Below are 57,548 nucleotides of genomic sequence, written 5' to 3'. Positions count from 1 at the left end.
TTCGCGCTGGCCCTTTTGCAAAAAGGCGAGTTGGGCCTGGGCCCCGCGTCCCAGTTCCAGACGTTCGCCTTCGCGCAGGCGGGTGAAGAGTTCCAGGGGTTTTTTCGGGCCATCGCCCGGAGACAGGCTTACCGGCCCGTTGACCGTCGAGACCAGGCAGACCAGCCGGGGAGCATCGGCCCAGGCGGTGCCGCACAGGAGGGAAGCCACTACCAGCAGGGTGCATGTGAAGGTGAGCGTGGGACGCATGGCCGCTCCTTTTCGTTTAATTTGCAGCCAGCCCGAGGATTTCCAGGGCCGGCACAGGTTCGCTTTTGCCTTTGACATGGGCCAGTTCCTGGCGTCCCGTGACGACGCCCGCGCCGGCCATGTCCACCACGGTCTGGCTGGCCACCACCGGACAACCCATTTCCTTGGTGAAGCCTTCCAGGCGCGAGGCCGTGTTGACGGTGTCGCCGATGACCGTGAAATCCAGCCGCTGCTTTGAGCCGATGTTGCCGACAACGGCCGGACCGCTGTGCAGCCCAACGCCTATACGAAACCGCCAGTCGCCCAAGTGCGGAAAGCGGTTTCGCATCCAATCTTCAAATTCCGTTGCAGCAGCAACCATGCCAAGGGCCGTGGCAAGGGCTTGCCTGGCATGTTTGGGATCGGCCAGCGGCGCGCCGAAGACGGCCATGACCGCGTCGCCGATGAATTTGTCGATCATGCCGCCGTTGGCCAGGATGATGTCGCAGACCTTGGAAAAATAGACGTTTAAGAGTTCCACCACCTGCTCGGCCGTGAGTTTTTCACTTAATGTCGTGAAATTGCGGATATCCGAGAACAGGATGGTGACCGTGGCCGAGGACCCGCCGGGAGCTGGCGGCTTGCCGCTGGCCAGGATGGCGGTAATGGCCGCCTCGGACACGTATTTGCCAAAGGCTTGGCGGATATGGGCCTTTTCGCGCTCGCCGCGGGTTAAGCGCACGGCATTGGCGCCGGCCCAGATGGCGACCAAGCCGAGGTCAAGGCCGGCCAGGGGCAAAAGCAGGCCTTTGAGGAACAGGGCGTAGCCCAGGCCAAAGGCGATAATCCCCAGCCCGCCGCCGGCCAGGGCCGAACGTCCGGGGCCAAGCCGGGAACAGGCCAGGGAGCAGGCCGCCAGAAACGGCAGCCACAGCGCCGCTGCCGCGCCCGAGCCAATGGGCGACAGGCTGCGCCCGGTGAGCAGGGCTTCGATGATGTTGGCGTGGATTTCCGGGCCGGGCATAAATTCCCTGGGCGCGCCAATAAGCGGCAGGGAATAGGGCGAAGCCAGCCGGTCATGGGCACCGTGGATGTCGATGCCCAGGATGACGATTTTCCCGGCCAGGGCCTGAACCTGGGGGTCGCTTAAGGCCTCCGGGGCCAGCAGCCGGGCAAAACTCACCGGGGCAAAGGTGCCGGGCGGGCCGGCAAAGGGGATGGGCCGGGGCGCAAGTGCCTGCCGGTCGTCCAAGCCGGCCAGTCCCGGGGCGTCGGGGGCGGCTTTCTGAGCCAGGGCCGCGGCAAAGGACAGGCGCGGCTCCCCTTCACCGTACAGCGCCGGGGCAAAGCGGCGCACCACACCGTCGCGGTCCAGCGGCACGTTGGTCAGCCCCAGGTCGGCCTCATGATGGGGCAGGGCCAGCAGATAGTCCATGGCCGGCAGACTGAACGACGCCTCGCCGGATTCGGTGGACACGCTGGCGGCCAGGATGACGTTGCCTTTGGACAGTTCCAGCATGAATTCCCGGTCAAAATCGCGGCTGGTGTCCGCGCCGATAATGTCCATCCAGGTGACGGGGCTCAAGGCCGGCTGGATGTCCATGCCAACGGCCACGGCCCCGACCTGTCGCAGGCGGGCGAGTATCTTGGCGTAGAGCGGTCCCCAAAAGACCAGCGGCCGGTCGGGTTCGGCGGCCAGCGCCGCGTCGTCGAGCAGCGCCACGGCCACGCGGCTGGGTTCGTAGCGTTTGCCGGCGACCACGTGCCACAGATCGGACGTCCAGGCGTCCACGCGTCGGGCCGGTTCCAGGGAGTTGGCAAACAGGCCGCCGAGCAGGGCGGCGGCAGTGAGGCTGGTATAAAAGAGCGGTCTCAAGTGCATGGATTACGTTGGATTGGCAGATGGTTATGCGGTCTGGTGCGGCGGTTGCCTCAAAACGATTGCGACCACTATCCCGCACTCGGCCGGCGACGTCCATGCAAATTTGGGGGGCAAATCCGGGAAGGAATCGAGGTGGGGCGGCCGGGTCCACCGCTTCACGCACGGATTGGTCATTGTCGTGCCGGGAAAAGAGCGTAGGAAGAAAGTATCGTCCCAGCGTTTTGGCTGGGCGCAGCACCACAAAAAAGGGGGCTTCCCATGATGCTCAACATGCACATGCAACCGATTATCGCGCTGATTGCCGGCATTTTGATTCTGGTCATGCCGCGTCTGCTCAACTTGATAGTGGCCGTTTACCTCATCGCCATCGGGATATTGGGGCTGGTGGGCGGGAGGTTGTAAGCGGTCGGGGGAAGACGAAACCGCCGGCCCGGGGATTTTGTCCCTGGGCCGGCGGTTTTCATTGTATCTGTCCGCGTCCGATTACTCGCCGAACAGCTTCTTCTTGCCGTCGATGAGTTCCGTCACCACACTCGGATCGGCGAGTGTCGAGGTGTCACCCAGGCTGTCCACTTCGTTGGAGGCGATCTTGCGCAGAATGCGGCGCATGATCTTGCCACTGCGGGTCTTGGGCAGGCCCGGGGCGAACTGGATGACTTCAGGGGCGGCGATGGGGCCGATTTCCTTGCGCACGTGCATCTTAAGCGCCTTGAGCAGCTCATCGCTCTCGTCGTAGCCGGCCTTGAGCGTCACATAGGCGTAGATGCACTGGCCCTTGATGTCGTGGGGCATGCCGACAACGGCCGCTTCGGCCACGGTCGGGTGCGACACCAGGGCGGATTCGATTTCCGCCGTGCCCATGCGGTGCCCCGAGACGTTTATGACATCGTCCACCCGGCCCATGATCCAGAAATAGCCGTCCTCGTCGCGCCGGGCACCGTCGCCGGATTCGTAGCTGCCCTTGAAACCGGCGAAATACTGCTGCTTAAAGCGCTCGGGTGCGCCCCAGATGCCGCGCAGCATGCCGGGCCAGGGTTTGCGGATGACCAGGAAGCCGCCCTGGTTGGGACCGACTTCCTTGTTGTCGGAATCCACGATGGCCGCATCAATGCCGGGCAGGGGCAGCGAGGCCGACCCGGGTTTGAGCGGCGTGGCAAAGGGCAGGGGGGAAATCATAAGCCCGCCGGTTTCCGTCTGCCACCAGGTGTCCACGATGGGCAGCTTTGAGGCCCCGATGTGCTCGTGGTACCACATCCAGGCTTCGGGATTGATGGGCTCGCCCACCGACCCCAGGATGCGCAGCGAGGACAGATCATGCTTTTGCGTCCAGGCCGGGCCGGACTTCATGAGCGAGCGGATAACCGTCGGCGCGGTATAAAAAATGTTGACCTTGAATTTGGCGCAAATCTGCCAGAAGCGGTCCGGGGCCGGATAGGTGGGCACGCTCTCAAACATGAGCGAGGTGGCCCCAAGGGCCAGCGGACCGTAAATAATATAGGAATGGCCGGTGATCCAGCCGATGTCGGCGGTGCACCAGTGGATATCGTCGTCGTGCAGGTCGAAAACGAGCTGCGAGGTGTGGGCGGCGTAGGTCAGGTAGCCGCCGGTGGTGTGGTAGACACCCTTGGGCTTGCCGGTGGAGCCGGAGGTGTAGAGCACGAACAAGACGTCTTCGGCGTCCATGACCTCGGGCGGGCAGTCGCCTTCCACGTCGTGGTCGGCCATGACGTCATGCCACCAGACATCGCGGCCGGGCAGCATCTCGATGTCGTTGCCGGCATGGCGCAGCACGATGCATTTGTCGATGGTGGGGCATTCCTTGAGGGCTTCGTCGGCATTGGGCTTTAACGGTATGGTCTTGCCCGAACGGATGACCGCGTCGCTGACCACGATGATCTTGGATTCGCAGTCGTTTATACGGTCGCGCAGGCTGTGGGCGGAAAAACCGGCGAAAACGATGCTGTGGGGCGCGCCGATGCGGGCGCAGGCCAGCATGGCGATGGCCAGTTCCGGCACCATGGGCAGATACAGGCTGACCCGGTCGCCCTTTTTCACACCCATCTTTTTGAGCACGTTGGCGAAGCGGCAGACTTCGTCGTGGAGCATCTGATAGGTATAGGTGCGCACGTCCTCGTCTTTTTCGCCCTGCCAGATGAGCGCCGCCTTGTTGCGCCGGCCGTTGGTCAGATGCCGGTCCAGGCAGTTGTAGGCGGCGTTGAGCTTGCCGCCGGCGAACCATTTGATGTCGGGCGTGTTGAAATCATATTCAAGGACTTTGTCCCAGGGCGCGTCCCAGGTGAGCAGTTCGCCGGCCCGCTCGCCCCAGTAGCCGTCAGGGTCTTCGATGGAGCGTTTGTAGATGGCGCGGTATTCGTCCAGGCTTTTGATATAGGCGTTATCGCGGCCCTGGGCCGGCGGATCGAAGGTGCGTCCTTCATGCTGAAGGCTTTGGATATTGTCGGCAGTCATGAATTCCCCCCGTGTTTGGGATTATGCGTCGCGTCTGGCGGACCTTGCCCCAAAAGCGCGCGGCCCGGCCAGCGATTTTCGGTCAGTGGCGGCAACAACGCAATAATCGTATTGGCCCAAATATTAAAGACCGTTTACCGAGAAATCGACGCCGTTCGCCGACCGGGCGACTCCCGTTTCTGGTCAGTGGGGGGGAAGCCCGGGCGGGAGGCCTCAAGACTTCCGGCCGGCGGTGCCCGGTCGCGGGCTGCGGGTGCAAAGGCGTTTCGCGCGTCCTTGGTTGCGCTGCCATGCCCTGCGACGTCCCTCACGGGCTGCGGGCGCAAGCGGGTTTCGCGCATTCCTGCGCGCGCTGCCAGGCCCTGCCAAAGCCCTTGCGGCTCCAACCGCGTACTAAAAATGGCTTTTTCGCGCCGCGTCAGGGCCAAAGTGCGCGCCAAACTGGGCTGGCTTGGCCACAACCAAATCACGCCTGTGACATTTTGACCCAAATGGAGCACGGGGTGTGTCCTTTCTCCTCCCCGTTCCCAATCCGCTATAATATTTAATCTAACATAACGCCGGACCCTTCCTGCCTGCTCCGTTTCGCTTCGCTGTCGGTCACGACAGGCCGTAAATGGTTGCGCCCGATTCTCTTGAAAAACAGGTAACTATCTTATTTATTTTGATAATTGCTGTATGGAGCAATACTTGCTTATTTTAACCTAACACAGAGCCTCTTTTCTGCCCCAGCCAGCATCGGCCACGCCCGCAGGTTGGAACGCGGCTGGTGCCCCCTGAATCCGGGGTGCGGTGCAGGAGAACAGGGCTTGGGGATCAGGTCAATAACACTCGTGGTGAGCATGCGGCGGATCGTCAGGCCGTTGTGGCCAAAATTATGTTAATAAAAACAGAGGGTAATATGTCAAAGTTTATCAGAGTCGATATGGCTTCGAAGGCTGTGAAAATCGAGGAATGCCCTGAACAGTACGCTGGTCTGGCGGGTCGGGCGCTCACGTCCATTTTCGTTGCCAACGAAGTGAAACCGACGTGTCACCCCTTGGGAAAATACAACAAGCTCGTTTTTGCTCCCGGCTTTTTGACCGGCACCAGCGCGGCCAACTCCGGCCGGCTGTCCTGCGGTGCCAAGAGCCCGCTCACCGGCGGCATCAAGGAAAGCAACTCCGGCGGCACGTTTGCGCAGAAGATGTCCAAAATGGACATCAAGGCCATTGTGTTCGAGGGCATTCCTGAAGAAGACAAATTTTACGTCGTCAAAGTGACCATGGACGGCGTGACCATCGAAGAAGCCCCGGCTGCGATCATCGGCATGGGCAACTACGAAGCCATCAAAGTCCTGCAGGCGCAATACGGTCCCAAGGTCGGCGTGGGCATCGTCGGACCGGCCGGTGAGATGCGGTTGACGGCGGCCAACATCTCCTTTGCCGATCCCCAGAGCAACATCCGCAGCGCCGGACGCGGCGGCCTGGGTGCCGTCATGGGCTCCAAAAAGATCAAGGCTGTCGTCATCGACGACACCGGTGCCGGCGCAGTCGCCATCGCCAATCCCGAGGAGTTCAAGGCCGCTTCCAAGCGTTTCACCAACGCGCTGACCACCCATCCGGTCACCGGCCAGGGCCTGCCCAAGTACGGCACCAACATCCTGGTCAATATCCTCAACGAAGCCGGCGGCCTGCCCACGAAGAACTTCCGTAGCGGCCGCAACGAATGGGCCAACAACATCGGCGGCGAGACCATGGCCGCCACCATTGAGGCCCGCAAAGGCAAGACGACCCACGGCTGCCATGCCGGCTGCATCATCCGCTGCTCCCAGCAGTACAACGACAAGGATGAAAAGTACCTCACCAGCGGCTTTGAGTACGAGACCATCTGGGCGCTCGGTGCCAATGCCTGCGTGGACGACCTGGACGCCATCGCCTACGCCGACCGGGAATTTGACGATGTCGGTGTGGATTCCATCGAAGTCTCCGTCACTGTCGGCGTGGCCATGGAAGCCGGCATCATTCCCTGGGGCGACGCCAAGGCCATGTTGGAGCTGATCCAGGAGATCCGCAAAGGAACGCCGCTGGGCCGCATTGTCGGCAGCGGTGCCGGGGCTTTGGGCCAGATGTATGGCCTGACCCGGGTGCCGGTGGTCAAAAACCAGGCGATCCCGGCCTACGATCCCCGCGCCGTCAAGGGCGTCGGCCTGACCTACGCCACCACCCCCATGGGTGCTGACCACACCGCCGGATACGCGGTTGCCACCAACATCCTCAAGGTTGGTGGCTTTGTTGATCCGCTGGGCAAGGCCGGCCAGGTGGAACTGTCGCGCAACCTGCAAATCGCCACCGCTGCCGTTGACAGCACCGGCATGTGCCTGTTCATCGCCTTCGCCATCTTGGATATCGCCGACGGCTTTAACGCCCTGGTGGAAATGATCAACGCCCGTTACAACCTCGCCCTGACCGGGGATGACGTTGTTGCTCTCGGCAAGACCATCCTCAAGGCCGAACGCGGCTTTAACCAGCAGGCTGGTTTCACCAACGCCCATGACCGGTTGCCGGAATTCTTCGAGGAAAAGTGCGCCCCGCACGATGTGACCTGGGATTTCACGGATGCCGAGATCGATGAGGTGTTTAACTTCTAGGAAATGGTCCAAGGGAATCCGCGACCGTTTCCGGTCGCGGTATACCAAGGGTTCGCCATTGCCGGCCCGGCGTTTCGATCCGCTCGAAACGCCGGGCAAAGCAGTCGCAAGGCTGGGGTGAATGGCTTGCAATGTTTGACAAATAAAGGTGAACGGCGGATCGTCGTTCACCTTTAATAGTTTGGATGCGCCACAACATTCCCCCACGGGAAGCACAGACGCCGCCCGGCCATGGTGGGCGTTTGAGGAGGTTCTCCGACGTGCCTGCAATGATTGAACTGCGCGCGTTTATGGGACTCGCCGATACGTTTCGGGAGCGCAACTGGGATAATCCCAAAACGGTCGCTGTGACAGGCGAGATGACCGGGGAGGAGTTCCTGGCCATGCTCGACCTGTCACCGGATGCGGTCGAGGTTTTTTTTGTCAACGGCAAGGCCTTCACGCCGGATCTGGCCGTCGTGACCGGCGGAGACAGGGTGGCCTTGGCCCCCCAGGGCGTGCCCGGTCCGTACCGCGTCTTGCTGGGTTTTAAAAAGATGGGCTGATGCGGGTTGTTTGCCCGCTCGGCTGGAGGGGCTGCCATCGGCGCGTATCCCCTGTTTTTCTGCGCGGTGCCGCAGCGCGGCCCGTCGCATTTTCCTTGCCTTCTCTGGGCAAAACGGTATGGCGCAGGCAACGGCAACCCGTCCCCGCAGTTGTGGCGCGGCGTTTTTGTGTTGTCTGGCGTACTGGCGGCCCCTGGGGAAGCGGTACACTTTGGCTTGACTCCTGGTAAAACATGGAATACAAGTCAATGTTTCGCGTTGGAATTCAATCGCCCGACCGGTCGGGCCGATCCGGCCGAGCAAGGGAAAGACCCCTTGACGCGGCGAAAAAACGTCTTACCAGGGTAGCGCAACAGCGCTCCGGCAAAACGTCCTACCGCATCCAACGTGCAAGGAGAATCGCATGGCGCGCATTACCGTTGAAGATTGCCTGGAAAAAATCAACAACCGCTTTCTTATCGTGCAGATGGCCATCAAGCGGGTGCACCAGTACCGGGAAGGGTACGAGCCGCTGATCGAGTGCAAAAACAAGGAAGTCGTCACCGCCCTGCGGGAGATCGCCGCCGGCGAAGTGTTGCCGGCCGAGTCCATTGTGGAAGCGGGCGTCGTGCTTCCTGAAAACAACTAGAAGAAACAATGCCCCGGGATTATTATGAAATTCTCGGCGTCGAGCGAGACGCCGACGAGGAAACGATCAAAAAGGCCTACCGCCAGCAGGCCTTTAAGTTCCACCCCGACCGCAACCAGGATGATCCCGAGGCCGAATCCAAATTCAAGGAAGCGGCCGAGGCCTACGAGGTGTTGCGCAACCCGGAAAACAGAGCCAGATACGACCGTTTCGGCCATGAAGGCATGGGCGGCAACGGGTTTGGGGGCTTTGGCACCACCGACGATGTCTTCAGTGCCTTTTCCGACATTTTCGGGGAGTTTTTCGGCTTCGGCGGCCGCACCACGCGCGGACCCCGCCCGCAAGCCGGAAACGATCTGCGCTACGACCTGACGGTGTCTTTCCGCGATGCGGCCAAGGGCAGCGAAGTTGAGCTGAAAATCCCCAAAAACGTCCAGTGCCATGTCTGCAACGGTTCCGGGGCCGAACCCGGCACCTCGGCCGAAACCTGCAAGCAGTGCGGCGGAGCCGGCCAGGTCATCCAGACCCAGGGCTTTTTCCGCATCGCCGTCACCTGCCCGGTGTGCCGGGGCGAGGGGCGCGTCATCGCCACGCCCTGCAAGGAATGCCGCGGCCGGGGCATCACCCGCCAGACCCGCGAACTCAAGGTCCGCGTGCCGGCCGGCGTGGATGACGGCAGCCGCTTGCGCCTTCGCGGCGAGGGCGACCCGGGACTGCACGGCGGCCCGCCCGGCGACCTCTATGTCATCCTGCATGTCGAGCCGGACAAGGTGTTTGAGCGCCAGGGCCAGGATCTGCTCTATCGCCAGGACATCACCTTTGTGCAGGCGGCTCTTGGGCATAAAATCGACGTGCCCACCCTGGACGGCGAGGAATCCATGGAGATTCCCAAAGGGACGCAAAGCGGCGAGGTCTTTTCCTTGCGCGGCCTGGGCATGCCGGTGCCGGGCTCCAGCCGGCGGGGCGATCTGCTGGTCCATGTGACCGTGACGACGCCGCGCGGGTTGACCAAGAAGCAAGAAGAGCTTTTGCGCGAATTCGAATCCCTCGACGAGCAAAAGCCTATGAAAAAAGTGAAGAGTTTTTTTCGTAAAGCCAAAGAGGCTATGGGGAACTGACATGGATAATCGCCTCCGCACGACGCTGCTGCTGCTGGTTCTGGTCCTGGCTTTTCCAGCCCTGGCCCAGGCCAACCCGAACGACGACTATGCCCAGGGCATGACCGCCGCCACCAAGGGCGACATGGACACGGCCATTGCGGCCTTTGGGCGCATCATCGCCAATCCGGCGGTGGATGCCAAGAATCTGGCCAGCGCCTACAATCTGCGCGGCATGTGCCATGAGGCCAAAAACGATCTGCAACAGGCCCTGGCCGACTATACCAAAGCGGTGGAAACCGATACCAAGCTGGCCGAAGCCTTTGGCAACCGGGCCATGGTCTATATGAAGCTCGGCGACGAGGCCAAGGCTCGCGAAGACGCGACTGCGGCCAAACGCATCGACCGCAAGGTCAAAGTCCCGGACTTTAAGTAGGCCACCATGAGCGAAGGTTTTACCCACATTGACGCCGAAGGCCGCACCCGCATGGTGGATGTGGGCGGCAAGTCCAAGACCCGCCGTCTGGCCATCGCCGGTTGCGAAGTGTGTCTGTCCGCCGAAACCATGGCCTTATTGGCCACGGCCGCCCTGCCCAAGGGCGACGCCCTGGCCACGGCCAAGATCGCCGGCATCATGGCGGCCAAGCGCACCGCCGATCTGATCCCCTTGTGCCATCCGCTGCCCCTGGCCTTTGCCGATGTGCGTTTTGACGTGGATCAGGCGGCGGCCATTGTCCGGGTGGAAGCCGAGGCCTCCACCACCGCCGAGACCGGCGTGGAAATGGAAGCTCTGGCTGCTGCCTCGGTTGCGGCGCTTACCATCTACGACATGTGCAAGGCCGTGCAAAAAGACATTGTCATCAGCGAGATACGGCTGCTCTATAAGGCCGGCGGCAAGTCCGGCACTTTTGTCTCGCCGCATTGGCCGGCCGGACGTCCTTTTCCCGACGCCTGATCCAGTCCCTCTTCCCTTACGAGAAAACAAAGCCCGGGTGACACCAGTCCCCGGGCTTTGTGCTGTTGGTGCAGAAGCACTGTTGGTTCCCGTCACCCTCTTTCGGTTGTCTCTGTCCGTGACCGACCGGATTGAACATCAGCGTCCATAAACCACTGAAAAATTTCTTTTATCAAGGGGGTTCGGGGGGATTATACTTCCCGGCCGCCGGAGGCCTCTTCTGCCTTCTCCACTCTCGCTTCCCCGACCGCCGGAAACGTATTTTTGCATACAAAAGGCCGCGACAGGTGTCGCGGCCTTTGCCGTCAGGATCGGGGGACGCCGGGGCGTCGCCAGCGTTATTTGCGCTTGAGCCGCTCGGCCAGGTACTCGGCCACGTGGCGCACTTCAAAGGGTGTTTTTTCCTGCTCGAAACCGCCGCGAATCTGCATGATGCAGCCCGGGCAGTCGGTGGCCATGGCCGTGGCTCCGGTGGCCTTTAAGTTGGCCAGCTTCTTGCCAAGCAGTTCCTTGGAGAGTTCCGGGAACTTGACCGAAAAGGAACCGCCGAACCCGCAACACACGTCTTCTTCCTCGGCCGGCAGATAGTCCAGGCCGGCTTCGCGCAACAGCGCCCGGGGGGCTTCGGTGACGCCCATGCCCCGGCACAGGTGGCAGGGAGCATGGTAGGTGACCTTTTTATCCGGCCCGGCAAAGTCCGCTTCGGAAATGCCCAGCACATCATGTACAAAGGAGCTGAAGTCGATGACCCGGTGGGCGAACTGGGAGGCCTTGTAGGTCATGGCCGGATCATCGGCAAAAAGCCGCTTGTAGCCGTGTTTCAAGTACGAGGCGCAGGAGGCGCACATGGTCACGATATAATCGAAGTCCTGGGCGTCGATGGCGTTCATGTTGTGGGCGGCCAGTTCCCGGCCGGCCTTTTTTTCGCCCATCATCAGAAGTGGCAGCCCACAGCAGGACTGGCCCTTGGGAAACTCCATGGCCACGCCCTTTTTCGAGGCCATGACCGTGACAGCCGCTTCCATCTGCTCGGGATAGATGAAATCCTGCACGCAGCCGGAAAAAAGCGCCACCTTGAGCTTGGCGTCGGTGACGCGGGGCTTGATCTTTTCCCACCGGTCGCGAAACGCCTCGTCGGCAATGGCCGGCAGCGCCCGAAACTCCTGGTCCTTGAAAAGGAACATGGGCAGATGGCGCAGGTACGGCGTACCGCCGGTGATCGGCTTTTGCAGCAGCCGGGCGGACTTGAGCATGGTGTGAAAGAGCGTGCGGTTTTTAAGCACCTGTCCCACGGCCGTGGAATAGGCCGGATGGCCTTCCTCGTCCTGGATGCGGGCGTGGACCTCTTTGATCAGCGTTGGCAGATCGATGCCGGCGGCGCACACGGCCTTGCAGGCTCCGCAGTTGAGGCAGTTTTGCACCAGATTCTTGGCCTTTTCCCGGCCATGGAAGAAGTAGGTGGCAACCAGACCGATGGCCCCGATGTAGACGTGGCCGTACTTGTGCCCGCCGACCAGCCGGTAGATGGGGCAGACGTTGGCGCAGGCACCGCAGCGGATGCAGCGCAGCACCTGTTTGAACTCCGGGTCTTTGGCCATGGCCATGCGGCCGTTGTCCAAAAAGACGACGTGCTTGACCTTCTTGCCCTCGGGGCCGACCTCGCAGGGAACCGCGCCGGTGACCCAGGTGACGTAGGAGGTGATGGCCTGGCCGGTGGCGTTTTTGGGCAGGCAGCGGATGATGCGCAGGGCGTCGTGCAGACTCGGCATGAGCTTGTCGATGCCGGCCAGGGCCACATGGACCCGGGGCAGGGTGGTGGTGAGGCGGCCGTTGCCCTCGTTGGTGATGATGCCGATGGTGCCGGTGGCGGCAATGGCGAAGTTGGCACCGGAAATGCCCATGTCGGCCTGGCAGAATTTGGGCCGCAGTTCGCGCCGGGCCACCTTGACCAGCTTTTGGATGTCCACTTCCTGCTTTTGGTTGGTGACCTCGGAAAACAGGTCAGCCACCTGATAGCGGGACAGGTGGATGGCCGGCATGACCATGTGGGTCGGGCCTTCGTGGCGCAGTTGGATAATCCATTCGCCCAGATCGGTTTCCGTGACCTCAAACCCTTGGCCTTCGAGGTGATCGTTTAAGTGCGTCTCCTCGGCGGTCATGGACTTGGACTTAACGATTGTCTTGACGCCATTTTCCTTGGCAATCCGGGCAATGATCTCATTGGCCTCATGGGCCGTGGCAGCCAGATGGACCTTCGTGCCGGCGGCCTCGGCGTGGCGCTTGAATTCGGCAAACAGCTCTTCCAGCTGGTCGATGGCCACATCCTTGGCCGCAGCGATTTCGGCGATCAGTTCCGGGGCGTCGATGCCGGCAAAGGCATTGGCCCGGGAGGCGCGGTAGGCCACGGCGAATTTGTCCAGGGCCTGACGCTGAAAGTCGTTGTCCAGGGCGTCGCGCAATTGGGCGCGATACGCTTTGAGGGTGGTTGCGTCTTGCATCTACTTGTCCTCCAGAATGAGGATGTGCAGTTCCAGGGGGCCGTGCACACCCAGGGCCAACACCCGTTCGATGTCGGCGGTACGGCTGGGGCCGGTGACAAAGGCCGTGTAATCGGGCTGTCCCATCCAGGCCACGAGTTGGGGCTCCAGGGCGTAGGAGTCGGCCACAATGGTCGAGGCCGGCAGCACGGCGATGTGGATTTCGGCCACCATGCTGGCCAGACGCACTTCCTCGCTCATCGAGCGCACAACAACCGTGCCGGTTTCGGCAATGCCGGCAACGGCCATGGTCAGGCCGATGTCGATGCCGCCCAGGCGCGAACGCATGCCGGAGGTGATCAGGCTGATACCCTTCTCGTCGCACAAGGCGGTGAGAGTGGCCATGGCTTCGGCCGGCATCTCCGGGGCGCAGATGATTTTTTCCTGCTTGGTCTGGCACAGGGCTTCGGCGGTGTCGGACAGGGGGGCGTCGCAGCCCGATGCCAGGATCTGGCAGGCCTCCTTGCCCAGGCACACGTCGGCCACATAGGCCATGGCCTCGTCCATGGAGGCGACCGGGCGCACCACGGCCGAAACCAGGGAGGCTTTCTGCGTCAGTTGTTCGACCAGAGGGGGTGTCGTCATGGGAACCTCGCTTTCAGATGGCGGAAAAAGGACGGCCGGCAACGCAGGATGCGCGGCCGGCCGTACCTGGGACTTCGCGCGTTAAAGGTTAGGGCAGCATCCACTTAAGGGCATAGGCCTGCAGCAAGGTCAGCACGGCGATAAAGCCGAGCATGGCCAGGGAGTGGGGCAGGGTGAAGCGGAAGATGTCGCCTTCCTTGCCGACCATATTCGAGGCCGCCGTGGCCACGGAGATGGACTGGGGCGAGATCATCTTGCCGGTGACGCCGCCGGAGGAGTTGGCCGCAACGGTCAGGTGCGGATCAACGCCGATCTGCTGGGCAGTGGTCTTTTGCAGCGAGCCGAACAGGGCGTTGGACGAGGTGTCGGAACCGGTCAGGAACACGCCCAGCCAGCCGAGAATCGGCGAGAAGAACGGGAACAGCGCGCCGGTAGCGGCAAAGGCCAGACCCATGGACGAGCTCATGCCCGAGTAGTTCATGATGTAGGCCAGGCCCAGGATCATGGCGATGGTGGCAATGGGCCAGCGCAACTGCTTGATGGTACGCAGCAGGCAGGCAATGCCCTTGCCAAAGCCGTAGCCGGGCATGAAGATGATGGAGATCAGGCCGGCAAACAGGATGGCCGTGCCCGGAGTGGACAGCAGGTTGACGTTGAAAACGGCCGGATACGGGGTGTCTTTGGCCACGATGGGGGCGGCCTTCATGACCAAGTTATGCAGGCCCGGCCACTCGAACTTCATGAGGAAGATCTTGTCCAGGATGGCCTTGAAGGAATCGATGCCCCAGAAAAAGACCATGACGGCCAGGATGATGTAGGGCAACCAGGCGCGAAAGATTTCGCCGCCGGTAAATTCCGAAGCCACGACGCGGCTGGCCGCCGGGGGCTCATCCGGGAAATGCCAGGTCTGCTTGGGCTTCCAGACCTTCAGGAACAGGCCAAGACCAAGGATGGTGACGATGGCCGAGATGATGTCGGGCAGATAGGGGCCGACATAGTTGGAAACCAGGAACTGGGAAGCGGCAAAGCAGACGCCGGCGATGATGACGGCCGGCAGGATTTCCATGGTGCGCTTGAAGCCGCACATGGTCACCGAGATCCAAAGCGGCACGATGATGGACAGGAAAGGCAGCTGGCGGCCGCAGATGGCACTGATTTTCATCATGTCGAGGTCAGTGACCTTGGCCGCGACCACGATGGGGATGCCGATGGCACCAAAGGCCACCGGAGCGGTGTTGGCGATCAGGCAGATACCGGCAGCGTAGAGCGGGTTAAAGCCAAGGCCCACCAGCATGGCGGCGGTGATGGCCACGGGTGTGCCGAAGCCGGCCGTGCCTTCAATAAACGAACCGAAGGCGAAGGCGATGAAAATGGCCTGGAGCCGACGGTCGTCGGTGATTTGGGCCAGGGAGTTCTTGATGATGTTGAACTCACCCGACTCCACGGTCATGTTATAGACCCAGATGGCGGTAATGACGATCCAGACGATGGGGAAGATGCCAAAGGCCGCGCCGTACAGCGTGGCACCGATGGCCAGATTAGCCGGCATGCCCCAGGCGAAAATGGCCAGCAGCACCGCTGTGGCCGTGGCCGCAAAGGCGGCTTTGTGACCGGCCATGCGTCTGACGGCCAGCATGTAAAACAGGATGTACAGGGGGATGCCTGCCGCCAAGGCAGACATGACCACGCTCCCCAGCGGTTGGTACTGTTGGACCCACGACATTGTCTCACGCTCCTTTGAGTTGGAAATTAGACCAGCCGCTCCCGTTCCCATCGCCGCGAGGGCACGGGAGCGAGCAAAACCGCAGCGTTGGATCGGCCCTCCCGGAACAGGATCGTGCAAGCGCTCCGGGAGGGGCCGGGCCTGTTACAGCCCCAGATTCTTTTTGAGCAGCGCCATGTTCACCGCCTGCTGCACGATCTTGGTGCCGTGCTCGATGCGGGAACGGTCGCGCAGCTTCTCACGAGTGAGCATCAACTCCATTTTCTTGGCCACGGAGAAGGTGTCGTCGCGAACCACAATGACGGGCACACCCTTGTCTTCGGCTTTGGCCAGGATCATGTCGTTGGGATAGAGGTTGCCGGTTAAGATCAGGGCCGAGCAGTTGCCTTCCAGGGCCACGAGCTGCAGATCGGACCGGTCGCCGCCGCACAGGATGGCCACGTCTTTCTGGCGCTTGAAAAAGGTCACGAAGTTTTCGATCTGCATGGTGCCAATGAGGAAATTGACCACCAGCCGGTCGGTCTTGGGAGCCCCTGTGACCAGTCGTCCGCCCAGGCCCACGGCCAGATCGGAGGCGCGAATGGCAAACATGATGGGATCGTGGGGCACGATGCCCAAAACGTCCACGCCCCGGCGTTTGAGGAACGGGGTAATGAGCGTTTCGGCTTCCTCGCGGAAGTGTTCGGGCACGTCGTTTAAGATGACGCCGACCAGATCGTCGCCGAGGGCTTCCTTGGCGGCGGCCAGATAGTCGTAGTTGTATTCCTGGAGGTAGCGGTCAACCAGGATGACCTTGGCCCCCAGAGCCTGGGACACGGATACGCCGTCCACGCCGCAGTATTTGCCGGAATACAGGAAGCTGCCCGAGCCGCCGACCAGCATGAGATCCTTGTCGGCAGACAGCGTTTTATAGCTGCCCACAATGCCCGGCAGGAGGTTGGCGCAGTCTTCCAAAAAGGCCCGCATGCGGAAATCGCGGGTGATGACCACCGGCGTGACCAGGGACGGGTCGGCCGACAGCCCCAGCGCCTGCTGCATGAAATGGGCGTCTTCATCGCCGATCTGGTTGCCGATCTTGTGGGGCACGGCACCAATGGGCTTCATGTAGCCCACGCGCTGCCCTTCGCGCTGGAAGTGCTGCCCCAGGGCCAGAGTGACGAGGTTTTTGCCGGAATATCCCTGGGTGGACCCGATATAAAGACCGATCATAGGATTGTTCCTCCTGGGTTCGTTTTAGGCGGAAAGTGTTATGCGCACATCGGCCACGACGGCCTTTTCGGAATTGACCAGCACCGGGTTGAACTCGGCTTCGAGGATTTCCGGGAAATCCAGGGCCAGTTCGGACATGGTGATGAGGATATCCTCGATGGCCTGGAAGTTCACGGGCTGCTCGCCCCGAACGCCCTTTAAAAGCATATAGGACTTGATCTCCCGGATGATGCCCTTGGCATCGTCGCGGCCAAGCGGTGCCAACCGGAAGGCGATGTCTTTCAAGATTTCCACGTAGATGCCGCCCAGGCCAAACATCAAAAGCGGCCCGAACTGGTCGTCGCGCTTAAAGCCGATGATGATTTCCTTGCAGCCTTTGGGGGCCATTTCCTGGACCAGACAGCCGGCGATGTAGGCTTCGGGGCGCATGCGCTGGGCTCGGGCCGTGATATCGAAGAAGGCGTTGCGCACGGCTTCGGCGTCGCTCAAATTGACCTTGACGCCGCCGACATCGGACTTGTGCGAGATCTGCGGCGAGGCGATTTTCAAAACCACCGGGAAGCCGATCTTTTCGGCAGCGGCCACGGCCTCGTCCGAGGAGCGGGCCAGGGCGGTGTTGGGCGTGGGCAGATTGTAGGCGCGCAGCACTTCCTGGGCCTGGAATTCCACGATCTCGGTGGCACCCTTGGACCGGGCATCGTTAATGACCAGACGGGCCTTTTGGCGGTTGCGCTTGACGACCGGGTATTCCTGGGCCGGGGTCTGGCGCCACAGATAATAGGTGTACATGGTCTCAATGCTGGCAATGAGCGGTTCCGGGTAGATGGAGCAGGGGATGCCGGCTTCGGTCAGCCGCTTTTGGCCCGGGCGCGTGCGCATGCCGCCCATGTAGTTCACGAAGATGGGCTTTTTGGTGGTCTTGGCCACGTCGATGATGGCTTCGGCCGTTTCCATGATCTCGGCCGAGGCCGTGGGAGTCAAAAGCACCAGAATGGAGTGGACCTGCGGGTCTTCAACCACCACTTCCAGGGTCTTGCGATACCGTTCGGCCGGGGCGTCGCCGATGAGATCGACGGGGTTGTACAGCGAGGCATACGGCGGCAGGAATTCTTTTAAGCGGTCGATGGTGGAGTTGGACAGCCGGGCCATGTTGAGGCTGGATTTTTCCGTGGCGTCAGCGGCCAGGATGCCGGGACCGCCGGAGTTGGTGACGATGCACAGGCCGGGGCCTTCGGGCAGGGGCTGGGTGGAAAAGGCCTGGGCCAGATCGAACAGGGTGGCCATGTCGGCCGCCCGGATGACGCCGGTCTTGCGAAAGGCAGCGGAGTAGGCCTGATCCGAACCGGCAATGGCCCCGGTGTGGGAGGAGGCGGCCTTGGCACCGGCAGCGGTGGTGCCGGACTTGATCATGATGACCGGCTTTTCCCGGGTCACCTTGGCGGCCTGCTCAATAAAATCCGCACCGTGCTCGACGTTTTCGATGTAGCCAAGGATGACCGAGGTATTGGGATCGGTGCGCAGATACTCGAGCATATTGGCTTCGTTTATTACGGCTTTGTTGCCCAAGGAAACGAACTTGGAAAAGCCGATATTTTCGCCCAAGGCCCAGTCGAGGATGGCGGTGCACAAGGCACCGGACTGGGAGAAAAAGGCAATGGAGCCTTCGGCCGGATATCCGGCGGCAAAGGAGGCGTTGTTGTGGTCCTGGGTGCTGATCAGCCCCAGGCAGTTGGGACCGACCATGGCGATTTCGTGCTCGGTGCACAGCTCGATGAGCCGCTGCTCCAGGACGTAGCCTTCCTTGCCCACTTCCTTGAATCCGGCCGTGATGATGATCACAGACCGGACCTTGCGTTTGATCAGTGCTTCCATGGCGGGCAGCACGGCGGCCACGGGCACGACGATGACGGCCATATCGAGGCCTTCGGGCAGATCGTCGATGTTTTTGGTCACCGGCAGGCCAAGGATGACGTCGGCTTTGGGATTGACCGGAATGAGCGTGCCCGGGTACCCGGCCTCCTGCATGTTGGCCACGACCGTATGGCCGACCTTGCCCGGGGCCGAAGAGGCCCCGATGACGGCTACGGTTTTGGGCGCAAACAGCGCGTGAATGTTGTCTTTCAAACTCATTCGACTACCTCGTTCGCCAGTTGGTTGTGGACCGGATCAACGACCGGCCAGGGTCTCCGCATAAATTTCCACCGGATGCTTGATGACCAGCTTATCGCCGGCCTGGGACAACATATCGCCGATCTGGAGCATGCAGGCCGGGCAGCTGGTGGCAGCAACCATTGCGCCTGTGGCCACAATGTTGTCCCGCTTGTGCTTGCCGATGCGTTTGGAGAGGTCGTAATGCTGCAAGGTGAAACTTCCGCCGGAACCGCAGCACGAATCAGCGCCGTCCATTTCAACCAGTTTGTAGCGCGGGTTGGCGGCCACAAGCGCCCTGGGCTCGGCGGAAATCCCCAGGGACTTTTTCAGATGGCAGGGGTCGTGGTAGGTGACGGCGACAGGCTCCCCGGAAACCGGGAGATCAGCCGGGACCACACCCACGTCGTTAATCAGGAATTCGCTGATATCCTTGACCTTGGCGGCCATCTCCCGAATCTTAAAGCGGGTGAGTTCGGGCAGATTTTCAGCCATCAGCGGCCAGAGTTTTTTGATGGTGGAGGTGCAGGTGGCGCACGGCGTCACCAGCACGTCGAAGTCGGCTTCGCCAAACAGCTTCATGTTATGGGCCACCAGGGCCTCGAAGGTCTCCCGGTCGCCCGACGACAGGGCCGGGATGCCGCAGCAGGCCTGGTCATGGGGCATATACACGCCCACGCCGTGGTGATCGCAGACCGTTAGGACCGCTTCGCCGATGCGCGGGAACATCTTGTCCACCACGCAGCCGTAGAAAAACGCCACCTTGAGGCCGGAAAACCCGCGCGGTGCGTCACGTTCGGCCGCTGCTTCGTGCAGCGCCGAGCCGGCCAGGGGGGCGAAATGCCGCCCGCCGATCAGGTCGGAAAAGACCCGGGCGCAGGACGAACCGAGCATATCATTGACCGGCTTGGTGAAAAGCCCCTGGAACTTCGAGGCAATGCCCAGCACCGTGTCAAAGAAGCGGGGATTTTTGAGAAGCCCCCGGAAGATGGCCCGCTTAACCGGCGGCAGGCCGTAGTAGCCGGTGAGAAAGGCCCTGGCTTTTAAGAAAATATCCAGTGCCTTGACGCCGCTGGGGCAGTTGGCCTGACATGAGCCGCACAGCAGGCAGGCGTCCAGGCGTTCCTTGACCCCGGCCGGGTCTTTGATGACTTCGTCGGCCAGACATTCGAGCAGGGCGATCTTGCCCCGGGCCACATGGCCCTCAAGCCCGGTCTCGGCGTAGATGGGACACACGGCCTGGCACATGCCACACCGCATGCAGGCCACGAGCTGGTCGTCGATCTGCTTGAGCAGGCCGACGAGTTGACGCATCTCGCTCATGTCATTCCCCCGTGATCTTGCCGGGATTGAGGATACCCTTGGGATCGAGGGCGGCCTTTAAGCGCTTGGCGTACTGGATGGAACCCAGGCCCACTTCCTTAACCATATACTTGGACTTGGCCGTGCCGATGCCGTGCTCGCCAGACAGCGTGCCGCCAAGGGACAGGGCCACGTCGAAGATCTCGTCGATGGCCGCTTCAACCCGGGCGTATTCCACATGGTCGCGCTTGTCGGTGAGGATGGTGGGATGCAGGTTGCCGTCGCCGGCATGGCCGAAGGTGCCAATGGTCAGCTTGTACTTGGCGGCTATGGCTTCCAAAGCTCCGATCATGGCCGGGATCTTGGAGCGCGGCACTGTTGCGTCTTCAAGGACGGTGGTGGGGCGCACCCGGGCCAGGGCCGAAAGGGCCGCCCGGCGGGCTTCCCAGACCTTGTTGCGTTCGGCCGCGTCCTTGGCCACCTGGATACGCGTGGCACCGATGCGTTTGCAGATAGCCTCGACTTCCGCTGCTTCGTCCTCGACCTGGGCCGGATGGCCGTCCACTTCAATGAGCAAAAGCGCTTTGGCGTCGGTGGGCAGCCCCGCGTGGGCAAAGTCCTCGACGGTGCGGATGGTGAAGTCGTCCATGTATTCAAGCGTTGCCGGGACGATCTTGGCAGCGATGATGGCAGCCACGGTTTCGGAGGCTTTGCCCAGATCGTCGAAGATGGCCATCATGGCCTTGCTGGCCTTGGGCGGCGGCACGAGTTTTAAAATGATCTCGTTAAAAACGCCCAAAGTGCCTTCGGAACCAACCATAAGGCCGTGCAGATTCATGCCGGTGACGCACTTGACCGTGCGCGAGCCGGTTTTGACCAGTTCGCCGTCCACGTCATAAAAGCTCATGCCCATGACGTAGTCTTTGGTCACGCCGTATTTGAGGCCGCGAAGCCCCCCGGCGTTTTCGGCCACGTTGCCGCCCAGCGTAGACACGGCCTGGCTGCCCGGATCAGGCGGGTAAAAAAGGCCGCGCTTGGCCACTTCGGTGGCGAACTTGGCAGTAATAACGCCGGTTTGGACCACGGCGTACATGTCGGCTTCGTTGATCTCGATGATCTTGTTCAGAGCACCGGTCAAGGCCACCACGCCGCCCACGGAGGGGATGGTGCCGCCGCTTAAATTCGTGCCCGAGCCGCGCACAGTCAGCGGCAACCCGAGCTCATTGCAGGTTTTAACCACCCGTCCCAGAGCCTCGGGCGTCTCCGGTCGCACGGCCAGGGCAGGGAGTTTGGGGGGAAGGACCGCCGCATCGTAGGAATAGCTGTGGCGGTCCACCTCGCTGGCCAGGACGTTGCCTTTGCCGACGATTTCCTCGAACTTCTGGGACAGGTGGTTACTCATCGTTTTGTACTCGCTTGGCTTCGTTATTTGCCCGAACGACCTTCGTCGCAGGCTTCGCCGGTGTCGGGACGGGCGTGTTCGGCCGTGGCCGGGGTTGCGCAAAAGGCCGGATCTTCCTGGCCCTTGGCGGCAGCGGACGGGGCCTGTTCCTCAAAGATCGGCATGGCGGCCAGGTACTGCAACTGCTTGTAGCGATCCTTGTAGGCCGCTTCCATGGTGGCGCGGTACTTCTTGGAATGCTCGGGAGCGAGCTTTTCGAGTGCGGCGTAGCGGACTTCGCCGGACAGGAAAGCCTGGAAGTCGCCGGCCGGGGCCTTGGAGTCGATGGTCAGCGGGTTCTTGCCTTCGGCCTTGGCGTCGGGGTTGAAGCGGAACAGCGGCCAGTAGCCGGTTTCGACGGCCAGCTTGGCCTCTTCCATGGACTTGCCCATGCCTTTGCGGATGCCCTGGTTGATGCAGGGGGCGTAGGCGATCACAATGGACGGTCCCTTGTGGGCTTCGGCTTCGAGCAGGGCTTTGAGCGTCTGGTTCTTATCGGCACCCATGGCGATCGAGGCCACGTAGACGTAGCCGTAGGTCATGGCCATGCGGGCCAGATCCTTTTTGCCCGTGACCTTGCCGGCCGAGGCGAACTTGGCGATGGCGCCCAGCGGCGTGGCCTTGGAGGCCTGTCCGCCGGTGTTGGAATACACTTCGGTGTCCATGACCAGGATGTTGACGTCCTCGCCCGAGGCGATGACATGGTCGAGGCCGCCAAAGCCGATGTCATAGGCCCAGCCGTCGCCGCCAAAAACCCAGACGGATTTTTTGGTGAAAAGGTCGGCGTCGGTGAGGATATCGGCCTGGACCGGATCGGCAGCGGCGAGCAGGGCTTTTAACTGGTCGCCGTAGAGGCGCGAGCCGGCGGCGTCGTCTTTGTTTTGCAGCCAGCCGGCCAGGGCGGCGCGCAGGGCGTCGCCAACGTCGCCGGCCAGGGCGGCGGTCACCTTGTCGGCCAGCTTGGCCCGACGCTGGGTCAGCGCCATGGAGTAGCCGAAGCCGAACTCGGCGGCGTCTTCAAACAAGGAGTTGTTCCAGGACGGGCCGTGGCCGTCGGCGTTGACGGCATAGGGGGCCGTTGGGGCCGAGCCGCCCCAAATGGAGGAGCAACCCGTGGCGTTGGCCACCATCATGCGTTCGCCAAAGAGCTGGGTGATGAGCTTGACATAGGGCGTTTCGCCGCAACCGGCGCAGGCACCCGAGAATTCCAGCAGGGGCTGGAAGAACTGGCTGCCCTTGAGGTTTTCGCGTTTGACGAGGCCGCCCTTGTTGACCACGGTCATGGCAAAGGCGTGGTTGGCGATCTGTTCGACCGACTCGGTCTCCAGCGGCTTCATGACCAGCGCCTTCTGCTTGGCCGGACAGACATCGGCGCAGGAGCCGCAGCCCATGCAGTCCATGGGGAAGACCTGCATGCGGTAGGCCAGACCTTTGAGCTCCTTGCCGGCGGCCGGCAGGGTGTCAAAGGAGGCTGGAGCCTTGGCCATCTCGGCTGCATCGGCCAGGAAGGGGCGGATGGTGGCGTGGGGGCACACGTAGGAGCACTGGTTGCACTGGATGCAGTTCTCTTTGAGCCAGTGGGGGATGTTTATGGCCACGCCACGCTTTTCGTACTGGGCGGTGGCTGTCGGGAAGGAACCGTTTTCGGCAAAGGCCGACACCGGCACATCGTCACCCTTCTGGGCCAGGATGGGGCGAATGACCTTGTTAAAGTACTCCGGCTCGTTGACAGCGGCGGCCGGGGCATCGGCAGCGCTGGCCCAGGCGGCGGGCACGTCGATTGCGACGAGGCCTTCCATGGCCATGTCCACGGCGTCGATGTTCATCTTAACGATTTTCTCGCCCTTGTTGCCGTAGGTCTTTTTGATGGAGTCTTTGAGCAGGCTGATGGCTTCCTCAATGGGCAGCACACCGGCCAGCTTGAAAAACGCCGTCTGCATGATCATGTTGATGCGTGCGCCAAGGCCCACCTTGGCCCCGATGGCCACGGCGTCGATGTTATAGACCTTGATCTTTTTGTCGGCGATGGCGCGCAGCATATGGCCGGGCAGGTTTTTTTCCAGCTCTTCGGCCGTATTCCAGGCGGAGTTGAGGACGAACGTGCCGCCGTCCTTGATGCCTTCCAGGATCTCGTAGGTATTGACGTAGCTGGGCTTGTGGCAGGCGATGTAGTCGGCCGCGTCAACCAGATACGTGGACTGGATGGGCTTTTTACCGAACCGCAAGTGCGAAACGGTGATGCCGCCGGACTTTTTGGAGTCGTAGGCAAAGTAGCCCTGGGCGTAGAGGTCGGTGTTGTCGCCAATGATCTTGATGGCGGACTTGTTGGCACCAACGGTTCCGTCGGAACCAAAGCCCCAGAACTTGCACTGCACCGTGCCTTCGGGGACCGTCGGCAGCACGCCGGCCGAGGGCAGGGACTGGCCGGAAACGTCGTCGAGGATGCCGACCACGAAGTGGCGCTTGGGCGCGGCAGCGGCCATGTTGTCGTAGATGGCCTGGACCATGCCGGGACGGAATTCCTTGGAACCCAGACCGTAACGACCGGTCATGAGTTTGGGGATGGGGCCGCCGCGCTCGACATAGGCGGCGCAGATGTCTTCATACAGCGGATCGCCGAGGCTGCCCGGCTCTTTGCAGCGATCCAGGACCGTGACCACCTTGGCCGAGGCCGGCAGGACTTTGAAGAGATAGTCCGGGGCAAACGGCCGAAACAGGCGGACCTTGACCAGACCGACTTTCTCGCCCTTGGCGACCAGATAGTTGACCACTTCCTCGATGGTTTCGCACGAGGAGCCCATGGAGATGATGACGCGTTCGGCGTCGGGCGCGCCCACATAGTCAAACAGCTTGTAGGGGCGGCCGGTGACGACAGCCACCTTGTCCATCATGGCCGACACGATGCCGGGCAACACCTGATAGTAGGGGTTGGAGCGTTCGCGGCCCTGGAAGAAAATGTCCGGGTTCTGGGCGGTGCCGCGCAGATCGGGATGCTCGGGGTTCATGGAACGGGCGCGGAAAGCGGCGATTTTCTCATGATTGACCAGGGCTTTGATGTCCTCGTAATCGATGACTTCGATTTTCTGGATTTCATGCGAGGTGCGAAAACCGTCGAAGAAATGCAAAAACGGCACGCTCGATTCGACGGCGGCCAGATGGGTGACCAGGGCCAGGTCCATGCACTCCTGCACCGAGGCCGAGGCCAGGAAGGCAAAGCCGGTGGAACGGGCGCTCATGACATCGGAATGGTCGCCAAAGATCGACAGGGCGTGGGTGGCGATGGCCCGGGCCGTCACATGAAAGACGGCCGGCAGCAGTTCGCCGGCGATCTTGAACATGTTGGGGATCATCAGCAGCAGGCCCTGGGAGGCGGTGAACGTGGTGGTCAGCGCGCCGGCAGCCAGGGAACCGTGCACAGCACCAGCCGCGCCGGCCTCGGACTGCATTTCACGGATGGTTACGGTCTGGCCGAAGATGTTTTTAAGGCCTTTGGCCGCCCACTCGTCGGCAATTTCGCCCATGGTGGACGAGGGGGTGATGGGATAAATGGCCGCCGTATCACTTAACGCGTAGGCGACATGCGTGGTGGCGGTGTTGCCGTCCATGCTTTTCATCTTCTTGGCCATGCTGCAATCTCCTTAAAAGGTTGTCGTTCGACCGATGAGAGAAAGGCCGTGTCGACGCTCTCTCTTAGGCAAACCGTGTGCCAGCAACGGTTAATACAATAAATCCGGTGAATTACCGCTAGGAAGAAACCGGTTTGGGTCCAGGAAGGATCGGGGCATCCGGTTTTTCGGATGCAGGGTCAAAGCTAATACCCTGGAATCTATGGCTTCGTAAAGCGCTTCAGGGCAAAAGCCCTGTCCGATTTTTCGGACACAGTGGTCTTGTCCGAAATTTCAGACAGTAGGCCGTTTCCCGCCGCAAGAGGACCAGAACTGGGGTTTCCCAAGGTTTCTTGCCATAGACGAGGCGCGTTGGCACGCAAAAAGGCGGGAAAACGGTTTTGTGCAAAAAGTCCCAAGCACAGGCTGGCGCTGGAGCAAAACAGCTACTCCGGGATGGCCAGACCGCTTTTCTTGAGCAGGGCGTAGAAGTGGGAGCGCGATAAGCCGGAAATGGCGATCATGGCTGCCACATCCCGGCCGTGCTCGCGTAAAAGGCCCTCAAGATAGCGGCGCTCCATGGTTTCCTTGTAGTCTTTGAGCGTGCGCCGGCCGATGGGGGCATTGGCCGCTGCAAACGGTCCCGGCGCGGCCGGAAGTTCGCGCTCGCACGTTTGCATACCGCGCTCCAGGGTCGATTTGGTCACCTTGATGCGTACGTCCTGGGGCAGGTGCATGCTGTAAAGCGTCTTCTCCCGGCCGGAAGCCAGAAAGGCGCGTTCCACCACATTGCGTAGTTCGCGCACGTTGCCCGGCCAGTCATAGGCTTCGAGCATGGCCAGAAATTCCGCGTCAAAGCCTTTGGGCGGCAGGGCGTATTCGGCGGCCAGGGCGTCGGCAAAGGCCAGGGTGAGGGGTTTTATGTCCTCCACCCGACAGCGCAGGGGCGGCAGGGGCACTTCGATGGTCTTTAAGCGAAAGTACAGATCGCGTCGAAATTCGCCGACCGCGACCATGGCGGCCAGATCGCGGTTGGTGGCGGCAATGAGCCGGAAATCGCTGTGGATTTCGCTGACCCCGCCCACTGGCCGGAAGGTCTTTTCGTGGAGCACGCGCAAAAAGGTTTTTTGCAGCGAGGTCGGCATCTCGCCCACTTCGTCGAGAAACAGCGTCCCCCCGTCGGCGAGTTGGGCCAACCCCACCCGGTCGGCGTCGGCTCCGGTAAACGCCCCTTTTTTGTGGCCAAAAAGCGTGCTCTCCACCAGCGACTCGGTCAGCGAGGCGCAGTCCACGGTGACAAAGGCCTTTTTCGCCCGGGCGCTGTTGGCGTGAATCAGTCGGGCGAAGAGTTCCTTGCCGGCACCGGTCTCGCCAGTGACGAGCACGGCAGCGCTCGAGCCGGCGGCATGGGCCACCTGATTGAGGCAGGGCTGCATGCGGGGGCTGGCCGTCACACAGCCGGTCAGCATGAGGGAGACCGGGCTGTGGTCGCTGCGCCGCTCCTCGCGGTATTTGAGTGCCCGCTGCAAGGTGAGCATGATCTGTTTTATCGGCGAAGGCTTGACCAGATAGTCCCACACCCCCTCCTGGATGGCCAGTTCCGCACCGTCCGGGTCGCCGATGCCGGTGAGGATGATGACCTCCGGGGCGTCGGGCAGGCGTTTGATGGCGGGCAGGGCGGCCAGGCCGTTGCCGTCGGGCAGGCGCACGTCCAGAAAGACCACGTCGAAGCGCTCCCGGGCCAGCAGTTCCATGCCGGCCTCCAGAGCACCGGCAGACTCGCTGGTCAGGCGCATTTTGCGGGTGAGGCTGGCGATGGTGTCGCGGACTTCGGGGTCGTCGTCGATGATGCACACGGATTTCATGGGGCCGTCGTTTGCTTTTTGGCGTCAAGCACCTCGCGGATGGCCGCCGAGATGATCGCCTGGTTGTAGGGCTTGAGCACCACTTTTTGGATGTTGCCGGCGAGCTTTATGTCCTCGATGTCGCCCAGGCGGCCGGAAACGAGGACAACAGGCAGCGCCGGGGCAATTTTCGCCGCCCGCCGGGCCAGTTCCAGACCGTTGACCTCGGGCATGTCGAAATCGGTGATGAGCACATCAAAGGCGGCCGGGGCAGCGGCCAAAACGGCCAGCGCCTCCAGGGGACTGCCCCGGGCCGTGACCTCGTGGCCGAGCTGGGCCAGCACCCGGGGGATGGTGAGCAGTTGATCCTCGTCGTCCTCGACAAAAAGGATGCGGTCGCGGCCCCGGTTGGGCGCGGGCCTCGGCAGGACCACCGGGGCATCGCCAGCGGCGAGCAAGGGCAGATAGATGTCAAAACCGGTGCGCTCGCCGGGTAGGCTCGTCACCCGGATGCCACCCCGGTGGCTTTTAACGATACCGCGCACCACAGCCAACCCCAGGCCTGTGCCTTCGCCTTTTTCCTTGGTGGAAAAAAACGGATCGAAAATCTTATCTAAAATGTCGCCGGCTATGCCTGGGCCGGTGTCCACCACGGACAGGCGGGCATAGCGGCCGGCCCTGGTCCCGACCTGACCGGCCTGGCTCTCGTCCAGGGCGTCTTCGCTCAGCGACAGGGTCAGCACGCCGCCGTCTTCGCGCATGGCCTGGAAGGCGTTGGTGCACAGGTTCATAACGATCTGGTGCAACTGGGTGGGGTCGGCCCGGCAGGTCACCGCAGCGGCGGGCAGATCCTCAACGATTTTGATGTGGCGCGGGATGGAGGCCTTGAGCAGGCCCGCCACCTCGCTCATGACGTCGGCCACGTTTATGGGCGCAAACCCGGCCTGGGAAGGGCGGGTAAACGACAGAATCTGCTTGACCAGACGGCTGCCGCGTTCGCCGGCCTTGAGCACCCGGCGCAGATCATCCTCCATGGCGTCGTCCGGGGGCAGATCCATAAGCGCCAGTTCTGCGGAATTGATAATCGAGGTCAGGATGTTGTTGAAGTCGTGGGCGATGCCGCCGGCCAGGGTGCCGATGGCCTCCATCTTTTGGGATTGCAGGAGTTGGCGCTCCAGGCTCACCTTCTGGGTCACGTCGTCGGCCGTGGACAAGACCCCCACCACCGCCCCCTTGTCGTCGTGGAGCGGCACCTTTTTGATCTCCAGCAGCACGTCGGCTCCCCGGACGTTGCGGGCGGCCAGTTCGCCGGCCACCGGCCGGTTGTAGCGCATGACGTCGATGTCGGTGGCCCGTACGGCGTCCACGTCCTCGGCGCGAAGCGGCAGGGCGGCGTCGTCGCGGCCCATGAGGTCGCTGAGATCGGTGAAGCCGAAAAAGTCGGTGAAGGCCCGGTTGGCCCCCAGATAGCGCAAAGCCTTGTCCTTCCAGGAAACGAGTTGGGGGATATTGTCCAGGACCAGACGCAGCATCTCCTGGGACTCGCGCAAGGCCCGCTCGGCCTCATGGCGCATGGTCACGTCCTCCACCACGCCTTCGACATAGGCCAGATAGCCGGCGCGGTCGGCGACCAGACGCATGTTGATGTTGGCCGTGACCGGTCTGGCGTCGGGCCGCACGAACCGGGTTTCGAATTTGATGGTGGCCAGTTCGTCCACAGGCGATTCGAGCAGGGCGGCGAAGCGGTCGCGGCCGGAAAAGAGCACATCGATCATATCGCCGCGTCGGCGCAGCAGTGTGTCCAGGTCATCGACCCCGAGCATGGCCAGCATGGCCGGGTTGACGTCAACCGCCTGCCCGTCCGGGGCCATGCGGAAGATGCCCAGGGCGGAATTTTCAAAGATGCCGCGATATTTCTCTTCGGCTTGGCGCAGCTTTTCCGTGGCCCGCTTGAGTTCGGACACGTCGTATAAAACGCCCACCAAGCCGGCGATCTGCCCCTTGGCGCTTTCATAGACGGCCCGGTGCAGGATGACGGAATGAGGCGTGCCATCCGCGGCCTGGATGTCGGTTTCACCCCGGCGCACGCCCGGTTCGCGCAGCAGGCCGGCATCCTCGGCGTCGAGGTGGCGGGAAAGCGGCGAGTCAATCACGCTGGCGCAGTCCCGGCTCGGCACGGCGGTGTTGGCCGCGTTGCGCGCGGGGGCTGCGTCCAGACATGGCACGGCGACACCGTCCATGTACGGTAGAGCCTCGTCGGTTGTGCCGCACCAGGACCGAAAGGCCGGGTTGCAGCCCCGATACCGGCCGGTTTCATCTTTATAATAGATGGGGATGGGGATGGTGTTGACCAGGGTTTCCAGAAACGTCACCTGATCTTTGATTTTTTCCTCAACCGAACGTCGCCGCAAGATGTTGGTCACAAGCAGGACCATGACGTAGCACAGGATAAGGACACTGATGATGATGGTCCAAAAAACCGCAATATTGATCTGATAAAAGGGATACGGCTCATTTATGAGGGAAAAGCCTGTGGGGAGTTTGTCGGTGGTGATGCCCAGGCGCAGCATTTCCCGGAAGTCAAAGATATAGATGTCGTTGGTCTGGGTTACGATGGGCAGATCGGCTATGGGCGTGCCGGCAAGGAGCTTGTCGGCCATGGTGGCGGCGATGCGGCCTTCTTCAATGCCGCTGTGCAGGCGGCCGCCGACAATACCGTGGCCGAGCATGAACTGCCAGGCGCTGTAGATGGGCACGTCGGAATTGGCCCGGATGGCTGCCAGCACTTCGTTGACGGAATAGACGTCCTTGGTGGTGTCTTTGTAAAAGGGAATGAGAAAGATCATGGCGTCGTTGCCCAAGGTATGCACCCGGTCGAGGATGCCGGCCAGGGTCAGGTTGTCTTCGTATTCAAAACGCAGCCGGCCGGCGAAATCGCCTTCCACGGCCCGCAACTGGTTGCCGATGGCCACGCCCGTGACCGAGGCGTCACCGAAGATGACCAGCCGGTTGCGGTCGGGGTGGAAGCGCAGGGCCAGTTCCAGCGTGGTGCGGATGTCGGGGTTTTCCAGCACACCGGTAAAATTGGGATGGCCGGTCAGCCAGTCGGCGTGAAAGTCGTTGACCCCGCAAAAGACCACCGGCGTGTCCGGGAACAGTTCTTTTTGGTATTGGCGTAGGAAGTCAAAGGCGTAGTTGTCCGAGGCTAAGATGACCTCGAAATGGGTGTTGCGGTATTTGAGCTTGTAAAAATCGTGGAGCATGCCGCGCAACACCGGGTCGGCGTATTTTTTCGAGTCCATGTACTCGATTTGCAAATCCACGTTGAAATCCGAGGCGGCAAAGGCTTCGCGCAGTCCGGTCAGGATATCGTCGGACCACTGGTATCCGTTTTGGTAGGCGTTGAAATAAAGAACGTTTTTGCGAATCTTATCGGCTCGGGCAGGCCCAGGCACCGCCAGCAGGAAAAGGAGCAGGCACAACAGCCACCGGACAACCATGACATCTCGCAGGAAAGGGGTGCGGGGCCACTCGGCCCAGGGACGGTCTTTGTCATGAGTTTGTCATGGCTTGCCCGGAAGTCAATACCCCGGCTGTTTCCAACGGACTTGCGGCCCTGCTGCTGGTATTGATTGAAAAGAGGCCGGAAAACAGATAGAAGGCTTTTTTGCATGCGGAAGCGTTTCGTCACCGGTGTGGCGCCCGGACTTCAAATCCGGTGTGTGGTCGAGAGGTCACAGGTAGGTTCGACTCCTATACGCTTCCGCCAGCATTGCTCTTTTTCTTTGCTCCCATTGCCTGGGCTTCCATTTTCCGGACCGGGAAACGGAATGTGGTTCTCCCCTGGTCCCACTTTTGCGTTGTGCCCGTCGCTGCCACAGCGGCGTGCTGTTGGAGCGCCATGCCACCCGTGTCTGCCGAGCTGGCCCAACGGGCCAAAGTCTTTAAAGCCCTGGGACACCCCAGCCGCCTGCTCATGGTCGAAGCCCTTGGCCAGGGGGAGCAGTGCGTGTGCGAGTTGCGCGAACTGGTTGGCTCAGATATTTCCACTATTTCCAAGCATTTAAGTGTGCTCAAAGAAGCCGGCATCGTTACGGATGAGCGCCGGGGCACCAGTGTCTATTATTCCTTGCGCATGCGCTGCGTCTCGTCGTTTTTGGCCTGCGTCGGCCGTTTTTTCGACCAACAGCTCGAAGAACAATTTTTGTATCTTGAGGACTTGCGCAAACAGACCGGCCGACAGATTTCCTGACGGGCGGCCGTTTTTTTTCTTGCCTTGGTGACACGGGTTTTATAAAATTCGTGTCACAGGTTTGGACGTATCGTGTCGGCCGCCCGGTCGCAGCAGGCGGTCCGCAACCGTGCAACAAGGCAGTAGAGTCATGCAAGACGGCGCAAACGAAACCCACGCGTTGTCCCCGGATGCCGACCACCTTCCCGGCGAAAAGACCCGCAACCGCTACGACCATATGGAATGGGCCGGTGCCTTTGGCGACATCGGCACACTCATTCCCTTTGTCGTGGCCTACATCACCATTCTCGGCATCGATCCACTCGGGCTTTTGTTCATGTTTGGCACCTGCAAAATCGCTGCCGGACTGTTCTACAAGACGCCGCTGCCCATCCAGCCCATGAAGGCCATCGGCGCGGCAGCCGTGGCCGGCGGCATCTCGCCTGCCGCCCTGTTCGGTTCGGGTCTGACCACCGGGCTGTTCTGGCTGATCATCGGTCTGACCGGCACCATCGACCACGTGGCCAAGCTGGCCACCAAGCCGGTGGTGCGTGGCATCATGCTCGGCCTTGGCATGACGTTTGTGGTGGAGGGCATCCACCGTATGGTCGGCTCGCCCGTGTTGGCCGGATTCGCCCTCACCGTCACCTTTGTGCTGCTGTCGCGACCCAAGATCCCGGCCATGTTCGTGCTGCTGCTCATTGGCGTCGTGGCCGCATTGATTGCCAACCCGGCCCTGTGGACCGAACTGACCCAGGTCAGCATCGGGTTTCGCCTGCCGGAATTCGGGCTGCATCAGGTTCGCTGGGACGACATCGTCACCGGCACGCTGCTTTTCACCCTGCCCCAGATTCCGCTGACCCTTGGCAACGCCGTGGTGGCCATTGCGGCGGAAAATAACGAACTCTTCCCGGATCGGCCCGTCACCGAACGCACCATGTGCATCAGTCAAGGCATCATGAATCTGATTTCGCCGCTCTTTGGCGGCGTGCCCATGTGCCACGGGGCCGGCGGCATGGCCGGGCATGTGCGCTTCGGAGCGCGCACCGGCGGTTCCTTGGTGATCCTTGGGACCATCGTCATTATTATCGCACTCTTTTTCAGCCAGTCCGTGGCCGTCATATTCAAGATGTTTCCCTCGGCCATCCTCGGCGTCATCCTGTTCCTGGCCGGGGCCGAACTGGCCGTCACCGTGCGCGACATCGGCAACAAGCGCGAGGAATTCTACACCATGATCGTGGTGGCCGGCTTTGCCATGTGGCACATGGGCGTGGCCTTCGTGGTCGGGGTCATCCTGGATAACGCCCTGCGCCGCAAGTGGATTCGCCTGTAAGGCGTGAGAGAAGAGGAAAGGCGGAAGAGGCCTCCGGCGGCCAAAGGGCTGAGCCCTTTGGAATCCCACCTGGGAGGCAAGGGAAGCCCTCGAATCAATTTCTGTTGCCGGCGGCCGGGGGATTCCCAGACCGCCGGCTTTCCTGTGTGTTCTGGCGGTCAACAGAGTGCCACCTTCCTCGGTGCCTACGGGCCCACCAGGCTCGATGTCTGCGTCCCCCCTTGCCAAAGGAACTGATCCCGTATATTTTCCTTTTTGACCAAATAGCAAATATTTTGGCCGCGCGACACGGGCGCGGCAATGTCGGTCCTGGCATCCTGCCTGTGCGGGCTCCTCTTCAACGCGAGTATGCAAGGAGGCTTCAATGCGATTTTTAGCCCAATTGTTCCCGGAATTTGCGACGAAGCTGGATGAGATGGACGCGCTGTACGCCGAGAAACGTCTTATCGATGAAAAGACCTACCAGTACATTTGCTTTGCCGTGTCGGTGAAGGCCCGGTCCAAGCCGTGCGTACTCAAGCATTTTAAGGGTGCCCTGGATGCCGGGGCGACGTTGCAAGAGTTGGCCTACATCTTGGCCCTGGTCATGCGCGAGGCGGCCGGAGCCGACGACTGCTGGACCCATGACGTCCTGGGCGATGTGGCTGATATCATAGCCGGGAAAATCGATTGCGGCTGCAAGAAATAGCGGCCGGGAGGAGCGAGCGATATGTTGATTCAGGTGCTCGGCACGGGCTGCGCCAAGTGCAACGAGCTGGAAAAGCTGGTCAAGGAAGTTGTGGCTGAAAAGGGCGTTGACGCCGTTGTGGAGAAGGTGACGGATTTGCAGCAGATCGCCATGCTGGGTGTTTTCACGACCCCCGGGCTGGTCATCGACGGCGTGGTCAAGGCTGCTGGCGGAATGCCGTCGAAAAAGGATCTTGCGGCCTGGGTGAGTTAGTAAGGGTGTTGCTTCGGGGCAAACCCCAACGGCAATTCCTGAACGCAAGACGAGCCGGGCGTCAGTCGTCCGCAGTCAGGTGCCACGATACTGATGGGCCATCTGGACGGTCGGCGGGAACAGGCCGATTGTCCAGGTGGCCTTCTGTTTTGCCGGCCGTCTGAGACTGTTTCGCGCTCACTGCCGGCCTTGCCCCGGGGCGGGTGGCGGCTTATGGAGAGGCATGCCTGTTTTTGCCCTTATTGACGAACCGGTGTTCCCGAGTCCCCATTTGGCCGAGCCTGGGGGCTTGCTGGCCGTTGGCGGCGATTTGAGTCTGGAGCGGCTGCTGGCGGCCTATCGCCGGGGTATTTTCCCGTGGTATGATGCCGAGAGTCCTATTCTCTGGTGGTCGCCGGACCCTCGCCCCATTCTTATTCCCGGACATGTGCGGGTGTCGCGGCGTTTGGAGCGCACCTTGCGTTCGGGCAAATTTCGGGTGACGCTGGACGCGGATTTTGGCGGCGTCATTGCCGGTTGTGCCGGTATGCAGCGCGCCTCGGACAATGGCACCTGGATCGTGCCGGAGATGGCCGAGGCGTACGAACGGTTGCATGTGGCCGGCTATGCCCACAGTGTTGAAGCCTGGCAGGACGGCAAGCTTGTGGGCGGCGCGTATGGCGTGGCCATTGGCAAGGCGTTTTTTGGCGAATCGATGTTTCATAGGGTCACGGACGCCTCGAAAGTGGCGTTTGTGACCCTGGCGCGGCATCTGGATGCGCAGGGTTTCCACTTCATCGACTGCCAGCAGACCACCGGGCATCTGTGCCGCTTCGGGGCGGTGGAGGTGACGCGCAACGAGTTTTTGAAAAGGCTGGAAGTGGCGCGGGAGGAAGAGGGGGAAGTGGGGGCGTGGGAGTTGGATGCGGCGGAGCCAGCCGCGAATTAGGGGAGGGCTGGTGTAATGTTGGTCTTGGCGCAGAGGTCGAGGTAGTCGTCAACGGCCTCAATGAAAGCGGCTTGGGCTTCTTGAAGTGTATCGCCATGAAAGTCGATGATGTTCTGAATAATTCCTAATGGTTACTTGCCTACCCCCTTTTTCGGGGAGGTGTCTAACGTCAAGATGATTACTCCTTCATAGCGTTAGCGTATTCTAAGGCAAGTTTGAGTTTGTCCTCGTCGTTCTTGGTATTAACATGTTTTGCCCAGATAACACCCTTGCTGCCAGCCATCTCTCGTAAGTCATAGTATGGCCCTGACATGTCTACAGATGATTTTGTTCGAGAAATTTTTAATTCAGCAAATCCAAGGATATTATCATTGTCCTTGATGACGCCTCTAACACCATCTTTGATTTTATTAAGAGTGCGGTGGCTAAAAACAAAATTGAAGTCATTATTTGAAATATCAGCTATGACAGAATCCCATACCCCTCGAGAGGTGGCCTCAGTTGGGCTATCGCAACAGTACCATACTTTGCCATTGGTAATAGAAACACCACTAATACCTTGTTTTACATTGAAAACTCCATACAATTCGATGGATTCGTCTTCGTTTCGTAGAAAATAAACCCAATCGCCCCCGATCCAGCGATCTTTGTGGAAAAATTTGAACAAGCAATTATCATATAAGTATATAATTGCTCGAAAGACTATCACGAAAAGGGTGGCGGTAAGAAACGCATCTACGTATTCATGGCTGATCACGGTAGATAGCATATCTGATATTACGTTTTTCTTGTATGCAAAGGCAATGAATGATGTGCATATGATAATAATAATGTCTAAAACGGCCATGTTCATGACGTGCCTCTCATTTTTTTATATAGAGTACACTATCGTGAAAAAATATCAAGATATATTTGTAAATAAATTTTTTATGCCCGAATTTGCTCGAAGCCCTTTATGGCTGAAAGCAAGCAAATCTTCGGGCGTTTTCGCCACCAGTACCAACCCCTTCTACTTTTGCTTGAGAACTCCTTCGCCGGTCATGCGTCCCATGAACCTGGAAGTAGGATAGATGTGGTACTACCCTCGTAGCCCTGCATCTAGGCGTTATTCGCGCAGATTTCCTACAGTGTCCCCGTTACACCGGGCAAGGACATTAATTATCACTCCACTGTTACAGACAGTGAAAAATATTCATATCCCCGCTACCCCCGCTTCTCCCCCACCAACTTTCGTATCTTTTGCTTCTGCAACGCAATAATCGCCTTCAACCGCACGTACTCTTCCTTGAAATAACGCAACTCTTCCTCCGGGCTGGCGTACGCAGCCAGGCCGGTAAAATCATTTTGGGTGGAGCGGCGCTGCTGCGGCGGCTGCTGGTGTTGCGGATCGTTGGTCATGCTATCCCAGTCCTTGGCGAGCGTCTTAAAAAGCCAGCAACGCAGGGCCAACCGGACGCCTTACACTTTACGCTTTGTCCCGACTGTCCACCCACTTTTGCACCCGGATCGGCTCAAAGGCCCGCATTGCTGCCAGCAAGCCCTCGGGCGTGTCTGACGACAGCACCAGCCCCTTCTGCTTTTCCTTCAAAAATCCTTCGTCAGCCATGCGGTCCACGAACTGGAGCAGCGGGGTGTAGTATTCCTGGACGTTGAGCAGGCCGCAAGGCTTCTCGTGCAGCCCAAGCTGGGCCCAGGTGATGATTTCGCAGAATTCATCCAAGGTGCCCATGCCGCCGGGCATGGCGATGAAGCCGTCGGACAGCTCGGCCATGCGCGCCTTGCGTTCGTGCATCGACGAGACCACATGCAGCTCGGTCAGCCGAGGATGGGCCAGTTCTTTGCGGCGCAAAAAATCCGGTAAAACGCCAATGGCCTTGCCGCCGGCGGCAAGCACCGCGTCGGCCACGGCACCCATAAGCCCGACGCAGGCCCCGCCATAGACCAGGGTCAGGCCCTGGGCCGCCAGCAACTGCCCAAGCGCCGTGGCTGCATCGACATAGGCCGGATCGGTCCCGGACGAAGAACCGCAAAAAACACACACACTTTGCATGCACAACTCCCAAAAGGGGCCGCTGCAGCAGCAGCCCCGGTTACGACAGAAAGGACGGCCTGAAAAAACTAATCCAGGCCCTCGATGATGGGTTTGTGCTGGCTCAGATCGTAGTAGCCGCGCACCGGGAAGGGCAGGGTGTAATTGGGAATCTTGTTGAAATGGATAAATCCGATATCCTTGCCCTCGGCCAGCTCGGAAAGAGCGGTCAAACCGAGCGGTACCGGGATATTGAGCGCACAGGCATGCACTTCCGACACCTTGTCCTGGTAGCGGGTCTTGATATACTCAATGAGGGCGTCGCGCTCCTCCTCGGTGAAGGCCTCCAGCAGGATGCGGCGGCTGCTCTCGTAGCTCACCGGCAGATCCGGCTCGACGGGGTCGCCGACCAGCACGTCCCAGTCATAGATTTCGGCCTCTTCCGGGGCCCATTCGGGGCGGAACAGATGGACGTTGACGTCCTTGCGGCCTTTGAAGCTTTTGATAACCATGGACACGGTCCAGGCCCGGTCCACGCGCAGATTGAAATCTGCCGGTACGACGTCGATCTCCATGAGGCGTCTCCTTACTCGGATGGGCTGTCCCCGGACCGGCAGCGCGGCCGCCGTCCCGGACGCCACGGGGTTTTTTCGCTCTTATTGGGTCGCCAAGGATTGTAAAAGAAAACACCATGCATTTCCAGCTTGAATCCGAATACCTCCCGTGCGGCGACCAGCCCCGGGCCATCGACGAATTGGCGCAAAACCTGTCCCAGGGCGTGCCCAGCCAAGTGCTGCTCGGGGCCACGGGCACGGGCAAAACTTTTACCATGGCGCAAGTTGTGGCCCGGCTCAACCGCCCGGCCCTGATCATGGCCCCGAATAAGACCCTGGCCGCCCAGCTCTACAGCGAATTCAAGGGGCTTTTCCCCCACAATGCCGTGGAATATTTTGTCAGCTATTACGACTACTACCAGCCCGAAGCCTATCTGCCGCGCACCGACACCTATATTGAGAAAGACTCTTCCATCAACGACGACATCGACAAGCTGCGCCATGCCGCCACTCATTCGCTCTTGACCCGCAAAGACGTGCTCATCGTGGCCTCGGTGTCCTGCATCTATGGCCTGGGGTCGCGGGATTACTACGAGCGCATGGTGCTGACGCTGACGGTTGGCGAAACGACCGGCATGGAAAAGGTGCTTGGGCGGCTGGTGGAAATCCAGTACGAGCGCAACGACTACGATTTCCACCGGGGCGTTTTTCGGGTGCGCGGCGACGTTGTGGAGCTGATCCCGGCCTATGCCCGGGATCGGGCGCTGCGGCTGGAATTTTTCGGCGATGAGTTGGAAGCCATCCTGGAGACCGATCCGCTCACCGGCGAAGTGTTGGGCACCATGGAAAAGGCCATCATTTTTCCGGCCAGCCACTATGTCTCGGACCGCGACAACCTCAACCGCGCCGTGTCCGATATCCGCGAGGAACTGCGCCTACGCCTGACGGAACTGCGGGCGGCAAATGATCTGCTCTCGGCCCAGCGTCTGGAGATGCGAACGCTGCAAGACCTTGAGATGATTGAGGAGCTTGGCTACTGCAACGGCATCGAGAACTATTCCCGCCACCTCGACGGCCGGCAGGCCGGTGATCCGCCGTACACGCTGCTTGATTACTTTCCCAAGGATTTTATCCTCTTTGTGGACGAATCCCACATCACCGTGTCCCAGACCGGGGCCATGTACGCTGGCGACCGGTCGCGCAAGCAGACGCTGGTGGATTACGGCTTCCGCCTGCCCTCGGCGCTGGACAACCGGCCGCTTAATTTCGAAGAATTTCTCGGCCGCATCGGCCAGGCCGTCTATGTCTCGGCCACGCCCGGCGACTGGGAGATCAACCGCAGCGAGGGCGTGGTGGTGGAGCAGATCATCCGGCCCACGGGCCTGCTCGATCCCATCGTTGAAGTGCGGCCCACCACGGGGCAGATGGACGATCTCATGGCCGAATGCCGGGTGCGTATGGAGGCCGGCGAGCGGGTGCTGGTGACCACCTTGACCAAACGCATGGCCGAAGAGTTAAACGAATACTTTAACTCTATGGGCGTCACCGCCCGCTATCTGCACTCCGACATCGACACCCTGGAGCGCGTGGCCATTATTAAGGCCCTGCGCCAGGGCGAGTTCGCCGTGCTGGTCGGCATCAACCTGTTGCGCGAAGGGCTCGATATCCCGGAAGTGTCCCTGGTGGCCATCCTGGACGCGGACAAGGAAGGCTTCCTGCGTTCGGTCCGTTCGCTGATTCAGACCTTTGGCCGGGCGTCCCGCAACGTTGCCGGGCGGGTCATCCTCTACGCCGACAAGATCACCAATTCCATGCGCTTGGCCATGGACGAGACCGCCCGGCGGCGGGAAAAACAGGAAGCGTCCAACCTGGAAACCGGCGTCGTGCCGCGCTCCATCGTGAAGACCATGGACAGCGTTCTCGACAGCCTGTACGGCCAGGGCGGTTCTTCCGGGACATCCTACGCGTCCTTAAGCGTTGGCGGTGGCGGCTACAATCTGGGCGGCGGCAGTCCGAGCGCCGGGAGCATGGTGCAGGAAGAGGCCGAAGCCTACGGCGGCCTGTCCAAAAAGGGTCTGGAAAAGAAAATCAGGATGCTGGAGCGGGATATGCGCGAGGCGGCCAAGGCCCTGGAATTTGAGAAAGCGGCCCAGGTTCGCGACCAGGTGGCGCGCTTGCGCCAGCGTCTGTTGGAGATGGGCTGATATGGTGCATCGTTCCCTGCGCCTGCGCAGCCAAACGGCCCGGATCACCCATCGCCTGGGCTCCTGGATGCCGCTGGTTGGCGGTTTTCTGGCCCTGGCTTCGGTTTTTGTCTGCGGCTTGATCGGCTATATGCAGGTGGAGGGCTGGAGCTTTTTCGACAGCCTGTATCAGGTCGTCATCACCCTCTCCACGGTGGGCTTCCAGGAAGTCTATCCCTTGTCCCGAAACGGCCGCATCCTGACCATGCTGCTCATCGTGTCCGGGGTTGGGTCGTTTGCCTATCTGGTTGGCGCTTTCACCCAGGTGCTGGTGGAAGGCCGGTTGCAACACTATATCGGGAGACGGCGGATGCAGAAAATCATCGATGGGCTGAGCGGCCACGTCATAATTTGCGGCTACGGCCGCATTGGCTCCATCGTGGCCAGCGAGATTCTGGCTGAAAACGTGCCCTGCGTCATCGTGGAGAGCAACCCCGAGGTGATCCGCCTGCTGGAAGAGCACGGTGTGCCCTACGTGGCCGGCGATGCCACGGCCGACGAGGTGCTGCTCGCCGCCGGTCTGGAGCGGGCCAGGACGCTGGTGGCTGCGCTGACCCAGGAAGCGGCCAACGTCTATGTGACGCTGACGGCCCGCCAGCTCAATCCGAAAATCCGCATCGTGGCCCGGGCCGACGCCCAGAGCCATACCCAGCGTCTGCAACGGGCCGGGGCGGATCAGGTGCTGGTGCCGCACCTGTACGGCGGCGTGCGCATGGCCCAATCGGTGTTGCGTCCGACGGTCACGAGCTTTCTGGAACTGGCCGGTCGCAGCGGGGCCATCGATCTGCAAATGGAAGAGTTGCAGGTGACCGCAAACTCCGAAATCGCCGGCAAGAACCTCATCGAATCCCAGATCCGGCCGCGCTTTAATCTCATCATCATTGCCATCAAGAAGGCTTCCGGCGAGATGATCTTTAATCCCCAGCCCCAGGCCGTGCTGGAAACCGGGGACACCATGATCCTGGTCGGCAGCAGCGATAGTCTGGATGGCCTGCGGGCGATTTTGTGACCACGCCGCCGGCCATTGCAGCGGCTGTCGTCATCTTGCATTACGGCGACCCGGCAACGACCCGGCGGTTGCAGGAACAGTTGCAGGCGTCCGACCCGGACAGGGACGTTCTCATTCTGGACAACGCCGCGCCCCAGCCCTATCCCGACGCCTGGGTGCGGCTGGAAACCAATATCTACTGGGCCGGGGCACTGGCCTATGCCGCCCAGGCGGCCCGGGACATGGGACGCACCCATCTATGGTTTCTCAATAATGACGTGACGTTTGTTTCCAGGCCGCCGCATCTGTCCCGGGCTTTGGGCCGGCTGGCCAAGCTGGAGGCCACGCTGGGGCCGGTCGGTCTGTTCTCGCCGGCCTTTGTCAAAAGTCCGTATCATCCGCAGATGGTGGCCCGGCCCGGCGGCCAGTACCGGCTGGTGCGGGTCATGGACGGCGTGGCCCCGCTGTTGCGCCTGGAGGCCCTGGAGAGCCTGGGGGGCCTGGATTATGCCGACAATCCCTTCGGCTACGGCGTTGATCTGATCCTGTCATCCCGGTTGCACGAGGCCGGGTGGAAGCTGGTGGTGGATCATCAGGTGGTTCTCAACCACCGGCACCACACGACAGCCCGGTCAGTTCCGGGATTTCTGGACGTTGCCGCCCGGGCCGAAGCTGCCTATCTCGCCAAACGGTTGGGGCCGCAGTTTCGCCAACGCATTGCCGATTGGCAGGCCTGGTCGGTTGAGGCCGACCGCCTGTAGCCTGGAGGAGGCGCGCGTGGGACCGTTTGCTTTTTTTCTGCCGCCGTCGTTCGATAGGCTGCCTGTGGAACTGGGACAGCGGCTGCTGGCCGGCGTTATGGGCCGCAATCAGGCGGCCCAGGCCGGTCTTGGCGCGTTGCGGGGCTGGCGGCGGGACGACCCGGCCACGGCGTCCCTGGCCGGGCTGGGGCTTGCATTGACGCGGTTGGCTTGTGACCTCGATCCGCTAAACGCCGACATGGCCCGGGCCTGCTTAGCCATGGCCGGCCCTGGCGGGCAGGGGGAAGACGCTGCGGCCCTGCACCTCGCTGCCGCCGCCCCCTGGACGGCGACGTGGCGGCAGGCGCTGGCCGCTGCCGAGCAAAGCGGCGACTGGGAGGCGTTTTTAGACCGCTTTGACGCGTCCTGGCCGGCTGACGGTGCCCATCTCGCCGCACGGGTCGAGGGACTGGCGGCCCTGACCGCCGCTGGGGTGGCCGGCAGTGAGCGGCTGGAGCGCTGGCGTGCCCGTCTGCCCGGGCCGCCCGCCAGCCCGGGACTGGCCTGGCTGGCCGCGGAAGCGACACTGCGCCTGGGCGGTCGCTTGGCCGGCATCACAGCCTTTTACGATTTCCTGTGCCGCTGGCCGTGGTGCGTCAATGCCTTGCTGCGCCTCTACGACCTGCAAACCGGAGTCGAAGCGCAATTGACCGAGTTGCCCGGCGAACTGGTGATCTTTTTGTATACCTTCAATAAAGCCGACGATCTGGCCGTCACCCTGGACGACGTGCACCGCAGCCGCCTTGGCCGTTTTCGGATTTTCGCCCTGGACAACGGCTCCACCGACGCTACACCCCAAGTCTTATCGGTCTGGCAGGAGCGGTTTGGGGCCGAGCGCTTTTCGATCCTGCGCGCGCCGGTCAACGTCGGCGCGCCGGCCGGCCGCAATTGGCTCAAGGCCTTGCCCGAGGCCGCGACAGCGGATTTCGTGGCCTATCTCGACGACGATATCCGGCTTGAGCCGGATTGGGCTTTGCGCCTGGGGGCGGCCGTGGCTGCCTATCCTGGGCAAAGTGCCTACGGCTGCCGGGTGACGGATGCGGGACGGCCAAGCGTTCTCCAGGCGGCCGAGTTTCATCTGGCCCCGGGCGGACCGGGGGAGCCGGCCACGGTGACGGATTTGCAACTGCAAGCCCCGGATCTCGGGCAATGGGCGTATTGCCGGCCGTGCCTTAGCGTCACGGGTTGCTGCCATCTCTTTTCGGCGGCCGCGCTGGCCTCGGGCGGGGATTTCGACATTCGTTTTTCCCCGTCGCAATTTGACGATCTGGAGCGCGACATGCGGGTTTTTCTGGCCGGCCAGTCTGCCGTCTACCAGGGGCATCTGGTCGTTGGCCACAAGCGGCGCAGCGGCGGCGACGCCCGACGCGACCGGCTGGCCGGGGGCAACGCCCACGGCAATCTGACCAAGCTGCAAGCCAAATTCGACGCCGGCGACCTGCGACGCCTGCGCCGGTTCCAAGACCAGCTACTCTTGACGGATGTCCGAAAAAAGGCTCTCTGGCTCACCCGCCAGTGAGCAGCGGGGCAGGGGGAGGGGGAGATGGGCCAGGCCAACGAGACGACGCCAGCCGAGCGGTTACGCGCACTGCGCGACCAGATCCACTACTACGACCATCGCTACTACGTCCTGGACGATCCTGAAATAACGGATGCGACCTACGACGCCCTGTATCGGGAACTCAAAGCCCTGGAAGCGGCCCACCCGGAGCTTGACGACCCCAATTCGCCTACCCGCCGGGTGGGCGGGGCCGTGCAAGCAGGTTTCGCCTCGCGTCCGCATCGGCTGCGCATGTATAGCCTGGACAACGCCATGAGCGAGGCAGAGTGGAACGATTTTCTGATTCGGGCGGCCAACAAGCTTAAAGGCGAGGGAATAGCCTTCGAGACTCCGATGTTTTGGGTGGATCCCAAGTTTGACGGGCTGGCCCTAGAAATCATCTACGAAAACGGGGTCTACGCCGGGGCGCTGACGCGCGGCGACAAAATCGTGGGTGAGGATGTGACAGAAAATGTACGAAAAATTCGTCATGTTCCATTAGACTTGCGAGTATATGCAAGACGTCACAATGTAACAATTCCAGATATGTTGGAAGTTCGTGGAGAAGCTGTTTTAACTTTTGAGGGCTTTTATAAGTTAAATGCGAAACAACGTGAAAGTGGTGGTAAAATATTTGCGAATCCGAGGAATGCTGCGGCTGGATCTGTCAGGCAACTTGATCCAAATATTACATCAAGCCGTAATTTAAGTTTTTTCCCGTATGGTGTGGGTGATGTTCGGTGGGGACTCGTAGGTAACGCTTGGAGTACTTATCAGTCTATGATGGAATATTTAGGAAAATATGGATTTAACGTTGACAAGCATTCAGAACTTGTTTCTTTTGAAGATGTGTACAAGTATTATGAACATATGTTGCGTAAGCGTTATGGTCTTAAATTTGATATTGATGGCGTAGTTGCTAAGATCAATAATCTCGACATTCAAGTTGCCCTGGGGTTTACCGACCGCGCTCCGCGCTTTGCCATTGCGCTTAAATTTCCGGCCCACGAAGGGGAAACCACCCTGGAGCGCATCGACATCCAGGTGGGGCGCACGGGCGTACTGACCCCGGTGGCCATCCTGGCTCCGGTCAGTCTGGCCGGGGTGACCGTCGCCCGGGCTACGCTGCACAACGAGGACGAAATCCGGGCCAAGGATTTGCGCCTGGGCGACACCGTGGTGGTGCGCCGGGCCGGGGACGTCATCCCGGAAGTGGTGCGCGTGATTGAAGACAAGCGCCCGGCCGATGCCCAGCCGTTTGATTTTCCCCACGTCTGCCCGTCATGCGGCTCTGCCGCCGTGCGCGGCGAGGGCGAGGCGGCCTGGCGCTGCGTCAATCTGGCCTGCCCGGCCATGCTGCGCCGGGGCATCAGCTATTTTGTATCCAAGGCGGGCCTGGACATCGAAGGTCTGGGGGCCAAATGGGTGCAGGCGCTCATTGACCAGGGGTTGGTCAAGACCCCGGCCGACCTTTTCAGCCTGACCGAGGCCGATGTGCTGCCGCTGGAGCGCATGGCCGAGAAATCCGCCGCCAATCTCGTGGCCGCCGTGGCAGCGGCCAAGGATGCCGCCACCCTGCCCCGGCTCATCGCCGCGCTTGGCATCCGGCAGGTGGGCACGCGCACGGCCCGCACCCTGGCCGAGCATTTCAGCGATCTCGACGCCCTGGGCGCGGCCACGGTCGAAGAACTGACGGCCCTGCCCGACATCGGCCCGGAAGTGGCTGGTGCCATACGGGAATTTTTTGGCAACGAGGCAAACCGCCAGGTGCTGGAGCGCTTCAAGGTCATCGGATTGTGGCCGGTGAGCGTCCCCAGGCCGGTCAATCCCGACGCCCCGGCGGCTCAAACGCCCTTTACCGGCAAGCGGTTCCTGTTCACCGGTGCCCTGCCGGATATGTCCCGGGACAAAGCCCAAGCCCTGGTGGAAGGGGCCGGCGGCAAAGTCGTGAGTGCGGTGTCCAAAAAGCTCGACTATCTGGTGGCCGGGGCCGAGCCTGGCTCCAAATTGGCCAAGGCGCAGGCCCTTGGTGTCACCGTGCTGTCGCCGGAGCAGTTTGCCGCCATGCTGGCCGAACTCCGCGTGGAGACCCTGACGCGCAAATCGCTCTTCGACGTTTGAGGCCGCTGCCTGTCCGCCGGGGTGCCTGCGCAATACGGCCGGGAAGGCAGTGTCCCTCCCGGCCGTTACCGTGTGGCGTTGCCGGCGCTCAGCAGTTGACCATGGTCATGCCCAGACCGGCCGTCCCCATCTCCCGAAAGGCTGGCGGCAGGGCCTTGCCGGTTTGCAGCATGGCCATGATGACCCGGTCGAGGTCTTCCCAGTGCTGGGAGACGATCTCGTTTTTGGCCATCAGCCAGGCGTTGTAGGCTTTGAGCGCCCCGAAAGCGTTGCGCTCGATGCAGGGGATGAGCACAAAGCCGCCCACCGGGTCGCAGGACATGCCCAAGTGGTGCTCCAGGGCAATGGTGGCCGCCACTTCCGTGGTTTTTAGGGACGCGCCCGAGGCATAGGCTGCCATGGCGGCGGCCATGGACGCGGCCACACCGATTTCCCCCTGGCAGCCGACTTCCGCCCCGGCCACGCTGGCGTTGTTTTTACACAGAAATCCCACCAGTGCCCCGGCCAGCAATCCCTGGCGCAGGGCCTCGCGGGAGAGCTTGGCGTGATTTTTGAGGACATAGACCAGGGCGGGCATGGTGCCGGCCGAGCCCAGGGTCGGAGCAGTGACGGCCAGGCGTCCGGCGGCGTTGCCCTCGGAAACGGCCAGGGCATAGCTGCTGATGTACTGCATGAGGGAATCGCCGTCCGGCATGGCCTTGGCCTGCTCGTGGATGCGGCGGGCCTTGCGGAAAAATGCAAAAGGCGCAGGCAGCTCACCCTCTTCGCGAAGGCCAAGATCGACGCCGTCCAGCATGGTGTCCAGGACCAAGTCGAGATGGGCGTTGACCCGGGCCGTATCAACGCCCATAATCGCCATCTCGTTTTCCAGCATGATGTCGTGCAGGGACTTGCCGCGCTTTTCGGCCAAAGCGGCAAAGGCCGTCATACTGCCATAAGGATGGATGGGTTCGCCGCGTTTTTGTTCCGGCTGGTCCTTCCAGGAGAAGAAGCCGCCGCCGGTGGAATAATATTCGCGGCTAACCAGCGCCGTGCCCTGGGCGGTTACGAGTTGCATGACCAGGGTGTTGCTGAAAGGATAGTCGTGCTCGATCTTGTCCCAGGCCAGGGTGTGTTTGCCGATCATGAAAGGCTTGCCGCCGATTGTGGCGGTGTGGGTCCGTGATTCGTCGGCCAGGGCGTCCATGATCGCGGGATCGCAGGTTTCGGGTTTCTGGCCGAGCAGGCCGGCCAGGATGGCCCGATCCGTGCGGTGTCCCTTGCCTGTGGCCGAAAGGCTGCCGTAAAGCCGGGCTTCAATATGGTCTGCGGCGGCCAGCGTCTCCGGGGGCAGGGTCTCCAACAGATTTCGGAAGTCGCTGGCAATACGCAGCGGGGCCAGGGTGTGCGAGCTGGAGGGACCGGGACCGACCTTGAAAAGATCGAAAACCGAAGTGACGATGACCCCGGTCGGCGGGCCGGGATAGCAGACCTCGCGCGGCAGGCCCGGAAATGCGGCAGCGGGAATGCCGCGCGCCTCGGCCGGAAGTGTTCGCAACAGACCGGCCCCGGCCGAGGCCAGCATGGCGGTCTTGAGAAAATTTCGGCGGTCCATAGAGTGACTCCTGTTGGCGTGGCCGGGCGCTATAACAGCGTTCTCATAACGCGCGAAAGTCCACCAGCACCTTCATGGCCCCGGGCCGGGCGGCATGCTCCAATGCTTCGGCAAAGGCCTCGAAAGGATAGGCGGCTTCCACCAGCGGCAACACGTCCACCAGCTTGTCTTTGAGAGAGGCGATGGCCAGCCGCAGATCGCCGCAGCGCGAACCGAGCAGCGTGATCTCGTCCACCACCACCTTGGCCATGGCCAGGGTGGTCGGGGCAAAGGTGGTGGTTTTAAGAACCACCGTGCCCTCGGGCCGCACCAGTTCCAGGGCGGTCTCCAGCCCTTGGGGCCGGCCGGTGGCCTCGATGACCACATCGAACAGCCCGAATTCCCGGCCAAGCGTGGCCGCGATATGGCCGGCATCGGTCCCCTGGCGCACGGTCACACCCTGGGCCGCTGCCACCGCCAGCTTGTCCTCGTGTTTGCCGGCCAGGACAAGGTCCGGCACGAGCCGGCGCAGGGCGCAAGCGGTCAAAATACCGAGCTTGCCGTCGCCCAACACCAGCACCGACTGCCGGGCGGTCAGATGCAGTTGCTGGCTCGGCTCCAGGGCGGCGGCCAGCGGCTCCAGAAACACGGCCTGGGCGTTGGAAATGCAGTCGGGCACCAGATGGATGGTGTGCAGCGGCATGGCCACGAATTGGGCAAAGGCACCGTCCTTGCCGGCAATGCCCAGGGTGGTGCGGTTGGGGCAGTGGCGGGCATCGGCTTGTAAACAAACCGGGCAGGTGCCGCAGCCGATATTGATGTCGGCCGTGACCCGTCGTCCCAGCAGTTGCGGGGCGCTGGGGGCGGCCACCACCCGGCCGACGAACTCATGCCCCGGGATGCCGGCAAACCCCATGTAGCCGCGCAACAGTTCCAGGTCGGTGTTGCAGATGCCGGCCATGCGGACTTCGATCAGCACCTCGCCCGGGCCAAGGGTGGGCGTGGGTTTGCTGACGAGGTGCACGGCTCCGTTTTCAAAAATTGCGGCCTGCATGGGCGCTCCTTGGGGTCGGTTGGGGCATGTTGAGCATAGCCCAAGCCCGCAGCGTCTTCAAATGTTTCCCGTCGCTGCGGCCTTGACCCGGGGCGGCATTTGGCCCATGCAACACAGTATAGAGGGACCATGAACGAACACGAGACTATGACAGCCATGACAGCTGTGTATGATGGGGCGGCAAGCGGCGCATTGGCGCGCCTGGACGGCTTTTGGAGCGCCCGGCTGGCCGGCGAGGACGTGTCCCGGGGCAAGGTCCAGGCCGCCATCGAGGCCGGGCTGGCCACCATCGACGGCGTTGTCTGCCGCAAGCCGGGCCAGAAGCTGCGCGGGGGCGAGACGTTGACCCTGAGCCTGCCCGAAACGCCCAGCGACGCCGTGGCCGAGGCCGGCGAGCTTCGGATCGTGGCCAGGGACGCGCATCTGCTAGTGCTGGACAAACCGCCGGGACTGACCGTCCACCCCGCGCCCGGGTTTCCCGAGGGCACCCTGGTCAATCGGCTGCTGCACCACTTCCCGGACATGCGCCAGATGGCCGGGCACCGCCCCGGCATTGTCCACCGCCTGGACAAGGACACGAGCGGGCTTATGCTCGTGGCCCTGACCGAAGCCGCCCGGCTGGCCCTGTCAGCCGATTTCGCCGCCCGGCGCGTGTCCAAGACCTATCTGGCCCTGGTCCACGGCCGCCCGGATCGGCCTGCCGGAACCATCGATCTGCCCATCGGCCGCGATCCCCGGCATCCCACCCGCATGGCCGTGGTGGAAAAGGGCGGCCGCCCGGCCAGCACGACCTGGAAACCGGTCTGGACCAGCCCGGACGGCTCGGCCAGCCTGCTGGAAGTGGCCATCGCCACCGGCCGCACCCACCAGATCCGGGTGCACATGGCCTCTATGGGCCATCCCATCCTGGGTGATGTGGTCTACGGCGCGCGCCAGCACGCCGAGTGGACGCGGCGCGTCGGAGCCGTGGCCCGATTGGCCACACGGCAGATGCTGCACGCCTGGAAGCTTGTCTTTACCCATTCCGAGACCGGCGAGGAGCAAAGCTATTGCCTGCCGCCGCCCCGGGATTTCTGGCGGCTGCTGCTTATCCTGGGCCGGCGCTGCCAGCGGGTGGGGCTGGTCGGCATGCCGGGCAGCGGCAAATCGGCTCTGCTCGACCAGTTCGCGGCGGCCCGTTTTGCGACTTTTTCGGCCGATGCGGCCGTGGCCGCGCTCTATGCGCCGGGCGGCGGCGGGGCGCATATGCTCTCGCGGCGCTACGGCGAGGCGGCTCTTGGTGAGGACGGTGCCGTGGACAAGGCGTGGCTGCTGGACAAAATGGCGGGAAGCGAGAAAGTTCGCCGCGAAGTCTGTGAACTGATCCATCCGTTGGTCAAGGGCGAACTGGCTGGTTTTCAGGCGGCCCATGCCGGGGACAGGGCGGTCTTTGCCGAAGTGCCGCTCTTGTTTGAATCGGGCTGGCCGGTTGGCGAGATGGCGGACATGGTGGTCGGGGTACGCTGCCCGGACGCCGTGCGGGCCCGCCGTCTCATTGAGGGGCGCGGCTGGACCCCGGAGATCGTCGCCCGCCTGGACGGCTGGCAGTGGGACCAGGAGAAGAAAATGGCCAAATGCCGGTTCGTGGTGGACAACGACAGCGATCTGGCCGCCTTGGCTGCCGGCGGGCGCAGCATCCTTGCCACCTTGGCGCAGCTTCGACAGCGCAACATGCGGGAGCGTTTTGCCGCGCTGGTGGCCGCTGACTATGCCGCAGCGGTGAAGCACCCGGAGCCGGCACCGTGATTCCCCTGCGCGACAATGTGCCGCGCACCCGGCCGCCGCTGGTCACCTGGACGCTGATCGGGCTGTGCACGCTGGTTTTTCTGTATGAGCAGCTGTTGCCGGATCGCGTCCTTTTTGAATTCCTGCACATCTACGGCGTCGCGCCGGCCCGGTTCACCAATCCGGCCCACGCCGCTGCCGTGGGCTATCCCGAAGGCGGTTACGCCGCGTTTGTCACCTATATGTTTGTGCACGGCGGCTGGCTGCACTATCTGCTCAACATGTGGGTGCTGTGGATTTTCGCCGACAATGTGGAAGAAGCCCTGGGCTCCCTGCGGTTTGTGCTGTTCTATCTCATTTGCGGCGTTGCCGCGGCGGGCGTCCATGTCCTTTTCAACTGGAGCGCCCCGGTGCCGGTCATCGGTGCCTCCGGTGCCATTGCCGGGGTCATGGGCGGCTATTTCCGCCTGTTTCCCAAAGCCCGGGTGACGACGCTTATTCCGATCATTTTCATTCCCTGGATCGTGGAATTGCCGGCCGTGGTCTTTCTGGGAATCTGGTTTCTGATGCAACTCGTTTCCGGTCTGGCCGGAACGGCCAGCGCGGGGCAGGCGGCGGCCGTGGCCTTCTGGGCGCATGTGGGCGGCTTTGCCGCTGGTCTGGCCCTGGTGCGGGTGTTTTTGCCGCCGGGATGCCAGTTTTGTTTCGACCCGTCCGTGCGACGCTACGACCGGGAATAGTCCAAACCTTACAGGGGCTGGGCCACCCACACCACCCGGCCCACCAAGCGCTTGTCCTGGTCTTTGGGCGGGGTGAAAAACGACGGGCAGTCCGAGGTCAGGCCATACCACTCCAGCCGGCTGCCGCTGCGCTCGTGGCGGGCCAGCCGGACAACGAGCCCTTCACCGCGCAGGTCCACGGCAAAGGCCGACGGGCTTTCCCGGTCCCTGGGCACGTGCGCGTCTTTGGTGTCGATGACTAGATAGGCCCCTTGCACGATACGCGGTTCGAGGCAGCGCTCTTCCATGCGGCTGACGAACCGGCCCGGCGCGAGAAGGTCCGGCGAGAGGGCAATCCGTTCGATCTCGCGGCGTTGCCAGCGCCCCGTGTCCGGGTTGACGCTGGACATGGCAAAGACCGGCGTCAGTTCCGGCAACGGAGCGGCGTTCTCCGGCCGTCCCCAGCCCAGCAACACCCAGTCGGCATCCAGGGCGTATTCCCGGCAATGGCGCAGCGCCAGGGAACGCAAGGCCGCAGCGTCACCTTCGGTCACGAGCGGCTGCGCCCAGGCCAGACGTTTGGCCGCAGCGTGGGCTCCATGGGCTTTAAGCGCCTGGAGCAACCGCTCGATGATGGCAAATCCGCGTTCCTGTTCCATGTCTTGTGCAACCGATGTAACCGGCGATCCCACTGTGCCAAGGCGTGGGATACGCCGGCATGCTGTTTGCGGCAGTAACCAATCGAGAACGCTGGAATCGTATTGCTGCAAGGGCGCAACACGGCCTCGGATCAGATTTCCTGGATAACCCAGACGACCTTGCCTATGGGGGTCAGGCCCGCCGCGTCGCTGGCGAAGCGCTGGGCCGGGTGCAGCGGGTTTTCAGCCTGGAGGGAGAGGACGCCGTTTCCCGGTTCGCGCCTGACGCGGCGCAGGGTCAGCCCTTCCTTGGCAATGTCGAACGCATAGATTTCGTCGTCTCGCAGCGCGCAGTCCTGACTGTCGATGCCGACATAGGCCTTGCGCCGGATGATCGGCTCCATGCTGGTGCTCTCCATTTGAACGACGAGCAGTCCGGGGCGATCCAGGTGGCTGCCGATGGGAATGCGTTCCAGCGGCACCCGCTCCCAGGCTCCGGTGGCGGGATCGGCCCGGCCCGTGGCATAGACCGTCAAGTGGATGGTGTCGTGAAAGGGGAGGGGATTGGCTTGAGGTAAAAGCGGTTTGCGCATACGTCTGATCCCTTGGCCGATCCTGCGTGCAATGTCCCGGAGTGGGATTTGGACGAACGGTGCAGGATGCCGGGATTGAGGTACGACGCCGATATAAATTTGTAAATAATTATATTGAAGAAAGTATCATCTGGGAGCAGGAAATCCGACTGCCCAGCCTGGGGGGCGAAGGCCCGGCGGCCTAGATATCCTGAATGACCCACACGGCTTTGCCGATGGGAGTCACGCCGGGATTATCCAGGGGCAGATATTGCCCTTGATGGCTGGGGTTGTCGGCCAGGATGGCCAGGCGCTGTTTTTCCAGATCCCGGACCACGCGTTTTATGACCAGCCCTTCACCGGGGATGTCCAGGCCGTAAATCTCGCCGCTGCGCAGCCGGACATCGTCGCAGTCAAGGCCGACATAGGCGTTGCGCCGCAGGATTGGTTCCATGCTGGCGTTGTCCATCTTGACCACCAGCAGATTGGGGCGGCTTAAGGATTCGAGCAGCGGAATGGTTTCCTGGGCCTCGCGCAGCCAGCAGCCTGTTTCCGGCTCGGTCCGGGCCATGGCGTAGACCGTGACGCGGCTTGGCGGGGCGGCATAGCCCACGGCGGTTTCCCGGACGCCGACAGCAGCCGTAAAGCCCTCGCGGCGGCAGATGGGCTCCTGGCCGTAGAGAATCCAGTCCGGCTCAAGGGCAAAGGCGCGATACAGGGTGACGAGCCACCCGTCCGGGATGGTGTTCTTTTTTTTGGCGTCGGAAATGCTGGACTGTTTGATGCCCAGGATAGCGGCGATTTCTGTCTGGGTTCTGGTGCGGGTGGCCGCTTGAATCCTGGCGTAGGCATCTTCAAATAGGTCTGGCTTCACACAAGCTCCTCGAAAAAGGTGTGGCAACAACACCACATGTGTGTGTCTATATTGACTTTATTTGTCTATAATACTTGAAATTTCATGATAGGGACTAAATGCGCCGCCGTCAATATCCAAGCTGATTTTGCGAGGCAGGCGCGGGGGAAAGAAAAACCCCGGACGGGTTTACGGCTTGCGGGGGCAGCCGACCGTCCGGGGCGAGGAGAGGCAAGGGAGGTCAGGCCCGGCGTTTGGCGCACTGTTTTGAGGCGGTGCGCCAAACGGCCTGACCCGGGGCGCTCAGGCAGGAACAAACTCCTTAGTCCCGGGTCCAGTAGAGGAGGTGGCCGGTCTTTTCCAGGGCGGCGTTGAGTTCGCGCTCCCGGGTTTCCGGCAGGCCCTGGATGCGCACTGCCACTTCGCGCCGGCCCGCAGCCACCCGGTCGTAGGAAGACAGGATGCTGATGATGCGGGCCTCATACCGGCGCAGTTCGTCCAGGATGGGCTTGAGGCTGCCTTGGGTGGTATCGAGGCGAAGCCCGATCTGGATGCCGCCCTGGTCAATGCCGGTGATGGAGACAAACAGCCGGAAGATATCGGTGTCGGTGATGATGCCGACCACCTTTTCCGACTCGTCCACCACGGGAAGACTGCCGAATTTACGGTCGCGCATAATCAGCGCCGCCCGTTCCACGGTGTCCGTGGTCCGGATGTACACCGGCTCCCGGGTCATGATGCCTTTGACCTTTAATTCCGAGAGCAGATAGGTCATTTCGTACATGTCCAGGGACGTGGCCGAGGACGGCGAGGCGGCCTTGAGGTCGCGCTCGGAAACGATGCCGAGAAGCCGGCCGTCCTTGTCCACCACCGGCAGGCGGCGGATCTTCTTGTCGCGCATGATCCGCCCGGCCTTGATCATGGAGACGTCCTCGGTCACCGTGGCCACCTCGGTGGACATCCAATCGCCGACAAGCATGCTGCTGCTCCTTTGGGGTGAAAGCGGTTACAGGGCGGGCTGGCTGTCAGTGGCCGGGCCGGGAACGCCCGCAGCCGACCAGTGACGCAGCCGGTAGTAGTCGGCCACCATGGTATCCAGGGCCTCCCGGGGCAGATGCTTGCCACTGGGCAGGGGCTCGGTGTGGAGCCGCTCGGGCAGGCGGTCATCGGCCGGAGTCAGGCCTTCGCGCAGATTAAACGTGCGGGTCATGTCGGCAATGGCCGCCGCCCGGCGTGTGAGCGCTGCCTCGGAGGCGTCGAGGCCCGTGACCAGGGAGATGACCTGGGTCAGCTCCTCCCAGGTATAGAGGTCGCGGAAAAACCGGCACAGGATCAAGGTGTCGAAGATGGTGAGCCGGTCTTCAAAGGCAATGAGCAGGGCTGCTTTGTCTTGCACCTGATCGGGCGGGATCATGCCCGACAGTTCGGGTTTGTAAAACGTGGTGCGCAGATGACAGGCCCCCCGGTCGGAGGTGGCGTAGGCCAGACCCATGCCCTGCAGCGCCCGGGGATCGTAGCCGGCCGGCTCCAGGCCTTTGACGTGGACCGCCAACGCTTCCAGGCCCCAGGCCTTGGCCGCGACCTTGATGCCCTGACCCAGAAGCGCCCCGATGCCGGTTCCGGCGGCAATGTCGGCAATGAGCCGGGCCGCACCGTCGGGATCGTTGTAGGCGATGGGGTAGTCCACGCGTCTGAGCTTGACTGCCTCAATAACGAAGCCGCACAGGTTGCCGGCCGAGATGGTGTCAATGCCAAGCCGGTCGCACAGATCGTTTAAATACACGATTTCGGCCATGTCCTCGATCATGCACAGGCCGCCAAAGGCGTAGATGGTCTCGTATTCCGGGCCTTCGAGCACCATGCCCTTGTGCCGGCCCGAGGCCAGCTTGGCCATGCGGCCGCAGGACATAAAGCACTTGGCGCAGGCATGGGCCTTGACCTCGTGCTCCTTATGAAACCGCTCGCCCGAGATTTTCTCCCAATGCTCGCAGGTGCCTTGCGTCCAGTATTTGGCCGGGAAGGCCCCGGCCGCGTTCATGATGCCCACCATCATGGTGGTGCCCATGGCTTTGTAGGCTTGCACACCCTTATTGGCCACGCCGCGCTTGGCAAAGGCGGCGGCGTAGGCGGCAAGGCCGGCGGCGTCGGCCGGCTGGCGCTGGCGGTCGCCCTGAAAGACGATGGCCTTGACCCGCTTGGAACCCATGACCGCGCCAACGCCGGTGCGCCCGGCGCAACGCCAGCGTTCGTTGGCGATCATGGCCAGCCGGCACAGGTTTTCCCCGGCCGGGCCAATGACCACCACACCCACACGCTTGGCGTCGTCGCGCGGCAGGACAAACCGGGCTTTGGCCGCGTCGTCGGCGTCATAGACGTCCAGGCCGGCCAGGGCGGTTGCATTGTGGAAGGTACACCCGTCCGGGTGGATGGTCAGGGCCGTCAGGCTGTCGGCCGCGCCGGTGAGGATGATGGCGTCAAAGCCGGCAGCGTCCACGGCTTGCGGGCTGCGGCCGCCGGCATAGGATTCGGTGTAAAAGCCTGTCTGGGGGGATTTGGTGAACACGCCGTAGCGGCTGGCCCCCCAGGCCGCGCCGCCGCACAAGGGGCCGGTGGCGAAGATCAGGTTGTTTTCCGGGGCCAGGGCATCGACCCCGGCCGGGTTGCGATCCAGCAGCAGGCGCGTGGCCAGTCCCTTGCCGCCGAGGTAGGCGTCCAGGTAGGCCGGATCGGTCGCCTCGATGGTGAAGCGGCGTTGCGTCAGGTCAACGGTCAGGATGCGTCCGTAAAAGCCGTGCATGGCTTTTCCTTTCTATATGCCGAGGTAGGCGGATTTGACGTGGGGGTTTTCCAACAGATCTTTGGCCTGCCCGGACATGGCCACCCGGCCATGCTCCAGCACATAACCCCGATCCGAGAGCCGCAGGGAGTGGTTGACGTCCTGTTCGACGAGCAGCACCGTGGTGCCGGTGTCGGCGATTTTGCGCAGGGTATCGAAGATGGACTTGACCAGGATGGGGGCCAGGCCCAGCGACGGCTCGTCGAGCATCAAAAGGCCCGGCAGGGCCATGAGGCCCCGGCCGATGGCCACCATCTGCTGTTCGCCGCCGGACAGGGTCATGGCGAGTTGGTTCTGGCGCTCCAGCAGGCGCGGCAGCATTTCATAGACCAGATGCAGGGTCTTGCGGCGTTCTTTGTAAGCCCGGGTGTTAAAGGCCCCGATGTCCAGGTTTTCGGCCACGGTCATAAGCGAAAAGAGCCGCCGGCCTTCGGGAACGTGGACGAGGCCGCGTTCGACGATTTTTTCCGGGGGCAGGGCCTGAACAGGTTCGCCACGGAACCGGATGATGCCGGAGGTGGGCGGGACCAGCCCGGAGATGGCTTTGAGCAGGGTGGATTTCCCGGCCCCGTTGCCGCCGATGATGCTGACGACCTCGCCTTCCTCAACGGTGAGCGACAGGTCGTTGATGATCTGGACGTCACCGTAGGCGACGTTGATGTGTTCCACGCTAAGCAGCGTCATACTCGCCTCCCAGATAGGCCTTGATGACGTTTTCGTCCTTGGTGACGGCCTCGGGCGTGCCCTCGGCAATCTTTTGGCCGAACTGGATGACCACCACCCGATCGGACAGGGCCATGACCGCGCGCATGATGTGCTCGATGACAAAGACAGTCACGCCCCGGTCGCGAAGCCCCCGGATAATGCCAATCATGTCATCGACTTCGGTGGGGCGCAGGCCGGCCATGACTTCGTCGAGGAGCAGCAGTTCGGGATCGGTGGCCAGGGCCTTGGCAATCTCCAAGCGCTTGCGGTCGGCGATGGTCAGGTTGCCGGCCAGCATGTTGCGCATGTGGTCGAGCTGGAGGGTCACCAGTACTTCGTCGGCCTTTTCCCGGGCCTTCTCGGTGGAATTGGTGCGCAAAAACGCCCCGACCATAACGTTGTAAAGGACGGTCTTGGCGGCAAAGGGTTTGACAATCTGAAAGGTGCGGGCCAGTCCCAGCCGGCACAGATCCCAGGGTTTTTGACCCTGGATGGTGGTGCCGTTAAACCGGATCGTGCCTTCCGACGGGGCAAAGACGCCGGCCACGAGGTTAAACACCGTGGATTTGCCGGCACCGTTGGGGCCTATGAGCGCCAGGATCTCGCCTTTGGCGATATGCAGATCCAGGGAGCTGACAGCGGTTAAGCCCCCGAAGTGTTTGGTGAGGTTGGTGACCTCCAGGATATTGCTCATTGGGCGTCTCCCTGGACGGTGATTTTGCGGGCCAGCCGGTCGTAGATGGCGGCCAGCGGCGCGGTGAGACCCTTTGGCAGATAGAGCATGACCAGGATGAGGATAAGCCCGAAGATGACCCCATGCAGGCCGGGCAGCATGTCGCTTAAATAGATGCGGGTGAATTCATTGAGCGGCCGCAGCAGCAAGGCGCCGATGACCGGGCCGGCAATGGTGCCGCGTCCGCCGATCAGCGCGATAAAGGCGATTTCAAAGGAGAGGTCGAGGCCCATGAGTCCTTTGGGATAAAAGTACAGCATGAGCTGGGCGTAAAACGTGCCGGCCAGGGCCGTTAGAAAGCAGGACATGGCCATGGCGAAGAGCTTGTAATTGGCAACGTTTATGCCAAGGGCGGCGGCAGCTTCGGGTTCTTCACCGCCGGCGGCCAGATAGTAACCGATCTTGGAGCGGGAGATAAACCAGGTCAGCCCAAGAACCAGGATGAGGAGCGTTAAGATGATATAATAGTACGGTAACTTGGATATGAACTGGTAATCCCAGAACGACGGCTCCTTGAGCAGCGGTATGAGCAGGCCCCGGGGACCGTTTATACGCAAGGGGCCGAGGGTATCGATGTTCTCGATCATGACCCGGATGCCTTCGGCAAAGGCGATGGTGCACAGACAGAAGTACGCCCCGCGCATGCGGAAGGTGGGCAGGCCGATGATGATGCCGATCAGGGCGGCGAGCAGTCCGCCGACCAGCATGCCGATCCAGGGCGAGATCCCGTATTGCAGCGTCAGGATGGAGGAGGCGTAGGCCCCGATGCCGACGAAGACCGAGTGGCCCAAGGGCAGCACGCCGGCGAAACCGCCGACGAGGTTCCAGGAGGTGGTCAAGTAGGCATAGAAAAAAAGCAGGATGAGGATTTGCAAATAGGTGGGCGAGGTCACCACCAGGGGCAGCGCAAAGGCAACCAGGCCTGCCAGCACAAGGAGCGTTCGGTCGAGTTGTTTTCGGCTCACAATGCGCCTCCTACCAGTCCTGTTTGTGGCCGAAAAAGCCTGATGGTTTGACAAAGAGAATGATTAAAAAGATGGCGTAGATGATGGCTTCCGTCCAGGTCGAGGCCATAAACTGCGAGAAGACGGACTCGATAAGGCCGATGACCAGACCGCCGAGGATAGCCCCGGGGATGCTGCCCAGGCCCCCGAGCACCACGATGATAAAGGCCCGGATGTCAAAGACCACGCCGACAGACGGATAGACGTAGTAAAAGGGGATCAGTACGCAGCCGGCGATGCCGGCAATGGCCGTGCCCAGGCCAAAGGCGATGTTGTAGACGCGGTACTGGTTGATGCCCATGAGGTTGGCTGCCTCGCGGTCGAGGCTGGTGGCGCGCAGGGCTTTTCCGGTCTTGGTCTTACGCATGAAAATGGCAAGGCCGACAGCCGTAATGATGGCCACGACAAAGCCGGAGAATTTCGGAATGGAGATGATGTCATTACTGTCCGGCTAAGAAAAGGCTTGACGCCTGAAAGCGACAACTGGTGCAAGCTCATGATGCCTTTCCACTTAGGCGATCAATTTTGAAAAAATGGCATAAATTGCCATGACATCAAGTTCA

General features: G+C 61.7%; 47 protein-coding genes and 1 tRNA gene (1 of these 48 running past the window's edge). 20 read left to right on the top strand and 28 right to left on the bottom strand.

What is annotated here, in order from left to right:
• Positions 1-249 carry the beginning of a FecR family protein gene (locus GTA51_RS13750; protein ID WP_160961981.1) on the bottom strand. It extends 408 nt beyond the left edge of the window, so the window shows 249 of its 657 coding nt (coding positions 1-249); it begins with the start codon at positions 247-249; its stop codon lies off the left edge, out of view.
• A 16-nt stretch (positions 250-265) separates the two neighbouring features.
• Positions 266-2,110 carry an adenylate/guanylate cyclase domain-containing protein gene (locus tag GTA51_RS13745; protein ID WP_160961979.1) on the bottom strand — a complete coding sequence of 615 codons (1,845 nt, stop codon included), beginning with the start codon at positions 2,108-2,110 and terminating at the stop codon, positions 266-268.
• Positions 2,111-2,368: 258 nt separating this feature from the next.
• On the opposite strand from GTA51_RS13745, the gene GTA51_RS13740 reads away from it, so the two are divergent.
• Complete coding sequence (locus GTA51_RS13740; RefSeq protein ID WP_160961977.1) at positions 2,369-2,512, top strand: DUF3096 domain-containing protein; 144 nt, start codon at positions 2,369-2,371, stop codon at positions 2,510-2,512.
• A gap of 81 nt (positions 2,513-2,593) precedes the next feature.
• Here the strand turns inward: GTA51_RS13740 and acs are convergent, their stop codons facing one another.
• Complete coding sequence (gene acs, locus GTA51_RS13735; RefSeq protein ID WP_160961974.1) at positions 2,594-4,579, bottom strand: acetate--CoA ligase; 1,986 nt, start codon at positions 4,577-4,579, stop codon at positions 2,594-2,596.
• A 901-nt stretch (positions 4,580-5,480) separates the two neighbouring features.
• Here acs and GTA51_RS13730 point away from each other — a divergent pair.
• The 6 genes from GTA51_RS13730 (at position 5,481) to moaC (ending at position 10,433) form a co-directional block, all read left to right on the top strand.
• Positions 5,481-7,208, top strand: a complete 1,728-nt coding sequence (locus tag GTA51_RS13730; protein WP_160961972.1) for an aldehyde ferredoxin oxidoreductase family protein — start codon at positions 5,481-5,483, stop codon at positions 7,206-7,208.
• Between the two features lie 269 nt (positions 7,209-7,477).
• A complete protein-coding gene (locus GTA51_RS13725) occupies positions 7,478-7,753 on the top strand; it encodes a MoaD/ThiS family protein (RefSeq protein WP_211922578.1) in 276 nt (91 codons plus the stop codon).
• Positions 7,754-8,156: 403 nt separating this feature from the next.
• Positions 8,157-8,381 (top strand): DNA-directed RNA polymerase subunit omega, encoded by a 225-nt coding sequence (rpoZ, locus tag GTA51_RS13720; RefSeq protein ID WP_160961968.1) that lies wholly within the window; start codon positions 8,157-8,159, stop codon positions 8,379-8,381.
• A gap of 8 nt (positions 8,382-8,389) precedes the next feature.
• The gene (dnaJ, locus tag GTA51_RS13715) at positions 8,390-9,499 is read left to right on the top strand and encodes a molecular chaperone DnaJ (RefSeq protein WP_160961966.1); all 1,110 of its coding nucleotides are present in this window, start codon (positions 8,390-8,392) and stop codon (positions 9,497-9,499) included.
• Position 9,500: 1 nt separating this feature from the next.
• Positions 9,501-9,914 carry a tetratricopeptide repeat protein gene (locus tag GTA51_RS13710; protein ID WP_160961964.1) on the top strand — a complete coding sequence of 138 codons (414 nt, stop codon included), beginning with the start codon at positions 9,501-9,503 and terminating at the stop codon, positions 9,912-9,914.
• A 6-nt stretch (positions 9,915-9,920) separates the two neighbouring features.
• Entirely contained in the window at positions 9,921-10,433 is a 513-nt protein-coding gene (gene moaC, locus GTA51_RS13705) for a cyclic pyranopterin monophosphate synthase MoaC (protein ID WP_160961962.1), read from the top strand.
• A gap of 338 nt (positions 10,434-10,771) precedes the next feature.
• On the opposite strand, the gene ldhH is transcribed toward moaC, so the two are convergent.
• The 10 genes from ldhH to GTA51_RS13655 form a co-directional block, all read right to left on the bottom strand.
• On the bottom strand, positions 10,772-12,931 hold the full coding sequence (ldhH, locus tag GTA51_RS13700; protein WP_160961960.1) for an L-lactate dehydrogenase (quinone) large subunit LdhH: 2,160 nt from the start codon (positions 12,929-12,931) through the stop codon (positions 10,772-10,774).
• Positions 12,932-13,555, bottom strand: a complete 624-nt coding sequence (locus tag GTA51_RS13695; RefSeq protein ID WP_160961958.1) for a LutC/YkgG family protein — start codon at positions 13,553-13,555, stop codon at positions 12,932-12,934.
• 88 nt (positions 13,556-13,643) lie between these two features.
• Positions 13,644-15,278 (bottom strand): L-lactate permease, encoded by a 1,635-nt coding sequence (locus GTA51_RS13690; RefSeq protein ID WP_160961956.1) that lies wholly within the window; start codon positions 15,276-15,278, stop codon positions 13,644-13,646.
• A gap of 144 nt (positions 15,279-15,422) precedes the next feature.
• A complete protein-coding gene (locus GTA51_RS13685; RefSeq protein ID WP_160961954.1) occupies positions 15,423-16,487 on the bottom strand; it encodes a phosphotransacetylase family protein in 1,065 nt (354 codons plus the stop codon).
• Positions 16,488-16,511: 24 nt separating this feature from the next.
• Positions 16,512-18,617 carry an acetate--CoA ligase family protein gene (locus GTA51_RS13680; protein ID WP_160961953.1) on the bottom strand — a complete coding sequence of 702 codons (2,106 nt, stop codon included), beginning with the start codon at positions 18,615-18,617 and terminating at the stop codon, positions 16,512-16,514.
• A 36-nt stretch (positions 18,618-18,653) separates the two neighbouring features.
• Positions 18,654-19,958 (bottom strand): (Fe-S)-binding protein, encoded by a 1,305-nt coding sequence (locus GTA51_RS13675; RefSeq protein ID WP_160961951.1) that lies wholly within the window; start codon positions 19,956-19,958, stop codon positions 18,654-18,656.
• Between the two features lies 1 nt (position 19,959).
• A complete protein-coding gene (locus GTA51_RS13670; protein WP_160961949.1) occupies positions 19,960-21,339 on the bottom strand; it encodes an FAD-binding oxidoreductase in 1,380 nt (459 codons plus the stop codon).
• A gap of 23 nt (positions 21,340-21,362) precedes the next feature.
• Positions 21,363-25,004 carry a pyruvate:ferredoxin (flavodoxin) oxidoreductase gene (gene nifJ, locus GTA51_RS13665; protein WP_160961947.1) on the bottom strand — a complete coding sequence of 1,214 codons (3,642 nt, stop codon included), beginning with the start codon at positions 25,002-25,004 and terminating at the stop codon, positions 21,363-21,365.
• A gap of 425 nt (positions 25,005-25,429) precedes the next feature.
• Positions 25,430-26,848 carry a sigma-54-dependent transcriptional regulator gene (locus tag GTA51_RS13660; RefSeq protein ID WP_160961944.1) on the bottom strand — a complete coding sequence of 473 codons (1,419 nt, stop codon included), beginning with the start codon at positions 26,846-26,848 and terminating at the stop codon, positions 25,430-25,432.
• The gene (locus GTA51_RS13655) at positions 26,845-30,327 is read right to left on the bottom strand and encodes a PAS domain S-box protein (protein WP_160961942.1); all 3,483 of its coding nucleotides are present in this window, start codon (positions 30,325-30,327) and stop codon (positions 26,845-26,847) included. The genes GTA51_RS13660 and GTA51_RS13655 overlap by 4 nt, the downstream gene beginning before the upstream one ends.
• A 175-nt stretch (positions 30,328-30,502) precedes the next feature.
• On the opposite strand from GTA51_RS13655, the gene GTA51_RS13650 reads away from it, so the two are divergent.
• The 6 genes from GTA51_RS13650 to aat all read left to right on the top strand — a co-directional run bounded on the left by GTA51_RS13650 (position 30,503) and on the right by aat (position 34,259).
• Positions 30,503-30,596: transfer RNA gene (locus GTA51_RS13650), tRNA-Sec, on the top strand.
• A 132-nt stretch (positions 30,597-30,728) separates the two neighbouring features.
• A complete protein-coding gene (locus GTA51_RS13645) occupies positions 30,729-31,079 on the top strand; it encodes an ArsR/SmtB family transcription factor (RefSeq protein ID WP_160961940.1) in 351 nt (116 codons plus the stop codon).
• A 130-nt stretch (positions 31,080-31,209) separates the two neighbouring features.
• On the top strand, positions 31,210-32,391 hold the full coding sequence (locus tag GTA51_RS13640) for a putative sulfate/molybdate transporter (RefSeq protein ID WP_160961938.1): 1,182 nt from the start codon (positions 31,210-31,212) through the stop codon (positions 32,389-32,391).
• Positions 32,392-32,755: 364 nt separating this feature from the next.
• Positions 32,756-33,079: a carboxymuconolactone decarboxylase family protein gene (locus tag GTA51_RS13635; RefSeq protein ID WP_160961936.1), complete on the top strand. Its 324-nt coding sequence runs from the start codon at positions 32,756-32,758 to the stop codon at positions 33,077-33,079.
• A gap of 21 nt (positions 33,080-33,100) precedes the next feature.
• Positions 33,101-33,331, top strand: coding sequence for a thioredoxin family protein (locus tag GTA51_RS13630; RefSeq protein ID WP_160961934.1), 231 nt, complete (start codon positions 33,101-33,103; stop codon positions 33,329-33,331).
• Between the two features lie 223 nt (positions 33,332-33,554).
• Entirely contained in the window at positions 33,555-34,259 is a 705-nt protein-coding gene (aat, locus tag GTA51_RS13625; RefSeq protein ID WP_160961932.1) for a leucyl/phenylalanyl-tRNA--protein transferase, read from the top strand.
• A 178-nt stretch (positions 34,260-34,437) separates the two neighbouring features.
• Here the strand turns inward: aat and GTA51_RS13620 are convergent, their stop codons facing one another.
• The 4 genes from GTA51_RS13620 to GTA51_RS13605 all read right to left on the bottom strand — a co-directional run bounded on the left by GTA51_RS13620 (position 34,438) and on the right by GTA51_RS13605 (position 36,863).
• Positions 34,438-35,112 carry a hypothetical protein gene (locus GTA51_RS13620; RefSeq protein ID WP_160961930.1) on the bottom strand — a complete coding sequence of 225 codons (675 nt, stop codon included), beginning with the start codon at positions 35,110-35,112 and terminating at the stop codon, positions 34,438-34,440.
• A gap of 350 nt (positions 35,113-35,462) precedes the next feature.
• Complete coding sequence (locus GTA51_RS13615; RefSeq protein WP_160961928.1) at positions 35,463-35,657, bottom strand: hypothetical protein; 195 nt, start codon at positions 35,655-35,657, stop codon at positions 35,463-35,465.
• A gap of 67 nt (positions 35,658-35,724) precedes the next feature.
• Positions 35,725-36,309: an LOG family protein gene (locus tag GTA51_RS13610; RefSeq protein ID WP_160961926.1), complete on the bottom strand. Its 585-nt coding sequence runs from the start codon at positions 36,307-36,309 to the stop codon at positions 35,725-35,727.
• Positions 36,310-36,377: 68 nt separating this feature from the next.
• Complete coding sequence (locus GTA51_RS13605) at positions 36,378-36,863, bottom strand: hypothetical protein (protein ID WP_160961924.1); 486 nt, start codon at positions 36,861-36,863, stop codon at positions 36,378-36,380.
• A gap of 116 nt (positions 36,864-36,979) precedes the next feature.
• On the opposite strand from GTA51_RS13605, the gene uvrB reads away from it, so the two are divergent.
• Genes uvrB through ligA form a run of 5 tightly spaced genes read left to right on the top strand, consistent with a single transcriptional unit; the run spans position 36,980 to position 44,534 of the window.
• Positions 36,980-39,046 carry an excinuclease ABC subunit UvrB gene (uvrB, locus tag GTA51_RS13600; RefSeq protein WP_160961922.1) on the top strand — a complete coding sequence of 689 codons (2,067 nt, stop codon included), beginning with the start codon at positions 36,980-36,982 and terminating at the stop codon, positions 39,044-39,046.
• A gap of 1 nt (position 39,047) precedes the next feature.
• Positions 39,048-40,094, top strand: coding sequence for a potassium channel family protein (locus GTA51_RS13595; protein WP_160961920.1), 1,047 nt, complete (start codon positions 39,048-39,050; stop codon positions 40,092-40,094).
• Positions 40,091-40,834, top strand: a complete 744-nt coding sequence (locus GTA51_RS13590; RefSeq protein ID WP_343039517.1) for a glycosyltransferase family protein — start codon at positions 40,091-40,093, stop codon at positions 40,832-40,834. Before GTA51_RS13595 ends, GTA51_RS13590 begins: the two co-directional genes overlap by 4 nt.
• A 16-nt stretch (positions 40,835-40,850) precedes the next feature.
• The gene (locus GTA51_RS13585; protein WP_160961918.1) at positions 40,851-42,392 is read left to right on the top strand and encodes a glycosyltransferase; all 1,542 of its coding nucleotides are present in this window, start codon (positions 40,851-40,853) and stop codon (positions 42,390-42,392) included.
• 24 nt (positions 42,393-42,416) lie between these two features.
• Entirely contained in the window at positions 42,417-44,534 is a 2,118-nt protein-coding gene (ligA, locus tag GTA51_RS13580; protein ID WP_160961916.1) for an NAD-dependent DNA ligase LigA, read from the top strand.
• A gap of 88 nt (positions 44,535-44,622) precedes the next feature.
• Here ligA and GTA51_RS13575 read toward each other — a convergent pair whose 3' ends face one another.
• The gene (locus GTA51_RS13575) at positions 44,623-46,128 is read right to left on the bottom strand and encodes an L-serine ammonia-lyase (RefSeq protein WP_160961914.1); all 1,506 of its coding nucleotides are present in this window, start codon (positions 46,126-46,128) and stop codon (positions 44,623-44,625) included.
• 43 nt (positions 46,129-46,171) lie between these two features.
• Complete coding sequence (locus GTA51_RS13570) at positions 46,172-47,161, bottom strand: MDR/zinc-dependent alcohol dehydrogenase-like family protein (protein WP_160961912.1); 990 nt, start codon at positions 47,159-47,161, stop codon at positions 46,172-46,174.
• Between the two features lie 129 nt (positions 47,162-47,290).
• Between GTA51_RS13570 and GTA51_RS13565 the strand changes: the two genes are divergently transcribed.
• Positions 47,291-48,946, top strand: a complete 1,656-nt coding sequence (locus GTA51_RS13565) for a dephospho-CoA kinase (protein WP_160961910.1) — start codon at positions 47,291-47,293, stop codon at positions 48,944-48,946.
• A complete protein-coding gene (locus GTA51_RS13560) occupies positions 48,943-49,665 on the top strand; it encodes a rhomboid family intramembrane serine protease (RefSeq protein ID WP_160961908.1) in 723 nt (240 codons plus the stop codon). Before GTA51_RS13565 ends, GTA51_RS13560 begins: the two co-directional genes overlap by 4 nt.
• A gap of 8 nt (positions 49,666-49,673) precedes the next feature.
• Here GTA51_RS13560 and GTA51_RS13555 read toward each other — a convergent pair whose 3' ends face one another.
• From GTA51_RS13555 to GTA51_RS13515, 9 genes are all read right to left on the bottom strand, one after another.
• Positions 49,674-50,303: a helix-turn-helix transcriptional regulator gene (locus tag GTA51_RS13555; RefSeq protein WP_160961906.1), complete on the bottom strand. Its 630-nt coding sequence runs from the start codon at positions 50,301-50,303 to the stop codon at positions 49,674-49,676.
• Positions 50,304-50,434: 131 nt separating this feature from the next.
• Complete coding sequence (locus tag GTA51_RS13550; RefSeq protein ID WP_160961904.1) at positions 50,435-50,875, bottom strand: S24 family peptidase; 441 nt, start codon at positions 50,873-50,875, stop codon at positions 50,435-50,437.
• A 181-nt stretch (positions 50,876-51,056) separates the two neighbouring features.
• Positions 51,057-51,728 (bottom strand): S24 family peptidase, encoded by a 672-nt coding sequence (locus tag GTA51_RS13545; RefSeq protein ID WP_160961902.1) that lies wholly within the window; start codon positions 51,726-51,728, stop codon positions 51,057-51,059.
• Between the two features lie 301 nt (positions 51,729-52,029).
• Positions 52,030-52,686 carry a CBS and ACT domain-containing protein gene (locus GTA51_RS13540; protein WP_160961900.1) on the bottom strand — a complete coding sequence of 219 codons (657 nt, stop codon included), beginning with the start codon at positions 52,684-52,686 and terminating at the stop codon, positions 52,030-52,032.
• Positions 52,687-52,713: 27 nt separating this feature from the next.
• Positions 52,714-54,504, bottom strand: a complete 1,791-nt coding sequence (locus GTA51_RS13535) for an aldehyde ferredoxin oxidoreductase family protein (RefSeq protein ID WP_160961898.1) — start codon at positions 54,502-54,504, stop codon at positions 52,714-52,716.
• Positions 54,505-54,516: 12 nt separating this feature from the next.
• Complete coding sequence (locus tag GTA51_RS13530) at positions 54,517-55,227, bottom strand: ABC transporter ATP-binding protein (RefSeq protein ID WP_160961896.1); 711 nt, start codon at positions 55,225-55,227, stop codon at positions 54,517-54,519.
• A complete protein-coding gene (locus GTA51_RS13525; RefSeq protein WP_160961894.1) occupies positions 55,214-55,942 on the bottom strand; it encodes an ABC transporter ATP-binding protein in 729 nt (242 codons plus the stop codon). The genes GTA51_RS13530 and GTA51_RS13525 overlap by 14 nt, the downstream gene beginning before the upstream one ends.
• On the bottom strand, positions 55,939-56,946 hold the full coding sequence (locus GTA51_RS13520; protein ID WP_160961892.1) for an ABC transporter permease subunit: 1,008 nt from the start codon (positions 56,944-56,946) through the stop codon (positions 55,939-55,941). Before GTA51_RS13520 ends, GTA51_RS13525 begins: the two co-directional genes overlap by 4 nt.
• A gap of 10 nt (positions 56,947-56,956) precedes the next feature.
• Positions 56,957-57,412 (bottom strand): branched-chain amino acid ABC transporter permease, encoded by a 456-nt coding sequence (locus tag GTA51_RS13515; RefSeq protein ID WP_343039518.1) that lies wholly within the window; start codon positions 57,410-57,412, stop codon positions 56,957-56,959.
• Positions 57,413-57,548: the final 136 nt, after the last annotated feature.

The organism is Solidesulfovibrio aerotolerans (assembly GCF_009856865.1).
GTDB classification, from domain to species: domain Bacteria; phylum Desulfobacterota; class Desulfovibrionia; order Desulfovibrionales; family Desulfovibrionaceae; genus Solidesulfovibrio; species Solidesulfovibrio aerotolerans.
The sequence above is the reverse complement of the archived record's forward strand: the minus strand, read 5'-3'. Positions and strand labels throughout refer to the sequence as shown.

What these genes read in the sequence shown, in the direction of transcription:
- GTA51_RS13745 (WP_160961979.1), bottom strand. Translation starts at nt 2,110, where the DNA reads ATGCACTTGAGACCGCTCTTTTATACCAGCCTCACTGCCGCCGCCCTG.
- GTA51_RS13740 (WP_160961977.1), top strand. Translation starts at nt 2,369, where the DNA reads ATGATGCTCAACATGCACATGCAACCGATTATCGCGCTGATTGCCGGC.
- acs (WP_160961974.1), bottom strand. Translation starts at nt 4,579, where the DNA reads ATGACTGCCGACAATATCCAAAGCCTTCAGCATGAAGGACGCACCTTC.
- GTA51_RS13730 (WP_160961972.1), top strand. Translation starts at nt 5,481, where the DNA reads ATGTCAAAGTTTATCAGAGTCGATATGGCTTCGAAGGCTGTGAAAATC.
- GTA51_RS13725 (WP_211922578.1), top strand. Translation starts at nt 7,478, where the DNA reads ATGATTGAACTGCGCGCGTTTATGGGACTCGCCGATACGTTTCGGGAG.
- rpoZ (WP_160961968.1), top strand. Translation starts at nt 8,157, where the DNA reads ATGGCGCGCATTACCGTTGAAGATTGCCTGGAAAAAATCAACAACCGC.
- dnaJ (WP_160961966.1), top strand. Translation starts at nt 8,390, where the DNA reads ATGCCCCGGGATTATTATGAAATTCTCGGCGTCGAGCGAGACGCCGAC.
- GTA51_RS13710 (WP_160961964.1), top strand. Translation starts at nt 9,501, where the DNA reads ATGGATAATCGCCTCCGCACGACGCTGCTGCTGCTGGTTCTGGTCCTG.
- moaC (WP_160961962.1), top strand. Translation starts at nt 9,921, where the DNA reads ATGAGCGAAGGTTTTACCCACATTGACGCCGAAGGCCGCACCCGCATG.
- ldhH (WP_160961960.1), bottom strand. Translation starts at nt 12,931, where the DNA reads ATGCAAGACGCAACCACCCTCAAAGCGTATCGCGCCCAATTGCGCGAC.
- GTA51_RS13695 (WP_160961958.1), bottom strand. Translation starts at nt 13,555, where the DNA reads ATGACGACACCCCCTCTGGTCGAACAACTGACGCAGAAAGCCTCCCTG.
- GTA51_RS13690 (WP_160961956.1), bottom strand. Translation starts at nt 15,278, where the DNA reads ATGTCGTGGGTCCAACAGTACCAACCGCTGGGGAGCGTGGTCATGTCT.
- GTA51_RS13685 (WP_160961954.1), bottom strand. Translation starts at nt 16,487, where the DNA reads ATGATCGGTCTTTATATCGGGTCCACCCAGGGATATTCCGGCAAAAAC.
- GTA51_RS13680 (WP_160961953.1), bottom strand. Translation starts at nt 18,617, where the DNA reads ATGAGTTTGAAAGACAACATTCACGCGCTGTTTGCGCCCAAAACCGTA.
- GTA51_RS13675 (WP_160961951.1), bottom strand. Translation starts at nt 19,958, where the DNA reads ATGAGCGAGATGCGTCAACTCGTCGGCCTGCTCAAGCAGATCGACGAC.
- GTA51_RS13670 (WP_160961949.1), bottom strand. Translation starts at nt 21,339, where the DNA reads ATGAGTAACCACCTGTCCCAGAAGTTCGAGGAAATCGTCGGCAAAGGC.
- nifJ (WP_160961947.1), bottom strand. Translation starts at nt 25,004, where the DNA reads ATGGCCAAGAAGATGAAAAGCATGGACGGCAACACCGCCACCACGCAT.
- GTA51_RS13660 (WP_160961944.1), bottom strand. Translation starts at nt 26,848, where the DNA reads ATGAAATCCGTGTGCATCATCGACGACGACCCCGAAGTCCGCGACACC.
- GTA51_RS13655 (WP_160961942.1), bottom strand. Translation starts at nt 30,327, where the DNA reads ATGGTTGTCCGGTGGCTGTTGTGCCTGCTCCTTTTCCTGCTGGCGGTG.
- GTA51_RS13645 (WP_160961940.1), top strand. Translation starts at nt 30,729, where the DNA reads ATGCCACCCGTGTCTGCCGAGCTGGCCCAACGGGCCAAAGTCTTTAAA.
- GTA51_RS13640 (WP_160961938.1), top strand. Translation starts at nt 31,210, where the DNA reads ATGCAAGACGGCGCAAACGAAACCCACGCGTTGTCCCCGGATGCCGAC.
- GTA51_RS13635 (WP_160961936.1), top strand. Translation starts at nt 32,756, where the DNA reads ATGCGATTTTTAGCCCAATTGTTCCCGGAATTTGCGACGAAGCTGGAT.
- GTA51_RS13630 (WP_160961934.1), top strand. Translation starts at nt 33,101, where the DNA reads ATGTTGATTCAGGTGCTCGGCACGGGCTGCGCCAAGTGCAACGAGCTG.
- aat (WP_160961932.1), top strand. Translation starts at nt 33,555, where the DNA reads ATGCCTGTTTTTGCCCTTATTGACGAACCGGTGTTCCCGAGTCCCCAT.
- GTA51_RS13620 (WP_160961930.1), bottom strand. Translation starts at nt 35,112, where the DNA reads ATGAACATGGCCGTTTTAGACATTATTATTATCATATGCACATCATTC.
- GTA51_RS13615 (WP_160961928.1), bottom strand. Translation starts at nt 35,657, where the DNA reads ATGACCAACGATCCGCAACACCAGCAGCCGCCGCAGCAGCGCCGCTCC.
- GTA51_RS13610 (WP_160961926.1), bottom strand. Translation starts at nt 36,309, where the DNA reads ATGCAAAGTGTGTGTGTTTTTTGCGGTTCTTCGTCCGGGACCGATCCG.
- GTA51_RS13605 (WP_160961924.1), bottom strand. Translation starts at nt 36,863, where the DNA reads ATGGAGATCGACGTCGTACCGGCAGATTTCAATCTGCGCGTGGACCGG.
- uvrB (WP_160961922.1), top strand. Translation starts at nt 36,980, where the DNA reads ATGCATTTCCAGCTTGAATCCGAATACCTCCCGTGCGGCGACCAGCCC.
- GTA51_RS13595 (WP_160961920.1), top strand. Translation starts at nt 39,048, where the DNA reads ATGGTGCATCGTTCCCTGCGCCTGCGCAGCCAAACGGCCCGGATCACC.
- ligA (WP_160961916.1), top strand. Translation starts at nt 42,417, where the DNA reads ATGGGCCAGGCCAACGAGACGACGCCAGCCGAGCGGTTACGCGCACTG.
- GTA51_RS13575 (WP_160961914.1), bottom strand. Translation starts at nt 46,128, where the DNA reads ATGGACCGCCGAAATTTTCTCAAGACCGCCATGCTGGCCTCGGCCGGG.
- GTA51_RS13570 (WP_160961912.1), bottom strand. Translation starts at nt 47,161, where the DNA reads ATGCAGGCCGCAATTTTTGAAAACGGAGCCGTGCACCTCGTCAGCAAA.
- GTA51_RS13565 (WP_160961910.1), top strand. Translation starts at nt 47,291, where the DNA reads ATGAACGAACACGAGACTATGACAGCCATGACAGCTGTGTATGATGGG.
- GTA51_RS13555 (WP_160961906.1), bottom strand. Translation starts at nt 50,303, where the DNA reads ATGGAACAGGAACGCGGATTTGCCATCATCGAGCGGTTGCTCCAGGCG.
- GTA51_RS13550 (WP_160961904.1), bottom strand. Translation starts at nt 50,875, where the DNA reads ATGCGCAAACCGCTTTTACCTCAAGCCAATCCCCTCCCCTTTCACGAC.
- GTA51_RS13540 (WP_160961900.1), bottom strand. Translation starts at nt 52,686, where the DNA reads ATGCTTGTCGGCGATTGGATGTCCACCGAGGTGGCCACGGTGACCGAG.
- GTA51_RS13535 (WP_160961898.1), bottom strand. Translation starts at nt 54,504, where the DNA reads ATGCACGGCTTTTACGGACGCATCCTGACCGTTGACCTGACGCAACGC.
- GTA51_RS13530 (WP_160961896.1), bottom strand. Translation starts at nt 55,227, where the DNA reads ATGACGCTGCTTAGCGTGGAACACATCAACGTCGCCTACGGTGACGTC.
- GTA51_RS13525 (WP_160961894.1), bottom strand. Translation starts at nt 55,942, where the DNA reads ATGAGCAATATCCTGGAGGTCACCAACCTCACCAAACACTTCGGGGGC.